The 56,398-nt window shown below is 71.4% G+C and carries 50 protein-coding genes and 1 tRNA gene (2 of these 51 cut by a window edge); 25 read left to right on the forward strand and 26 right to left on the reverse strand.

The window, feature by feature from the left end; translation table 11 throughout:
• The 3 genes from J8M51_RS15475 to J8M51_RS15485 form a co-directional block, all read left to right on the forward strand.
• Positions 1 to 469: the 3' portion of a hypothetical protein gene (locus tag J8M51_RS15475; protein ID WP_086762156.1), read on the forward strand. The gene continues 200 nt to the left of window position 1, outside the view; only the last 469 of its 669 coding nucleotides appear in the window; its start codon lies beyond the left edge, outside the window; it ends in the stop codon at positions 467 to 469.
• Between the two features lie 73 nt (positions 470 to 542).
• A complete protein-coding gene (locus J8M51_RS15480) occupies positions 543 to 1,577 on the forward strand; it encodes a GNAT family N-acetyltransferase (protein ID WP_086762158.1) in 1,035 nt (344 codons plus the stop codon).
• A complete protein-coding gene (locus J8M51_RS15485; RefSeq protein ID WP_086762160.1) occupies positions 1,574 to 1,981 on the forward strand; it encodes a RidA family protein in 408 nt (135 codons plus the stop codon). Before J8M51_RS15480 ends, J8M51_RS15485 begins: the two co-directional genes overlap by 4 nt.
• Before the next feature lie 72 nt (positions 1,982 to 2,053).
• Here J8M51_RS15485 and J8M51_RS15490 read toward each other — a convergent pair whose 3' ends face one another.
• Both J8M51_RS15490 and J8M51_RS15495 read right to left on the reverse strand, forming a co-directional pair.
• Complete coding sequence (locus J8M51_RS15490) at positions 2,054 to 2,770, reverse strand: aspartate/glutamate racemase family protein (RefSeq protein ID WP_216590895.1); 717 nt, start codon at positions 2,768 to 2,770, stop codon at positions 2,054 to 2,056.
• Between the two features lie 2 nt (positions 2,771 to 2,772).
• Positions 2,773 to 4,266: an NCS1 family nucleobase:cation symporter-1 gene (locus J8M51_RS15495; RefSeq protein ID WP_086764356.1), complete on the reverse strand. Its 1,494-nt coding sequence runs from the start codon at positions 4,264 to 4,266 to the stop codon at positions 2,773 to 2,775.
• A gap of 188 nt (positions 4,267 to 4,454) precedes the next feature.
• Here J8M51_RS15495 and J8M51_RS15500 point away from each other — a divergent pair, with 188 nt between their 5' ends.
• Entirely contained in the window at positions 4,455 to 5,159 is a 705-nt protein-coding gene (locus tag J8M51_RS15500; protein ID WP_086764359.1) for a GntR family transcriptional regulator, read from the forward strand.
• Positions 5,160 to 5,162: 3 nt separating this feature from the next.
• On the opposite strand, the gene J8M51_RS15505 is transcribed toward J8M51_RS15500, so the two are convergent.
• Positions 5,163 to 5,897, reverse strand: a complete 735-nt coding sequence (locus tag J8M51_RS15505) for a uracil-DNA glycosylase (protein ID WP_086764361.1) — start codon at positions 5,895 to 5,897, stop codon at positions 5,163 to 5,165.
• Between the two features lie 75 nt (positions 5,898 to 5,972).
• On the opposite strand from J8M51_RS15505, the gene J8M51_RS15510 reads away from it, so the two are divergent.
• Positions 5,973 to 6,518, forward strand: coding sequence for an RNA-binding S4 domain-containing protein (locus J8M51_RS15510; RefSeq protein WP_086764366.1), 546 nt, complete (start codon positions 5,973 to 5,975; stop codon positions 6,516 to 6,518).
• A 297-nt stretch (positions 6,519 to 6,815) separates the two neighbouring features.
• On the opposite strand, the gene J8M51_RS15515 is transcribed toward J8M51_RS15510, so the two are convergent.
• From J8M51_RS15515 to J8M51_RS15525, 3 genes are all read right to left on the reverse strand, one after another.
• Positions 6,816 to 7,253, reverse strand: coding sequence for a DoxX family protein (locus J8M51_RS15515; protein WP_267299220.1), 438 nt, complete (start codon positions 7,251 to 7,253; stop codon positions 6,816 to 6,818).
• A 96-nt stretch (positions 7,254 to 7,349) separates the two neighbouring features.
• Complete coding sequence (locus J8M51_RS15520) at positions 7,350 to 8,030, reverse strand: class I SAM-dependent methyltransferase (RefSeq protein ID WP_256964193.1); 681 nt, start codon at positions 8,028 to 8,030, stop codon at positions 7,350 to 7,352.
• A gap of 100 nt (positions 8,031 to 8,130) precedes the next feature.
• Entirely contained in the window at positions 8,131 to 9,180 is a 1,050-nt protein-coding gene (locus tag J8M51_RS15525) for an acyltransferase domain-containing protein (RefSeq protein ID WP_086754781.1), read from the reverse strand.
• Between the two features lie 91 nt (positions 9,181 to 9,271).
• On the opposite strand from J8M51_RS15525, the gene J8M51_RS15530 reads away from it, so the two are divergent.
• Positions 9,272 to 9,538 (forward strand): DUF6343 family protein, encoded by a 267-nt coding sequence (locus J8M51_RS15530; protein WP_086754782.1) that lies wholly within the window; start codon positions 9,272 to 9,274, stop codon positions 9,536 to 9,538.
• Between the two features lie 52 nt (positions 9,539 to 9,590).
• Here J8M51_RS15530 and J8M51_RS15535 read toward each other — a convergent pair whose 3' ends face one another.
• From J8M51_RS15535 to rpsA, 4 genes are all read right to left on the reverse strand, one after another.
• Complete coding sequence (locus tag J8M51_RS15535) at positions 9,591 to 9,971, reverse strand: tetratricopeptide repeat protein (RefSeq protein WP_086754783.1); 381 nt, start codon at positions 9,969 to 9,971, stop codon at positions 9,591 to 9,593.
• 49 nt (positions 9,972 to 10,020) lie between these two features.
• Entirely contained in the window at positions 10,021 to 10,650 is a 630-nt protein-coding gene (gene coaE, locus J8M51_RS15540; RefSeq protein ID WP_086754784.1) for a dephospho-CoA kinase, read from the reverse strand.
• A gap of 107 nt (positions 10,651 to 10,757) precedes the next feature.
• Positions 10,758 to 11,696, reverse strand: coding sequence for a PAC2 family protein (locus J8M51_RS15545; protein ID WP_086754785.1), 939 nt, complete (start codon positions 11,694 to 11,696; stop codon positions 10,758 to 10,760).
• A gap of 281 nt (positions 11,697 to 11,977) precedes the next feature.
• Positions 11,978 to 13,474 carry a 30S ribosomal protein S1 gene (gene rpsA, locus J8M51_RS15550; RefSeq protein ID WP_086754786.1) on the reverse strand — a complete coding sequence of 499 codons (1,497 nt, stop codon included), beginning with the start codon at positions 13,472 to 13,474 and terminating at the stop codon, positions 11,978 to 11,980.
• A 312-nt stretch (positions 13,475 to 13,786) separates the two neighbouring features.
• Between rpsA and J8M51_RS15555 the strand changes: the two genes are divergently transcribed.
• Entirely contained in the window at positions 13,787 to 14,713 is a 927-nt protein-coding gene (locus tag J8M51_RS15555) for a class I SAM-dependent methyltransferase (protein ID WP_179203001.1), read from the forward strand.
• Between the two features lie 83 nt (positions 14,714 to 14,796).
• Positions 14,797 to 17,298 carry an ATP-dependent helicase HrpB gene (hrpB, locus tag J8M51_RS15560; protein ID WP_267299221.1) on the forward strand — a complete coding sequence of 834 codons (2,502 nt, stop codon included), beginning with the start codon at positions 14,797 to 14,799 and terminating at the stop codon, positions 17,296 to 17,298.
• A 37-nt stretch (positions 17,299 to 17,335) separates the two neighbouring features.
• Here the strand turns inward: hrpB and J8M51_RS15565 are convergent, their stop codons facing one another.
• The 3 genes from J8M51_RS15565 to J8M51_RS15575 form a co-directional block, all read right to left on the reverse strand.
• A complete protein-coding gene (locus J8M51_RS15565) occupies positions 17,336 to 18,328 on the reverse strand; it encodes a DUF3068 domain-containing protein (protein WP_086758272.1) in 993 nt (330 codons plus the stop codon).
• A gap of 31 nt (positions 18,329 to 18,359) precedes the next feature.
• Positions 18,360 to 18,494: an SPW_0924 family protein gene (locus tag J8M51_RS15570; RefSeq protein WP_107473766.1), complete on the reverse strand. Its 135-nt coding sequence runs from the start codon at positions 18,492 to 18,494 to the stop codon at positions 18,360 to 18,362.
• A gap of 160 nt (positions 18,495 to 18,654) precedes the next feature.
• The gene (locus tag J8M51_RS15575; RefSeq protein WP_267299222.1) at positions 18,655 to 20,451 is read right to left on the reverse strand and encodes a lytic transglycosylase domain-containing protein; all 1,797 of its coding nucleotides are present in this window, start codon (positions 20,449 to 20,451) and stop codon (positions 18,655 to 18,657) included.
• Positions 20,452 to 20,879: 428 nt separating this feature from the next.
• Between J8M51_RS15575 and J8M51_RS15580 the strand changes: the two genes are divergently transcribed.
• Positions 20,880 to 21,731 (forward strand): DUF4184 family protein, encoded by an 852-nt coding sequence (locus J8M51_RS15580; RefSeq protein ID WP_086762923.1) that lies wholly within the window; start codon positions 20,880 to 20,882, stop codon positions 21,729 to 21,731.
• Between the two features lie 573 nt (positions 21,732 to 22,304).
• On the opposite strand, the gene polA is transcribed toward J8M51_RS15580, so the two are convergent.
• Complete coding sequence (gene polA / locus J8M51_RS15585) at positions 22,305 to 25,031, reverse strand: DNA polymerase I (RefSeq protein WP_086760576.1); 2,727 nt, start codon at positions 25,029 to 25,031, stop codon at positions 22,305 to 22,307.
• A 249-nt stretch (positions 25,032 to 25,280) separates the two neighbouring features.
• On the opposite strand from polA, the gene J8M51_RS15590 reads away from it, so the two are divergent.
• The 8 genes from J8M51_RS15590 to J8M51_RS15625 all read left to right on the forward strand — a co-directional run bounded on the left by J8M51_RS15590 (position 25,281) and on the right by J8M51_RS15625 (position 35,260).
• A complete protein-coding gene (locus J8M51_RS15590; protein ID WP_086760574.1) occupies positions 25,281 to 27,560 on the forward strand; it encodes an FdhF/YdeP family oxidoreductase in 2,280 nt (759 codons plus the stop codon).
• A 92-nt stretch (positions 27,561 to 27,652) separates the two neighbouring features.
• On the forward strand, positions 27,653 to 28,141 hold the full coding sequence (locus tag J8M51_RS15595; RefSeq protein WP_086760572.1) for a hotdog fold thioesterase: 489 nt from the start codon (positions 27,653 to 27,655) through the stop codon (positions 28,139 to 28,141).
• Positions 28,142 to 28,595: 454 nt separating this feature from the next.
• Positions 28,596 to 29,246, forward strand: coding sequence for a Tat pathway signal sequence domain protein (locus tag J8M51_RS15600; RefSeq protein ID WP_086761451.1), 651 nt, complete (start codon positions 28,596 to 28,598; stop codon positions 29,244 to 29,246).
• Between the two features lie 279 nt (positions 29,247 to 29,525).
• Complete coding sequence (locus tag J8M51_RS15605; protein WP_179203387.1) at positions 29,526 to 30,755, forward strand: branched-chain amino acid ABC transporter substrate-binding protein; 1,230 nt, start codon at positions 29,526 to 29,528, stop codon at positions 30,753 to 30,755.
• Positions 30,756 to 30,861: 106 nt separating this feature from the next.
• A complete protein-coding gene (locus tag J8M51_RS15610; RefSeq protein ID WP_086761447.1) occupies positions 30,862 to 31,794 on the forward strand; it encodes a branched-chain amino acid ABC transporter permease in 933 nt (310 codons plus the stop codon).
• A 5-nt stretch (positions 31,795 to 31,799) separates the two neighbouring features.
• Positions 31,800 to 33,626 carry a branched-chain amino acid ABC transporter permease gene (locus J8M51_RS15615; protein WP_086761445.1) on the forward strand — a complete coding sequence of 609 codons (1,827 nt, stop codon included), beginning with the start codon at positions 31,800 to 31,802 and terminating at the stop codon, positions 33,624 to 33,626.
• Between the two features lie 3 nt (positions 33,627 to 33,629).
• Positions 33,630 to 34,547, forward strand: a complete 918-nt coding sequence (locus J8M51_RS15620; RefSeq protein WP_086761443.1) for an ABC transporter ATP-binding protein — start codon at positions 33,630 to 33,632, stop codon at positions 34,545 to 34,547.
• Entirely contained in the window at positions 34,544 to 35,260 is a 717-nt protein-coding gene (locus J8M51_RS15625; protein WP_086761441.1) for an ABC transporter ATP-binding protein, read from the forward strand. Before J8M51_RS15620 ends, J8M51_RS15625 begins: the two co-directional genes overlap by 4 nt.
• An 85-nt stretch (positions 35,261 to 35,345) precedes the next feature.
• Here the strand turns inward: J8M51_RS15625 and J8M51_RS15630 are convergent, their stop codons facing one another.
• Positions 35,346 to 35,999, reverse strand: coding sequence for an ANTAR domain-containing response regulator (locus J8M51_RS15630; RefSeq protein WP_086761439.1), 654 nt, complete (start codon positions 35,997 to 35,999; stop codon positions 35,346 to 35,348).
• A 97-nt stretch (positions 36,000 to 36,096) separates the two neighbouring features.
• Here J8M51_RS15630 and J8M51_RS15635 point away from each other — a divergent pair.
• Positions 36,097 to 36,179, forward strand: a tRNA-Leu gene (locus tag J8M51_RS15635).
• An 81-nt stretch (positions 36,180 to 36,260) separates the two neighbouring features.
• A complete protein-coding gene (locus J8M51_RS15640) occupies positions 36,261 to 37,007 on the forward strand; it encodes a helix-turn-helix domain-containing protein (RefSeq protein ID WP_086761437.1) in 747 nt (248 codons plus the stop codon).
• 10 nt (positions 37,008 to 37,017) lie between these two features.
• Here the strand turns inward: J8M51_RS15640 and pyk are convergent, their stop codons facing one another.
• Both pyk and J8M51_RS15650 read right to left on the reverse strand, forming a co-directional pair.
• Positions 37,018 to 38,454, reverse strand: coding sequence for a pyruvate kinase (gene pyk / locus J8M51_RS15645; protein WP_267299223.1), 1,437 nt, complete (start codon positions 38,452 to 38,454; stop codon positions 37,018 to 37,020).
• A 133-nt stretch (positions 38,455 to 38,587) separates the two neighbouring features.
• Positions 38,588 to 39,298, reverse strand: a complete 711-nt coding sequence (locus tag J8M51_RS15650; protein WP_086761283.1) for an SIMPL domain-containing protein — start codon at positions 39,296 to 39,298, stop codon at positions 38,588 to 38,590.
• A gap of 187 nt (positions 39,299 to 39,485) precedes the next feature.
• On the opposite strand from J8M51_RS15650, the gene J8M51_RS15655 reads away from it, so the two are divergent.
• Entirely contained in the window at positions 39,486 to 41,297 is a 1,812-nt protein-coding gene (locus J8M51_RS15655) for a 5'-nucleotidase C-terminal domain-containing protein (RefSeq protein WP_086761285.1), read from the forward strand.
• Positions 41,298 to 41,310: 13 nt separating this feature from the next.
• Here the strand turns inward: J8M51_RS15655 and J8M51_RS15660 are convergent, their stop codons facing one another.
• The 6 genes from J8M51_RS15660 to J8M51_RS15685 all read right to left on the reverse strand — a co-directional run bounded on the left by J8M51_RS15660 (position 41,311) and on the right by J8M51_RS15685 (position 49,165).
• Positions 41,311 to 42,474 carry a GDSL-type esterase/lipase family protein gene (locus tag J8M51_RS15660; protein ID WP_086761287.1) on the reverse strand — a complete coding sequence of 388 codons (1,164 nt, stop codon included), beginning with the start codon at positions 42,472 to 42,474 and terminating at the stop codon, positions 41,311 to 41,313.
• A 64-nt stretch (positions 42,475 to 42,538) separates the two neighbouring features.
• On the reverse strand, positions 42,539 to 43,975 hold the full coding sequence (locus tag J8M51_RS15665; protein ID WP_086761289.1) for a lysine N(6)-hydroxylase/L-ornithine N(5)-oxygenase family protein: 1,437 nt from the start codon (positions 43,973 to 43,975) through the stop codon (positions 42,539 to 42,541).
• Entirely contained in the window at positions 43,972 to 45,354 is a 1,383-nt protein-coding gene (locus J8M51_RS15670) for a pyridoxal phosphate-dependent decarboxylase family protein (protein ID WP_267299224.1), read from the reverse strand. Before J8M51_RS15670 ends, J8M51_RS15665 begins: the two co-directional genes overlap by 4 nt.
• A 200-nt stretch (positions 45,355 to 45,554) precedes the next feature.
• Entirely contained in the window at positions 45,555 to 48,059 is a 2,505-nt protein-coding gene (pepN, locus tag J8M51_RS15675; RefSeq protein WP_086756250.1) for an aminopeptidase N, read from the reverse strand.
• A 90-nt stretch (positions 48,060 to 48,149) separates the two neighbouring features.
• Complete coding sequence (locus J8M51_RS15680) at positions 48,150 to 48,683, reverse strand: response regulator (RefSeq protein WP_086756251.1); 534 nt, start codon at positions 48,681 to 48,683, stop codon at positions 48,150 to 48,152.
• A gap of 71 nt (positions 48,684 to 48,754) precedes the next feature.
• Positions 48,755 to 49,165: a chorismate mutase gene (locus tag J8M51_RS15685; protein WP_267299225.1), complete on the reverse strand. Its 411-nt coding sequence runs from the start codon at positions 49,163 to 49,165 to the stop codon at positions 48,755 to 48,757.
• An 83-nt stretch (positions 49,166 to 49,248) separates the two neighbouring features.
• On the opposite strand from J8M51_RS15685, the gene J8M51_RS15690 reads away from it, so the two are divergent.
• Positions 49,249 to 50,148: a hypothetical protein gene (locus tag J8M51_RS15690; protein ID WP_216588839.1), complete on the forward strand. Its 900-nt coding sequence runs from the start codon at positions 49,249 to 49,251 to the stop codon at positions 50,146 to 50,148.
• Positions 50,149 to 50,263: 115 nt separating this feature from the next.
• Here J8M51_RS15690 and J8M51_RS15695 read toward each other — a convergent pair whose 3' ends face one another.
• Positions 50,264 to 51,196 (reverse strand): SDR family oxidoreductase, encoded by a 933-nt coding sequence (locus J8M51_RS15695; protein ID WP_086764217.1) that lies wholly within the window; start codon positions 51,194 to 51,196, stop codon positions 50,264 to 50,266.
• A complete protein-coding gene (locus J8M51_RS15700; protein ID WP_216588827.1) occupies positions 51,193 to 51,945 on the reverse strand; it encodes an SDR family oxidoreductase in 753 nt (250 codons plus the stop codon). Before J8M51_RS15700 ends, J8M51_RS15695 begins: the two co-directional genes overlap by 4 nt.
• A gap of 65 nt (positions 51,946 to 52,010) precedes the next feature.
• Here J8M51_RS15700 and J8M51_RS15705 point away from each other — a divergent pair, with 65 nt between their 5' ends.
• The 4 genes from J8M51_RS15705 to J8M51_RS15720 are packed head-to-tail and all read left to right on the forward strand — an operon-like array spanning position 52,011 to position 55,441.
• On the forward strand, positions 52,011 to 52,805 hold the full coding sequence (locus J8M51_RS15705; protein WP_216588826.1) for an enoyl-CoA hydratase family protein: 795 nt from the start codon (positions 52,011 to 52,013) through the stop codon (positions 52,803 to 52,805).
• Entirely contained in the window at positions 52,798 to 53,646 is an 849-nt protein-coding gene (locus tag J8M51_RS15710; RefSeq protein ID WP_216588825.1) for a CoA transferase subunit A, read from the forward strand. The genes J8M51_RS15705 and J8M51_RS15710 overlap by 8 nt, the downstream gene beginning before the upstream one ends.
• An 11-nt stretch (positions 53,647 to 53,657) precedes the next feature.
• Positions 53,658 to 54,392, forward strand: a complete 735-nt coding sequence (locus J8M51_RS15715) for a CoA-transferase subunit beta (protein ID WP_086762721.1) — start codon at positions 53,658 to 53,660, stop codon at positions 54,390 to 54,392.
• Positions 54,392 to 55,441, forward strand: a complete 1,050-nt coding sequence (locus J8M51_RS15720; protein ID WP_086762724.1) for an NAD(P)H-dependent flavin oxidoreductase — start codon at positions 54,392 to 54,394, stop codon at positions 55,439 to 55,441. Before J8M51_RS15715 ends, J8M51_RS15720 begins: the two co-directional genes overlap by 1 nt.
• Before the next feature lie 18 nt (positions 55,442 to 55,459).
• Here the strand turns inward: J8M51_RS15720 and J8M51_RS15725 are convergent, their stop codons facing one another.
• On the reverse strand, positions 55,460 to 56,398 hold the 3' portion of the coding sequence (locus tag J8M51_RS15725) for an acetyl-CoA C-acetyltransferase (protein WP_086762726.1). Its footprint extends 219 nt past the window's final position; the window shows 939 of its 1,158 coding nt (coding positions 220–1,158); its start codon lies off the right edge, out of view; it ends in the stop codon at positions 55,460 to 55,462.

Below are 56,398 nucleotides of genomic sequence, written 5' to 3' on the forward strand. Positions count from 1 at the left end.
GGCGGTGGCGGCGGACTCGCAGCGCAGGTCGGAGGCGGTGCGGGCCGCGATGCGCAGGCGGCGGGACGAGGTCCTGGAGCGGATCGGGGACGAGCCGATCGACGTACCCCGCCTCGATCCGGACAGGCTGACGCTCCGGGCGGTGGAGCACCGGGCGAGGCGGGAGGCCGAGTGGGGCCGACGGGAGGCGCCGCGGGAACGGCCGGGGGACGGCGAAGCCGTCGCGGACAGCCCTGCCACCCACCCCTCCCTCACCCCCTGGAAGGTCGACTACCTGCGCCACCGGCTCGGCCACTACGACCAGCTCCTGGAGGCGTGGCCCGGACACGGGCGGGATTCCGGGCGGGCGGAAGCCGTGACGCTGCTGCGGGAGCGGATCTGCGCGGCCATCGCGGAGGCGTACCCGGCCCTTGCACAGGAGTGCGAGAGGCAAGCGCGTGATCAAGGAGTCGGTCCACCTCTTCAGTGAAGTCGGGGCGCAAGTGGGCCCGGAATCACGGCAGTCGGGACGCCGATGCGCTCCTGTCCTTAACCTCCGGCATATGCGATCAGGAAACGATCAAGCCCGGCGGGTGCACGGACGCCTGTCGTGCGGTGCCCTTCTGCGCCCTGCCGCGGGCTCCGCCGAGGACCGCCGGTTCGCGCGCTGGGACCTCGCCTCGCTCTCCGAGGGCGCCCTCGGGGAGTGCGTCGACCCCGACTCGCTCACGCCCGCGCGCGAACGGGAGTTACGGATCCGGCTCGGCTCCCACGGGCGGGCGCAGCGGAACGACGACGAGTACCGGAGGCGGTATTGGATCAGGGAACCGGGAGGTGGCGAGGAGGACGGCGGGTACGGCCGGCGCACCCCGCCGGGCGTCGTCGGTACGGTCGCGGTGGACACCTGGCCCATCGGCGCGGGCGCGCTGCTCGTCACATCGCTCTACGTCCACCCGGTGGCCCGGCGGCGCGGGCTCGCCACCGCCGTGCTGGACACGGTGTACGAGGCGTGCCGCGCGGAAGGCCTGCACGGGTTCCGTCTCGACGCCCACTGGACGTGGCAGCGGTCCGTGCGCCACTACCTCAACCGCGGTCTGTGGGTCACCTCCTGGAAGCACGCCCTCGGCTTCGCCCGTCTCTCGTACCTGCCCCGGTACGAGGTCCGGGCGGCCGGGGACGAGGGGGAGCTGACCTTCTGGGCGGCGGTCGGGGGCGAGGCGCTCGTCCCGATGCTCGTCGCGGGCGACGCGGGCGGTCGGCTACGGCTGCGGGAGACGGAGGAGAGCGCGCGGCTGACGGAGGACCGGGACGCGGTACGGCTGAGGTTCTACGCCCGGTCGACGCTGGCACTGCATCTGGCGGTGCGGGGGCACCCGTTGGTGCGAGGGGAGCAGGAGTGGGCGGCGGCGGAGCGGTGGTGCGACCTCGGGGAGCCGGAGGGGCTGGCCTACCGGATCGGTGTGTTCGAGCGGGCGGCACGGGAGGACGGATGGCGGGTGGACAGTCCGTACGGCGCGGCCCGGAATTCGGGTGCGGTCGCGGCGGCGGGTCCGCATGATCGACACATCGTCCTCCACCGGTACCGGGAGCAGTCATGATCCAGCGCACCACCGTCCCCAGCCTCTTCTCGCCGCCCGTCTACGCGCACGCGTCCGTCGTCGAGGCCGGGGCGAAGCTCGCCTTTCTCGCCGGTTCCGTCCCGCTGGACGCGGACGGGAAGCTGGTCGGGGAGGGGGATCCGGTGCGTCAGGCCGAACAGGTGCTGGCCAACCTCGGGGAGCAACTGCGGGCGGTGGGCAGCGACTTCGCGCATGTCGCGTACACCGATGTGTACGTCGTGAGCGGTGAGCCCGCGGTCCTCTCCGCGGTCTGGGAGGTCGTCGAGGCGTCCGGTCTCAGCATCGGCCCCCACTCCTCGACCCTGCTCGGCGTGGCCTGCCTCGGCTACACGGGCCAGCTGGTCGAGATCACCGCGACGGCGGTGGTCCCGGAGGCCTCGTAGGGGGCGCGGGGAGCCGCGCGGCGGGCCGTGCCCGGGCCCGCCGCCCACACCCCCGATTCGAGGAGGCACCCCCTACGGCGCCCCGGCCCCCCAGCTCCTCCCCTTCGGCAACGGCTTCGCATAGCTCCCGGCCCGGCTGGTGGTGAGCCCCAGCCCCACCAGCGACTCGGCGAGCTTCACGGCCGCCCCGACCCCGTCGACGACCGGCACCCCCAGCTTCTCCCCCACCGTCCGCTGCAGTCCGGTCATCCCGGCGCACCCGAGGACCAGCACCTCCGCCCCGGCGTCGCGCGCCCGCTGCCCGGCCGCGAGGAAGGCCCGGGTGGTGCGGTCGGCGTCGGCGAGGTCGAGGACGCCGAGCCCGGTGCCGACGATCGCCGCGCAGTTGCGGCCCACACCGGCGGCGTCGAGGCTGTCCTCGATCTGCCCGCAGGTGCGTTCGAGCGTGGTGACGACGCCGTAGCGCCGTCCGAGCAGACAGGCGAGGTGGGCGGCGGCCTCGGTGATGTCGACGACGGGGACGTCCACCAGCTCGCGCGCGCCCTCGCGCCCGTGTTCGCCGAAGCCGGCCATGACGACGGCGTCGTACGGTTCCTCGTAGGTCCGCAGGGTGTCGAGGACGGCGGCGGCGGAGAGATAGCTGTCGAGCCAGCCCTCCGCGGACTCGGGACCCCAGGCGGGGGTCAGTCCGGTCACGGTGGTGCCCGGGCCTGCGGCGGCCCGGGCACCTCGCACGATCTCCTCGGTCATCGACTGCGTCGTGTTGCAGTTGGTGACGACGATGCGCACGTTCAGCCCTCCACGGCTGCCGAATCGGAGGAGACCGCCTCAAAGGAGGCCGTCCCGGCGGCCCGCTCGTCCCGGCACAGCACCGCGTACAGACCCGCGGCGAGCGCCGTGCCGATGAACCAGGAGTACGGAGCGACCGCGTGGAAGGTCCCCACCAGGGCGAGGACCGCCGAGACCGCGGCGGCCGGCAGGAACGCCCACAGGGCCTTGGGGTTGACTCCCTTGCGGTAGTAGTAGCGGGAGCCGGGCTCGGCGTTGAAGAGTTCGTCGACGTCGATCCGGCCGCGCTTGACCCAGAAGTAGTCGAGCATGATCACACCGAACAGCGGGCCGAGGAAGGCGCCCAGGCCGCCGAGGAAGTACTGCACGACGGTGGGGTTGGAGAAGAGGTTCCACGGGGTGACGACCAGCGCCGCGACCGTGCTGATCATGCCGCCGACCTTGAAGGTGATCTTCTGCGGCCAGACGTTGGCCAGGTCGTACGCCGGGGAGACGAAGTTGGCGACGATGTTGACGCCCATGGTGGCGATGGCGAAGGTCAGGGCGCCGAGGACGAGCACCCAGGTGTTGCCGACCTTGGCGACGAGTTCCGCCGGGTCGGTGATGGCCTCGCCGAACACCTCCAGGGAGCCGGCCGTGACGATCACCGACACGACCACGAAGGCGGTCGAGTTGATCGGCAGGCCCCAGAAGTTGCCGCGCTTGACCGTCCGGTAGTCGGGGGCGAAGCGGGAGAAGTCGCAGAAGTTGAGCATCAGGGTGCCGTAGGTGGCGAGGACCAGCCCGATCGCGCCGAACCACTGCCGCCACTGCTCACCGGTGGAGACCGGGTTCGGGGTCGTGGTGAGGGAGATGCTCCAGCCCGCCTTGGCGAAGATCCAGACGGCCAGCGCGATCATGACGATCCAGATCGCGGGACCGCAGAAGTCCTGGAACTTACGGACCGACTCCATGCCCTGGCTGATGATCATCGCCTGGATGAGCCAGAGGGCGACGAAGCTGCACCAGCCGAGCTGGTGCAGGCCGAGGAAGGAGTTGTGGGTCCAGGACTCCAGGCCCGGCCAGGCGGCCAGCAGCATGATGTTGACCGCGACGGAGGCGAGATAGGTCTGGATGCCGTACCACATGATGGCGATCACGGCCCGGATGATGGCCGGGATGTTGGCGCCCCAGACACCGAAGCTGATGCGGCTGACCACGGGGAAGGGCACGCCGTGGCGCTGCCCGATCTTCCCCATCCAGTTCATCCCGATGTAGATGATCACGAAGCCGACCAGCAGCGAGGTGAAGACCTGCCAGACGTTCATACCGAGGACGAGCAGGCCCGCGGCGAACGTGTAGTTGCCGAGGTTGTGGACGTCGGACATCCACAGCGCGAAGAGGTCGAAGACCTTCCAGTTCCGCTTCTTGGCGGGCGCGAGGTCTTCGTTGGTGAGCCGGGGATCGGGGACGAACGTCGGTGTGCCGGTGACTTCGGCACGGTCGGCGAGGGACACGGAGCCTCCATGAGCGAGAGGAGACGAGGGCGGGGACAGGCATGGGGGAATTGTCCGGCACTCGTGCAGGATCTCAGAGCCGTTTGGTATACCAAACTCCCGTCATGGTCCTCCCGTCAACAGTTCTGACCGATGTCGCTGTTGTTAACGACCCGTAAATCACGCCTCGCGTCGGCGAAGATTGCCCCATGAGCTCCATGGCTCCGGAAGGAGCGAAGATCGAACCCCTCGGCGCGGTGCGCGAACGCGTGCTGGGCACGTTGCGGCAGGACATCATCGCGGGGCGCCTGCGCCCGGGCGACCGCCTCGTCGAACGCGAGCTGGCCGACCGCTTCGGCGTCTCCCGGGTGCCGGTCCGCGAGGCGATCCGCGCCCTGGTGGCCGAGGGCTTCGTCCACTTCGAGACCCCGCGCCGCACGGTCGTCCGCCGTCTCACCCCGGCGGACGTCGCGGAACTCTTCGAACTGCGCGAGGCACTGGAGGTCTACGCCGCCGGGCTGGCCGCCTCCCGTGCCACCCCGGAGGCTCTCGCGGAGCTGTCGGCCCTGCTCGACCGGGCGGCGGAGGCGACCCGCGCCGGGGACGCCGAGACGATCACCGACATCAACACCCGCTTCCACGACCGTGTCCTCGCCATGGCGGGCAACAACCTGCTGATCTCCGTCATGGAGCCGGTCGACGGCCGGCTGCGCTGGCTGACCCGCCAGAACACCGAGTGGCCCCAGCTCCTCACCGAACACCGCGAGCTGTACGCCGCCATCGCCTCCGGCGACCCCGACCTCGCCCGCACCCACGCCCTCACCCACGTCCGCACCAACTACCGGTCGACGGTGCGGCACCTGTTCGGCGAGGACGGCGAGCGGAGTACGGAGGACGGGCGCGGCGGGCCGTGAGCCCTACGGGGCGACGTCCAGCCCCGCCGCCCTCCCCGCCGTGCACAGGACCTCGCGCAGCATGGCGGGGGTCAGCCGGCCGGTGAAGGTGTTGCGCTGGCTCACGTGGAAGCAGCCGAAGAGGTCGAGCCCGTCGAGCGGTACATGGGTGCCGTGGCCGAAGGCGGGCCGTGGCCGGGGTACGTCCCAGCCGGCCTCGGCGAGCGCGGGCAGAGCGGCGTGCCAGCCGAACCCACCGAGCACCAGCACCGCCCGCAAGGTGGGCCGCAGCAGCTCCAACTCCCGGACCAGCCACGGCCGGCAGGTGTCGCGCTCGGCCGGCGTCGGCTTGTTCTCAGGCGGCGCGCAGTGCACCGGGGAGGTGATCCGTACGCCGTACAGCTCCAGCCCGTCGTCCAGGGAGACCGCCGTGCCGCGCGAGGCCAGGCCCACCTCGTGCAGAGCCGCGTACAGCACGTCGCCCGAGCGGTCGCCGGTGAACATCCGTCCCGTCCGGTTCGCCCCGTGCGCGGCGGGTGCGAGCCCGACGATCAGCAGCGCGGCGTCGGGCGGCCCGAAGCCCGGCACCGGCCGCCCCCAGTACTCCTGGTCGGCGAACGCGGCCCGCCGGGTCCGGGCCACCTCTTCCCGCCAGTCGACCAGCCGGGGGCAGGCCCGGCACCCGGTGATCCGGGCGTCGAGCGCGACGAGCCCCTCGCCCTCACCACCGCCACCCCCGCTGAAGCCGTCGCCGCCCATGTCTCCACGGTACGTCCGGTGATCGCCTCTCCCGGAGGGCCCGTGGTGGCGAGACCGGGGAGTTAAGGTCGAGGCATGGCTTCTGAAGGTACGGAGGAGCGGATGACCGGTACGGACCGTACGGACGGTGCGGTCCGTACCGACGGTCCGGCCGGCACGGACCGGGACTCCGACGGGTCCGCGGCGGCGGCCGCGAGGGCGGCCCGCCCGGCGGGCGGCGAAAGCGTGCGCGTCGACAGCTGGATCTGGTCCGTCCGCCTGGTCAAGACCCGCTCGACGGGCGCCACCGCCTGCCGGGGTGGCCACGTCCGCGTCAACGGCGAACGCGTCAAGCCCGCGTACGCGCTGCGCGTCGGCGACGAGGTACGGCTGCGGCAGGCCGGTGGCCACGAGCGGATCGTCGTCGTCAAGCGGCTGATCAGCAAGCGGGTCGGCGCACCCGTCGCCGCCGAGTGCTATGTCGACAACTCCCCGCCGCCTCCGCCCCGCGAGGCCGTCGCCCCCGCGGGCATCCGCGACCGCGGCACCGGCCGCCCCACCAAACGCGACCGCCGCGATCTCGAACGCCTCCGCGGCCTGGCCGAATCCGCGAACGCGGACCGCCACCGCCGCCCCACCTAGGGCCCTTCTGATGGATCTCCGCGGCGTCGCGACGCCCGGCACGCACGCTCGCCGCACGCCGCGAAGGGCCAGGTGGCTCCGCCACAAGACCCTCCACGCCGCACGCCGAGCGCACGCACCGAACGCCGCTCCTTCTCCCACGGAGATCCACCAGAAGGGCCCTAGACCGCATCCGCAGTCCCGTCCGCCCCGCGTTCGTACCACCGGCCGCGGGCATCGTCGAGGGGCCTTCCGGCAACCACCGGGAGGCCCCTCGACGATGCCCGCGGCACCGGCCCGACGCCGGGCAGTGCGCGCTCACGCCTCCCGTCGTACGAACTTCGCCAACCCGGCCGCGTCGTGGCGGCGCACCCAGGCGATGAGGGCGAGCGGAACGATCAGGATCAGCGGTGTCGCCGCGTACTCCCCGTCGAACGCGGTGATCTGGGTGATGAACGCCCCCACCATCAGCGCGCTCAGCGACACCGCCGCGACCGGGGCCAGCACGGGGATCAACAGCCCGACGGCACCCGCCAGTTCGAGCGCGCCGATGGTGTACATCCCCGCGCTTCCCCAGCCGAGCGTGTCGAAGGACTCGACGGCCGACGGGTGCGCGATCAGCTTGGGCAGCGCGCTCGCGAACCCGTAGAACAGCGCGAGCACGATCTGCAGCGCGCGCAGCGAGATCCGGGCGCCCTTGCCGCGCGCGATGCCCTTCGGGGCGGCGGGGGTGACGGGAGCGGTGGTCTCGGTCATGGCATCTCCTGTGTGAAGGCGGTTCCGTAGTGCTGTCACAGAGGTAGACCGGGCCACTCCCCCGAACTCATCGCCGTCCGACGGTATTTCACATGTTCATGCCGCCGGCACCGCCTTCACCCAGATCCGGTCCTCCGTCAGATACCGGTCCACCCTCAGCCCCGCCTCCCCCAGCGCCTCCTCGAACTGTTCTCTGGTCAGGGGCCGCGCCCGGAAGGTCTGGGTCCACTCCCCGTCGGGGAAGAAGTACTCCGCGAGCACCGAGTGGACCCCGTCCCCGACCGGTTCGCTCGACACTATGCGGATGGTGAAGCCCCGGGGGTCGACCCGCTCCCGGGGGATGTTCGCGTGGTAGTCCTCCCCCTCGCGCTGGATCAGCACGAAGCCGTCGTCCGCCACATGCCGCAGACAGGTCGCGAGCATGGCGCGCCGCACCTCGGGATCCCCCGTGTGGACGAGGAACGACGCGAGCAGCACCACGTCGAACGTCTCGCCCAGGTCGAGTCCCTCGATCGGCGCGCAGACCGTGCGGGCCCCGCGGACCCGCTCCAGCATCTGCGCCGACTCGTCGACGGCCGTGACGGTGAACCCCCGCTCGATCAGGGGGTGGGTCATCCGGCCCACCCCGCTGCCCAGTTCGAGGATGCGCGCACCCGCGGGCGCGGCGCCCGCGATCAGCTCCGGCTCGTCGCCCACCGGCAGTCGTGAGTACAGCTCGACCGCGCAGCCGTCCGGGGTGATCGCGCCGGGTCCGGTCCCCTCGTATCCCTTACGCATCTGGATGCTCATATCCGTCCAACGGCCGGACGGACAGAGGCCGTTCCTGTCATGCCTCACTCGATGGGGTGAACCTGTGCGGCCCCGGGGCGGACGCGCCTCACCATGTGAACCACCCGTGCCCGCTGTACCAGTGCCCACCCGCCCGCAGATGATCGCCCACCGCCCGTTCGAGACGCGTCCTGCGCGGCAGTGTCTCCACGGGCAGGTCCGGGTCCCCGAACACGAAGCGGACCGGCAGATCGTCCTCGGGTTCACCGGTGCCGGAGGTGACCCGGAACCGCTCCTGGAACCGGACGATGTTGGCGTCCGCCGGCAGATACCGCTTCAGCTGAGGGTCGAGGAGCCAGGAGTGGCAGCAGCCCGCCGTATAGCGCTCCTGCGGGAAGTGCCGTGCGAAGAAGTCGTGGGCCGACGCCAGCGACCGGTCGCACGCGGCGGGTGTCAGGGGCCCCGCGTAGTCGGGAATGTGCAGGTCGAGGCAGGGCTCCCCGGGGCCCAGCGGCAGACCGGCCGCCGCGAGCGCGACGCCCTCCCGGCCGCCCACGCGGGAGCGCTGGTACTGCAGCCGGCCGAGCTGGAACAGCTCCCCGTGGAAGTGCAGCGAGAACCAGGTCGGCGCGATCAGCCCGCCCACGCCGTACCGTCGGCGGTGCAGCACCAGACCCCGGCCGAGGTCCGCCAGGGTGCGCCGGGAGATGTCGTCGGGGACGCCGCGCTCACGGTGGTACGCGCGTACGTACGGCAGGGCCGCGACGCAGACGTACACATGGAAGTAGCGGCCGAGCGGGCCCGACTCCAGGGGCAGCGGCAGCAGCCTCAGCCCCTTGCCGATCCTCCCCATGTCCCGCACGAGACCCTCGACGCAGCGCCCGAGCAGCCAGGCCGCGCCCTCATCCGCCATGAGCGTGCCACGCAGCGCGATCAGCTCGTTGATGTCCTCGTACGGCACGGCGAGGTCCACCAACGCGTCGAGCAGCTCGTCGGCGTCCGGCAGTCCCGGCAGGTCCGCCGGCCGTGCCTCCGCTCCCGGAGTGCCGGCCCGGTCGGTCGGGCCGGTCCTACCGGTTCCCGGGGCGCTCTCCTTCTCCTCCAGGCCCTTGAGCCAGTCGGCGAGCCTCTCGTCCGCCCGCACCGCTTCCAGCAGCATCGTCGCCTCCCCCGTCCCACCGCGTCGTCCTCTGGAGAACGTACGGGGCGGGGAGTACGTTTCCGAGTAGGACGAGGAGGACGGCGATCCGATGCGTACCGGCAGTGAACCGACGACAGCACGCAGTCCGCTGCGGATGCGGCTCTGGCTGAGCGTATGGGGGCTGATCTGGGCGATCGCGGGCACGGCGGCCTTCGCTCTCGTCGGCCGCCCGGGCTGGGCCGTGGCGTGCGGAGTGCTGTGGCTGATCGTCACCGTCGACCTGGTCATGGTCCTGCGCCACATCCGCCAGGGCCCCCACTACCAGCCGGGCCGGGACATCCCGCCGTACCAGCCGCCGAGGCACCGCCTGCCGTAGGAGGGCGACCTTCGCGAGGCGGTCTTTGGCAGGTGACGCGCGCGGCCGCCCGTCAGGAATCGAACCGCGCCGCTTCCAGGTACTCCGGGTTCGGGTCCAGGGCCGCCGCGAGCCGGAAGTGGCGTTTGGCCTGGTCGTCGCGGGCCTGGCGCTGGTAGGTGCGGGCGAGGGCGAAGTGCGCGAACGCGTTGTCCGGCTCGCGCTCCAGGACGATCGTGAACTCCAGCTCGGCCGGGCGCAGTTGGGCCGCGGCGAAGAAGGCGCGGGCACGCAGCAGGCGGGCCGCCGTGTTCTCGGGGTGCTCGGCTATGACTCGGTCGAGCAGCTTGACCGCACCCCGCGGGTCGCGCGCGGCGAGCAGTTGCTCGGCGGCGCGGAAGTCGATGACATGCGTCTCCGGGGTACGTCCGGTGGAACCGCTGGTCTCGGGCACGGCTGAGTCCTTCCCTTGCTGGGACGGTTCAACGCCCCCCGCGACCCCGCTATTCCTGTGTGTGTTCGGATCGCTCCCGGGTCGTGCGCGCCCGGCGTGTGAGGTCCGCCCAGATCTCCCGCACCCGTCGCCGCAGGTCGTCGAGGGGAACGTCGTTGTCGATGACGAGGTCCGCGATCTCCAGCCGCTTCTCGCGGGTGGCCTGGGCCGCCATGCGGGCGCGCGCGTCCTCCTCGGTCATGCCGCGCAGGCGTACGAGGCGGTCGAGCTGGGTCTCGGGGGCCACGTCCACGACGACCACCAGGTCGTACAGCGGGGCGAGGCCGTTCTCGGCGAGGAGGGGGACGTCGTGGACGACGACGGAGTCCTCGGCGGCGGTGTCCTCCAGCTCTCTGGAGCGGGCGCCGACGAGGGGGTGCACGATCGCGTTCAGCGCGGCGAGCCTCTCCGGGTCGGCGAACACGATGGAGCCCAGCCTGGGCCGGTCCAGGCTGCCGTCCGGGGCGAGCACGCCGTCGCCGAAGGCGTCGACGACGGCCGCGAGCCCGGCCGTACCCGGTGCGACGACCTCGCGCGCGATACGGTCGGCGTCGATCAGCACGGCGCCGCACTCCACGAGCAGCCGCGACACCTCGCTCTTGCCGGCGCCGATACCGCCGGTGAGACCCACTTTCAGCATGCCCCGCAGCTTAGGCCCTGCCACTGACACGGCCACAGGGCCACCCGGCCACCGGCGGATCACAGTCCGCCGCTTCTTCGCTTCGCCGGATCACCGAACTCCGGATCTCAGCCGTCTCCCTCCCGCTCCGCCAGGAACTTCTCGAACTCGCGCCCGATCTCGTCGGCGGACGGGATGTCGACGGGCTCGGCGAGCATGTTGCCCCGTGTCTCGGCGCCCGCGGCGGCGTCGTACTGGTGCTCCAGCCCCTGCACCAGGGCGACCAGTTCCTCGTCGCCCTCGCGGATCTGGCGGTCGATCTCCGTCTGCGTACGGTGCGCCTCCGTACGCAGCGCGTGTGCGACGGCGGGCAGCACCAGACCGGTGGCGGCCGTGACGGCCTCCAGGACGGTCAGGGCGGCGTCGGGGTAGGGCGAGCGGGCGATGTAGTGCGGGACGTGCGCGGCGACGCCCAGTACGTCGTGGCCGGCCTCCATGAGGCGGTACTCGACGAGGGCCTCGGCGCTGCCGGGCACCTGGGCCTCCTCGAAGGGGCTGCGGTGACCGGGGACCAGCTCGGCGCGGTTGCCGTGCGGGGTGAGGCCGACCGGGCGGGTGTGCGGGACGCCCATGGGGATGCCGTGGAAGTTCACCGACAGGCGCACGCCGAGCCGCTCCACGATCTGCTGGACGGCGGCCGCGAAACGCTCCCACTCGACGTCCGGCTCGGGGCCCGACAGCAGCAGGAAGGGCGCTCCGGTGGCGTCCTGGACGAGCCGTACGTCGAGCGTCGGTTCCTCGTAGGCGGCCCAGCGGTCGCGCTTGAACGTCAGCAGCGGGCGGCGCGCCCGGTAGTCCACGAGCCGGTCGTGGTCGAAGCGGGCGACCACCTGGTGGGGCAGCGAGCCGAGCAGGCGTTCGACGATCTGGTCGCCCGTCTCACCCGCGTCGATGTATCCGTCGAAGTGGTAGAGCATGACCAGTCCCGCCGACTCCTGGGCGAGCGCCATGTCGACGACGGCCAGTCCCTTCGGCTCCCATGCGTACAAACCCTGCGGATCAAGCACTGTGACCGCTCCTCCTCGTGTTCCCCCTTCACAACACGGTTCGGCGACCGGGCATTCCCGGAAACCGCTGCACGCGTGCCGCTTTCACGCGTGCCGCCCGCCCGGGACGTTCCCGGTCCTCGGTCGTCAACTCCGTGTCCAGGGCGCCCTGGTCGGTGGCCTTGGCGAGCAACTCCGGGGCCGGGAGGGGGAGCCGGACACACGTCGGGCCCGCGTCCCAGAAGGACGCGGGCCCGAAGTGTTATCGGCTAACTGCTCGGCTGATGGTCAGCCGTGAGCGTTCAGCTCTGGCCGCCGGCCAGCTTCTCGCGGAGAGCCGCCAGGGCCTCGTCCGAAGCCAGGGCGCCGGAGGTGTCCGCACCCTCGGAGGAGTAGGAGCCACCACCCGCGGCCGGAGCCGCACCCGCGGCGTCGCCGCCCTCGGCCGCGGCAGCGGCGTCGGCCTCGCGGGACTTGATGACCTGGGCCTGGTGCTGCTCGAAGCGCTGCTGCGCCTCGGCGTACTGGCCCTCCCAAGCCTCGCGCTGGGTCTCGTAGCCCTCGAGCCAGTCGTTGGTCTCGGGGTCGAAGCCCTCGGGGTAGATGTAGTTGCCCTGGTCGTCGTAGGACGCGGCCATGCCGTACAGGGTCGGGTCGAACTCGACCGAGGCCGGGTCGGCGCCGAAGGACTCGTTGGCCTGCTTGAGGCTGAGCGAGATCCGGCGACGCTCCAGGTCGATGTCGATGACCTTGACGAAGATCTCGTCGTTGACCTGGACGACCTGCTCCGGGATCTCCACGTGGCGCTCGGCCAGCTCGGAGATGTGGACCAGACCCTCGATGCCCTCGTCGACGCGCACGAACGCACCGAACGGAACGAGCTTCGTGACCTTACCGGGAACGACCTGCCCGATCTGGTGCGTGCGGGCGAACTGCTGCCACGGGTCTTCCTGGGTCGCCTTCAGCGACAGGGAGACGCGCTCGCGGTCCATGTCGACGTCGAGGACCTCGACCGTGACCTCCTGGCCGACCTCGACGACCTCGGAGGGGTGGTCGATGTGCTTCCAGGACAGCTCGGAGACGTGGACCAGACCGTCGACGCCACCCAGGTCCACGAAGGCACCGAAGTTGACGATCGAGGAGACCACGCCGGAGCGGACCTGACCCTTCTGGAGGGTCGTGAGGAACGTCTGACGGACCTCGGACTGGGTCTGCTCCAGCCAGGCACGGCGGGACAGGACCACGTTGTTGCGGTTCTTGTCCAGCTCGATGATCTTCGCCTCGAGCTCCTTGCCCACGTAGGGCTGGAGGTCGCGGACACGGCGCATCTCGACGAGGGAGGCCGGCAGGAAGCCACGGAGGCCGATGTCGAGGATGAGACCACCCTTGACGACCTCGATGACGGTACCGGTGACGATGCCGTCCTCTTCCTTGATCTTCTCGATGGTGCCCCAGGCACGCTCGTACTGGGCGCGCTTCTTCGAGAGGATCAGGCGGCCTTCCTTGTCCTCCTTCTGGAGAACAAGGGCTTCGATCTCGTCGCCGACCTTGACGACCTCGTTGGGGTCGACGTCGTGCTTGATCGAGAGCTCGCGGCTCGGGATGACACCTTCGGTCTTGTAACCGATGTCGAGCAGGACCTCGTCCCGGTCGACCTTCACGATGACGCCGTCGACGATGTCGCCGTCGTTGAAGTACTTGATCGTCTCGTCGATCGCGGCGAGGAAGGCTTCCTCGTTACCGATGTCGTTGACCGCTACCTGCGGGGTGGTAGAGGTGGTCTCGGTGCTGCTCGTCATGTGGGAAAGGGCTCCGGTACGGACAGTGAGTCGTAGGTACTGCTACGCCGGGAGCCCGTATCGCTCTGAAGAAGCCGGACAGCCTAGGAAGCGCCACGGAAATCCGATGGCGCCTCGACAACCGAGGGGACATACGACAGATGCGAGCGCAGCCTGCTACGTCTGAGGTGCGCAGGCCCGCAGCGCAACTTGTAGCATACGGGGGCAGCCAGGCAGGGTCAATGCGCGAAGGCGCACACCCGGGGCGGAACGCCGCATACCCGGCACAAAACCTGTCCCGTGAGGCCACGGCAGGCCTGGGAGACCCCTTCCGTGACACCACCGGAGCGGGTCGCGCCACGCAGGTTACGGAAGAGTACGACGAGGGAGCCGATCATCCAAGAGCCTGAAGTCCACGAGCCCTTCGAGGCGCACGAGGCCCACGGGGCGCCCGGCACGTCCGAGGCGGACGAACCGGAGGCCACGCGGCGCGACGCCGGGGTGACGGAGAGTTCCCGGGCCAACCGGGGCTGGTGGGACCGGAACGCCGACGAGTACCAGGTCGAGCACGGCACGTTCCTCGGCGACGACCGCTTCGTGTGGGGCCCGGAAGGGCTCGACGAGGTGGAGGCCGAGCTGCTGGGGCCGGCCGAGGAGCTGAAGGGCAAGGACGTCCTGGAGATCGGCGCCGGTGCCGCGCAGTGCGCGCGCTGGCTGGCCGCGCAGGGTGCCCGTCCCGTCGCCCTGGACCTCTCGCACCGCCAGCTGCAGCACGCCCTGCGCATCGGCGGATCGTTCCCGCTGGTCTGCGCCGACGCCGGCGATCTGCCGTTCGCGGACGCCTCCTTCGACCTGGCGTGCTCGGCGTACGGGGCGCTGCCGTTCGTCGCGGACCCCGTGCGGGTGCTGCGGGAGGTCCGTCGCGTCCTGCGTCCCGGCGGCCGTTTCGTCTTCTCGGTGACCCACCCGATCCGCTGGGCCTTCCCCGACGAGCCGGGCCCTGAGGGCCTGTCCGTCTCCGGCTCCTACTTCGACCGCACGCCGTACGTCGAACAGGACGAGAAGGGGAACGCCGTGTACGTCGAGCACCACCGGACGATCGGCGACCGCGTCCGGGACGTCGTGGCCGCGGACTTCCGGCTGGTCGACCTGGTCGAGCCGGAGTGGCCCGCCTGGAACACCTCGGAGTGGGGCGGCTGGTCCCCGCTGCGCGGGAACCTGATCCCGGGGTCGGCGATCTTCGTGTGCGAGCGGGACTGAACCCGGGACTGAACCGAGGCGGGCACGGGCCGGACGGCCGAGGGCGGGCACGGGCCGGGTCCTTCGCGGGACACACTGGGGGCGTGATCCGTGACGACGCCCTGGACGCGCTGCCCGTGCGCGCCGCCCTGCCCGCGCTGGAGGCCGCCCTGGAGGGGCACGGCACCGCCGTCCTCGTCGCACCGCCCGGGACGGGCAAGACGACGCTGGTGCCGCTCGCCCTGGCGGGACTGCTCGGCGGCGGTCCGGCCCGGCGGGTGGTCGTCGCCGAGCCGCGGCGGATCGCGGCGCGGGCGGCGGCGCGGCGGATGGCCTGGCTGCTGGGCGAGAAGGTCGGCGACAGCGTCGGCTACACCGTGCGCGGCGAGCGGGTCGTCGGCCCACACGCGCGCGTGGAGGTCGTCACGACGGGTGTCCTGCTGCAACGGTCGCAGCGGGACCAGGAGTTGCCGGGCGTCGACGTGGTCGTGCTCGACGAGTGCCATGAGCGGCATCTGGACGCGGACACGCTGGCGGCGTTCCTGATCGACGTGCGCGCGGCGTTGCGGCCGGAACTGCGGCTGGTGGCGGCGTCGGCGACGACGGACGCGGAGGGCTGGGCGCGGCTGCTGGGCGGGGCGCCGGTGGTCGCGGCCGAGGGCGTGTCGTACCCGGTCGAGGTGGTGTGGGCGCCGCCCGCCCGTCCGGTGCGTCCGCCGCACGGGATGCGGGTGGACCCGGCGGCGCTGACGCATGTGGCGTCGGTGGTGCGGCGGGCGCTGGCCGAACGGGACGGGGATGTCCTGTGTTTCCTGCCCGGGGTGGGCGAGATCGCGCGCGTGGCCGGGCAGTTGGGCGGGCTCGGCGACGTGGAGGTGCTCCAGGTGCACGGGCGGGCCCCGGCCGCCGTGCAGGAGGCGGTGCTGACGGGCGGGGAGCGGCGCCGGGTGGTCCTCGCGACCTCGGTGGCCGAGTCCTCGCTGACGGTGCCCGGGGTGCGGGTGGTCGTCGACTCGGGGCTGGCGCGGGAACCGCGCGTCGACCACGCGCGCGGGCTGAGCGCGCTGACGACGGTACGGGCGTCGCAGGCGGCCGGGCGGCAGCGGGCGGGACGGGCCGGCCGCGAGGCCCCCGGCGCCGTCTACCGCTGCTGGGCGGAGGCCGAGGACGCCCGTCTGCCGCGCTTCCCCGCCCCGGAGATCAAGGTGGCCGACCTGACCGCGTTCGCGTTGCAGGCGGCCTGCTGGGGCGATCCACGGGCCACGGGGCTGGCTCTTCTGGACCCGCCGCCGGGCGGGGCGATGGCGGCGGCGCGGAACGTCCTGACGGCGATCGGCGCGGTCTCCCCCGAGGGGCGGGCCACGGAGCGGGGCGTGCGGATGTCCCGGCTGGGCCTCCCTCCGCGGCTGGCCCGGGCCCTCCTGGACGCGGTGCCGCTGGTGGGCGCCGAACTCGCGGCGGAGGTCGTGGCGCTGCTGAGCGAGGAGCCGCCGCGGGAGTACGGCGACGACCTGGCCGCCGCGTTGCGCGGCGCCCGGCGCGGGGGTGACGCCTACGCGGCCCGCTGGCGCGCCGAGGTCCGGCGGCTGCGGGCCGTGTCCGGCCGGGAGGCGGGCGGTCCGGCGGGCGCGGGGGGCGATCGGGGGGTCGGGGTCGTGGCGGCGCTCGCGTTTCCTGAGCGCGTGGCCCGCGGTGACGGCGGGGCGTTCCTCATGGTGTCCGGGACCCGGGCGGAGGTGGGTGAGGCGTCCGGGCTGCGGGGGGAGCCCTGGATCGCCGTGGCCGTCGCCGATCGGGCGGCCGGGAGCGGGCACGCGCGCGTGCGGCTCGGGGCCGCCGTCGACGAGGGGGTGGCGAGGGAGGCCGCCGCGAGTCTGTACGGCCGGGCCGAAGAGGTCGTGTGGCGGGACGGGGACGTCGTGGCCCGGCGGGTGGAGCGGCTGGGGGCCGTGGAGTTGGCGGTGCGCCCGTGGCGGGAGGCGGCGCCGGGTCTGCTGCGGGGGGCCCTGCTGGACGGGCTGCGGGCCGAGGGGCTCGGCCTGTTGCGGTGGTCCCCGGACGCGGTCCGGCTGCGGGAACGGCTCGCGTTCCTGCGGCAGCGGCTGGGTGAGCCGTGGCCCGAGGTCTCCGACGACGCCCTGCACGCGCGCGTGGACGACTGGCTGGAGCCGGAGCTGAGCCGGGCCCGGCGGCGGGCGGACCTCGGGCGGATCGACGCCGGGGAGGGGCTGCGAAGGCTGTTGCCGTGGGCCACGGGGGACGCCGTACGGCTGGACGAGCTGGCACCCGAGCGGATCGAGGTGCCGAGCGGGTCCCGGGTCCGGGTCGACTACGCGCGGCCCGAACAGCCCGTGCTGGCGGTGAAGCTGCAGGAGATGTTCGGGCTGCGGGAGTCGCCCGTCCTGGCCGGTGTGCCGGTGCTGGTGCATCTGCTGTCCCCGGCCGGGCGGCCCGCCGCCGTCACCGCCGATCTCGCCTCGTTCTGGAAGGACGGATACCGGGCCGTGCGGGCGGAGTTGCGCGGCCGGTACCCGAAGCATCCGTGGCCCGAGGACCCGGCGACGGCCGAGCCGACCCGGTACACGAACGCGCGGCTCAGGCGCTGACCGGTTCAGCTGCCGACCCGGTCAGGCGCCGACCGGCTCAGGCGCTGACCGGCTCGGACTCCGTGGGCCTGCTGGACTCCGGTGCGCCGGGCCTGCGGCCCCGGGCCTCGACGTACAGGGCGAGGGCGAGGAGCAGGACGCCGAGGCCGAGGAAGCCCCAGGGCAGATAGGAGGTCATGAGGAGGACCAGGAGGCGCTGGGACTTCACCAGGTCGACGGTGTGTTCGATGTAGTCCTCGCGCATCTTCACGTGCCCGGCGAAGGCGGTCACCTTCTCGCGGTCGCCCAGGAGCGCGCCGCCGCGGAGTTCCTCCTTGTGGATCTCCTCGCCGTAGACGGGCGCCCCGGTGACGGGTTCCACCCAGAACTTGCGGACCGTGGTGTACCAGCGGGTCGTGCCCGTCTGCGCGACCGTCTCCCGGGTGATGCCCTCGACGGGCATGACGCGGGGGAAGGGGACCTTCGTCCAGGGGATGGTCTGCTCGAAGTAGTAGACCTCGACGCCGCGGAAGTCCTGGGTGCCCTTGTACTGGATGGGGGCGGTGATCCGGGCCTGGGCGTCGAAGTACTCGTAGTCCCTCTTCTCCGTGAGGAACGGCCACTTGAACTCCAGGCCCTCCCTCTTCACGGGGTCGCCGTCGACCATCTCACCCTTGGCGTGCACGGGTTCCTGGGTGTGGGCGTCGAAGATGTACCGCTCGGGGATACGGGAGACCATCTCGCCGTCCGGGCCCTGGACGTACGACAGGCCGTCCCAGACGACGACGTCCCGGTCGGTGGTCTTCTCGATCTCCTCGGAGGCCTCCACATCGCCCTTGAGGGTCTGCACGATGGTGACCTTCGGGACCGTGCGGGCGGTCATGGTGGCGTAGTCGAGGAGGGTGGCGTCCTTCGCCTCCAGGACCATGTCCTGGTACTGGTTCGCCGGGATCTTCGCCAGGTTCGGGAACACGTACCAGCGCACCAGCGGGGACAGCGCGGTGAAGAACACGGCGAGCGCGAGCAGGATCAGACCGCCCCTACGGCGCATCTCGGCCTCCCTTGGTGGCGGCTACCGGCGGCTACGGATGTGCGGGGACCGTCGTCAGCAACGGCTTCGGGGACGTCTCCCCCGTCGGCGAGCCCACGGCCGTGAGCGTGAACGCCAGGGCGAACGCGAGGGCGAGACCGGTCGCGACGGCGATCAGGGCGCGCATACGGACCTCCCGACTACGGGCCTCACGACGGAAACTGATGCTTCGTCAGATCCGGCACGGTAGCAACGGCCGGGCGAGATGAGAACACGTCGCGCACACAACGAACGGCGCCCCTCCCGCAGGAGGGGCGCCGCCGTGGCCGTACGGCCGTGTGTGCCGGCTAGGACTGACCGGCGCCCGGCGTCTGCGATTCGGCGGGCGGGGTCGAGTCCGTCGTCTCCGTGGGCTCCGTGGTCTCGGCGGGTGCCTCCACCGTCAGTTCGAGGGTGAGGGTCGCGCCGCCCTCGGTCTCGACGCGGAGCAGGTACGTGCCGACGGTGTCGTCCGCGAACAGCTTCGGGAGGGTGAGAAGGCCGCCCGCGTCGGTCTCCAGCTCCACGGTGCGTACGGGCTTGCCGTCCGCGTCCTTGCCGAAGTAGGGGCCCTTGTCGTTCTCGGTGACGTCCACGAGCGACTTGATGAGGGTCGCCTTGACCGCGACGTTGTCGGCGACGGCGCCCCGGTAGGTGGCCTTGAGGCCGATCCGCTCCGCGAACTCCCCGTTCGCGACACAGGTCAGCGCGGTCGTGGTGGTGCGGGCGAGGGCGTCGGCCTGGCGGGCGGTGACGGTGACCTTGTGGTCGAGGGCGGGCACGGCCCGGCCGACGAGAGTGGCGCGGACCGTGACCGCGCCGGTCTTCTCACCGGCCACGAGCGCGGGAGCGGTGGCCTTGCCCGCGCTGTCGGTGAGGACGGTCGCGACCTTCTCGCCATTGGTGAAGGCGGTGCCCGAGTCGCCGAGGACGGTGAAGCGGACCCGGACCTTCGCCACGGCCTTGCCCGCCTTGGTCTCCGTGCGGGTGACGAGCCTGCCGGTGAAGGTGTCGCCGGCCATGGCCGTGAGGTTCGCCGCGCCCGCGTTCTCCAGGTGGTCCACCGTGTCGGTGGGGGTGCTCGGAGCGGACGGCGGGTTGGTGGTCGGCGGGGGCGGGGTGGTGGTGCCGCCGCCCGGCTTCTCCGGGTCCGGCTTCTCCGGCTTCGGCGGGGTGGGGCTGGGGCTGGGCGTGGAGCCGCCGTTGCCGTTGCCGTTCCCGGTGTTGCCGGTGTTGCCGGTGTTCCCGCTGTTGCCGGTGTTGTTGCCGTTGCCGGTGCTCGGGGTCTCGGGCAGGGAGCCGGTGCCGTCCGGGATCTCGTGGGAGCCCTTGCGGTAGTACTCCAGCCACGTCATGACGGTGTTGTAGTACTCCGTCGAGTTGTTGTAGCTGAGGATCGCGCTGCGCAGGTTGCCGTCGTTCGACAGATCCCAGTCGAAGCGGCACAGGTAGTGGCCCGCGGCGAGGGCGGCGTCGTAGACGTTGTTGGGGTCCTTGGCGCCGTCGTCGTTGCCGTCGCGGCCCGCCCACTCCCAGGTGGAGGGGATGAACTGCATGGGGCCCACGGCCCGGTCGTGCGTACTGTCGCCGTCGTAGGCGCCGTTGTCGGTGTCGCTGATGTTCGCGAAGCCGTTGCCGTTGAGCTGGGGGCCGAGGATCTTGCCGATCGTCGTGCCCTCGGCGTCGACCCGGCCGCCGCGGGCCTGGCCGGACTCGACCTTGCCGATGGCGGCGAGGAGTTGCCAGGGCAGGTTGCAGCCGGGCTTGGAGTCGCGCAGGGACGCCTCCGCCTTCTTGTAGGCGTCGAGGACGGTCGCGGGTATGCCGCGCTCGGAGCCGCCGGTGGTGCCCGAGGTGTCGCCCGTGCCCGTCGTCGGGTTGGGACTGTCGAGGGGCGGAAGGTCCGTGAAGTACTGCGAGTTGCCCGAGGCGGTGTCGTCGGCCTGGGTGCTCATCTCCGGGAAGGGCGAGCCCGCGGACTGTCTGCCCGCACTGTCGGTGGTCACTCCCGGGGCCTGGGAAGCGGCCAGTGCCGCCACCGTGGCCGCGGCCAGGGCGGTCGTGGCCGCCCCCTTGCGGAGCCTCAAACCGAACTGCGCCGCCATTGAGTGAACCCCTCCCGGTGGCCGAACGCCGCTGCGTTCTTCCCGCTTCCGCTTATTGATGTCTCAGGCATTCTTCCGGTTCTCACCGGACCGGCTTCCCTGCCCAGGTACACCGACTCCGGAGTTCCGGTCTTGGTTGCGCTGTTCCGGCATTCCCTTTCGAGAAATCCGTCGGCCACCGCGCCGACCGGCGCGACGACCCAGGCGACCCTACGACAACTTCCGTCGCCCGGACACCCGTTCGTGCCCGATATTCACCTATTGGCCATATCGGTTTGCTGTCATGCGGGCACGCCTCGGCTGCCGTGCGGGCGCGGTTCGACTGCCGTGCGGGCGCGTCTCGGAGCGGCGGGCCCGGGTCGCGCATACTGGCGGACGGTCATCGCCGGGCCGACCTGTCCGGCCAAAGTCCGTCACAGGGGGACGACTTGCCCTTCACGCTCAGCCACGCGGCCGCCGTACTGCCCGCCCTGCGGGGGAACGGGACCGCGCGCGGCCCCTTGGTGGCGTCGGTCCTCGTCGCCGGTTCGTTCGCGCCCGACATGACCTACTACGTGGCGAGCGTCCTGCCGGAGGCCATGGAGTTCGGCGATGTCACCCACTCGTTCGCCGGGGTCTTCACCGTGGACGTCCTCGTCGCCTGGGCGCTGGTGGGGCTGTGGCTGCTGCTCCGCGAGCCGCTGGTCGCGCTGCTGCCGAGGGGGCGCCGGGGCAGGGTGGCCGCGCTGGTGCGCTGCGGGACGGGGGCGCGGCGGTTCAGTCCCTCGCTGGCCCTGTGGTGGTACGTGTCCGCCGCCCTCGGCTCGCTCACCCATGTCGTGTGGGACGCGTTCACGCATCTCGACCGGTGGGGGATGCGGCTCTTCCCCGTCCTCGGCGAGGAGATCGCGGGCTCGCCGCTCTACTGGTACCTCCAGTACGGCGGCTCCGCGGTCGCGGCGGTCGTGATCGCCGTCTACCTCGTGCGGGCCCTGCGCCTGCAGCCTCCGGCCGAACCCGTCGGGGTGCCGGCGCTCTCGTCGGCGGACCGGTGGGTGGCGGGGGCCGTCATCGGGGGCTGCGCGCTGGTCGCGGCCGTGCAGCGGGTGGCCCGCTGGTGGGCGCACTGGGGGGCGGTCGCCAAGCCGTACGAGGTGATCCCGACCGTGTGCTTCGGGGCCGGCGCCGGGCTGGTGGTCGGCGTGGTCCTGTACGGCGTCGGCGTCAGGGTGCGGCGCCCGGCTCCCGCCGCTCCGCTGCCCGCCGCCGACGCGGAGGCGGACAGCTCGGTCCGCCGCTGAGGGCCGGGCGCCGCAGGGGGACCCCGCTGGGGATGCGGGGGCGGGCGGCGCGGGCGGCGTACGGGGGGACGTGGCCGAGGAGGGCCGCGAGGGGGTGGGTCAGCGGCCACGGGTAGAGGCTGTGCGGCCGCCGGACGCGTGGGCCGGCCCAGGGGGCCCGGATGAGACGGGTCCGCACCCCTGACAGGCGGGTGGCAGCTGTCGCTGTACGGCGGCGGAGCGTGCGTATGCCCATGCGGGCATCCTTACGGCTGGGCTCGGGCGGGGGCGCCCTGGTGTGGGCCGGTCGGGTGAGTGCGCGGGGGTCGGTGGGGCGGGGTTCGTGGGTGGGTGCGGGTCCGGTGGGGCTTCTCGCGCAGTTCCCCGCGCCCCTGAAAAGCAGGGGCTGCGCCCCTTGCTTTTCCCCCACCCGACCGCCACCTTTCACGCGCGCCCGAACGTCGTCCGTCAGGCCCGCGAGCCCGCGGGCATTCAGGCTCGCGAGAGCCTGGTCTTTCAGGGGCGCGGGGAACTGCGCGAGAAGCCCCACCGGGCCGCACCCGCCGCACGGACCCCGCACCCACCACCCATCCGCTAGTGCGCCGCCGACTCCCAGTCGGAGCCGTACCCCACGGAGACATCCAGCGGCGCCCTCAACCGCACCGCTCCGGCCATCTCGCGGCGGAGGATCCGCTCCGTCGCGTCGCGCTCCCCGGGGGCGATCTCCAGGACGATTTCGTCGTGGACCTGGAGGAGCATGCGGGAGGCGAGCCCCGCCTCGTCCATGGCACGGCCGACGTTCAGCATGGCGATCTTGACGATGTCCGCGGCGGTGCCCTGGATGGGCGCGTTGAGGGCCATCCGCTCCGCGGCCTCGCGACGCTGGCGGTTGTCGCTGTTGAGGTCGGGGAGGTAGCGCCGGCGGCCGAGGAGCGTCGCCGTGTACCCCGTCGCCCGTGCCTCGTCCACGACCCGGCGCAGATAGTCCCGTACGCCGCCGAACCGCTCGAAGTACGCGTCCATCAGGGCCCGCGCCTCGCCCGCGTCGATGTTCAGCTGCTGGGAGAGGCCGAACGCGGACAGCCCGTAGGCCAGGCCGTACGACATCGCCTTGATCTTGCGGCGCATCTCGGCGTCGACGGCGGACTGCTCGACGCCGAAGACCTGCGCGGCGGCGGTCGTGTGCAGGTCCTCGCCGGAGGTGAACGCCTCGATCAGGCCCGCGTCCTCGGAGAGGTGGGCCATCACCCGCAGTTCGATCTGGCTGTAGTCGGCCGTCATCAGGGACTCGAAGCCCTCGCCGACGACGAAGCCCCGGCGGATGGCACGGCCCTCGTCCGTGCGGACCGGGATGTTCTGCAGGTTCGGGTCGACCGAGGACAGGCGGCCCGTGGCGGCGACCGTCTGGTTGAACGTGGTGTGGATGCGGCCGTCCGCCGCGATCGTCTTGATCAGGCCCTCGACGGTGACCCGGAGCTTCGCCTGCTCACGGTGGCGGAGCATGATGACCGGCAGTTCGTTGCCCGTCTGGCCCGCCAGCCAGGCGAGGGCGTCCGCGTCCGTGGTGTAACCGGTCTTCGTGCGCTTGGTCTTGGGCAGGCCCAGCTCGCCGAAGAGCACTTCCTGGAGCTGCTTGGGCGAGCCCAGGTTGAACTCGTGGCCCGCCGCCGCGTGCGCCTCCTTCACCGCCTGCTGCACGGCGCCCGCGAACATCTGCTCCATGGCCTCCAGATGAGCCCGGTCCGCCGCGATGCCGTGGCGCTCCATGCGGGCCAGCAGCGCGGAGGTCGGCAGCTCCACGTCCCGCAGCAGCTCCGCGGCGCCGACCTCGTCCAGGCGCTCCCCGAAGGCCTCGCCGAGGTCGAGGATCGCGCGGGCCTGCACCATCAGCGCGTCGGCCTCGGCGCCCTCGTCCGCGCCGAAGGCCAGCTGACCGTCGGCCGTGGCGGCGGGGGCCAGCTCGCGGCCCAGGTACTCCAGGGAGAGCGCGTCCAGGTCGAAGGAGCGGCGGCCCGGCTTGACCAGGTACGCGGCGAGCGCGGTGTCCATGCCGACGCCTTCGACGGTCCAGCCGTGCTCGGCGAAGACCCGCATCGCGGCCTTGGCGTTGTGGAAGACCTTCGGCCGGGCGCTGTCGGCGAGCCAGGCCGCCCACGCGGTCTCGTCGGTCTCGTCCAGCTGCGTCGGGTCGAACCAGGCGGCGGCGCCCTGGGCCGCGGCGAGCGCGATCTCGGCGACCGAGCCGGTGCCGAGGGCCCAGGTGTCGACGGTGGCGACGCCGAGGATCTCCGTGCCGTGCTCGGTGAGCCAGGGGGCCAGCTCGCCGGAGCCGAGGACCGTGCCGTCCACCTCGACGCCCGGGGCGGCCGGCTCGGCGGTGCCGGCCTCCTCGGCGCCCGGGTCGACGGCCAGCAGGCGCTCTCGCAGCGAGGGGTTGCGGATCTCCAGGGTGTCCAGGACCATCGCGACGGCCTTGCGGTCGTACGCCTCCCGCTCCAGCTCGGCGACGCCCTTGGGCAGCTCGACCGTGCGGACCATCTCGGTGAGGCGGCGGTTGAGCTTGACGGCCTCCAGGTGGTCGCGGAGGTTCTGCCCGGCCTTGCCCTTGACCTCCTCGACGCGCTCGACGAGGTCCGCGAACGAACCGAACTGGTTGATCCACTTCGCGGCGGTCTTCTCGCCGACGCCGGGGATGCCCGGGAGGTTGTCGGACGGGTCTCCGCGCAGGGCCGCGAAGTCCGGGTACTGGGCCGGGGTGAGGCCGTACTTCTCGAACACCTTCTCCGGGGTGAACCGGGTCAGCTCCGAGACGCCCTTCGTCGGGTAGAGCACGGTGGTGTGCTCGCTGACGAGCTGGAAGGAGTCGCGGTCGCCGGTGACGACGAGGACCTCGAAGCCGGCGGCCTCGGCCTGGGTGGCGAGGGTGGCGATGATGTCGTCGGCCTCGAAGCCGTCGACGGCGAAGCGGACGGCGTGCATCGCGTCGAGCAGCTCGCCGATCAGCTCGACCTGACCCTTGAACTCGTCCGGGGTCTTCGAGCGGTTCGCCTTGTACTCGGTGAACTCCTCCGAGCGCCAGGTCTTGCGGGAGACGTCGAAGGCGACCGCGAAGTGGGTGGGGGCCTCGTCGCGCAGCGTGTTCGCCAGCATCGACGCGAAGCCGTAGATCGCGTTGGTCGGCTGGCCCGTCGCCGTCGTGAAGTTCTCCGCGGGCAGCGCGAAGAACGCGCGGTAGGCCAGCGAGTGCCCGTCCATGAGCATCAGCCGGGGACGGCTGCCGCCGGGGGTGCTGTCGGTCTTCTTCGTTCCAGTCTCTGCCACGCCCCCGATCCTGCCACGTACCACTGACAGCCGGACCCACGGACGTACGCGGGGCCACCACGGACGTACGCGGGGCCACCGGAGCCGGAGTGACACCCGGTGCGGCGCCGCCGGGCAGCACCCGGCGCCGCGCGGCACCGCCGCCGTCCCGCGCGTCGAGCGCGCTCGTTTCCTGTCGGGCGTGCGTGCGAGGATCGAAGGCATAGCCTCACGCCCGACATCAGCACGCGTAAGCGAAGGGGAGCAGCCATGGCCGGCAAGGCGCCGAAGAATGATCCTGTTCAGGACGCGCCGCGGGTCGCGGAGCCCAAGCACGCGGCGGCGGGACTGCCGGCGATCGGGCACACCCTGCGGATCGCCCAGCAGCAGATGGGCGTGAAGCGGACCGCGCTGACGCTGCTGCGGGTCAACCAGAAGGACGGCTTCGACTGCCCCGGCTGCGCCTGGCCGGAGCCGGACCACCGGCACGCCGCGGAGTTCTGCGAGAACGGGGCGAAGGCGGTCGCCGAGGAGGCCACGCTGCGGCGGGTCACCCCCGAGTTCTTCGCCGCCCACCCCGTCGCCGACCTCGCCACGCGCAGCGGCTACTGGCTGGGACAGCAGGGGCGGCTCACACACCCCATGTACCTGCCCGAGGGGGGCGACCGGTACGAGCCGGTGTCCTGGGAGCGCGCCTTCGACATCGTCGCCGAGGAGCTGAAGGCCCTCGCCTCCCCCGACGAGGCCCTCTTCTACACCTCCGGCCGCACCAGCAACGAGGCCGCGTTCCTCTACCAGCTGTTCGCCCGTGAGTTCGGCACGAACAACCTGCCGGACTGCTCCAACATGTGTCACGAGTCATCGGGCTCGGCGCTCTCCGAGACGATCGGCATAGGCAAGGGCAGCGTCCTGCTGGAGGACCTCTACCGAGCCGATCTGATCGTCGTCGCCGGCCAGAACCCGGGGACCAACCACCCCCGGATGCTCTCCGCGCTGGAGAAGGCGAAGGCGAACGGCGCGAGGATCATCACCGTCAACCCGCTGCCCGAGGCCGGCCTGGAGCGGTTCAAGAACCCGCAGACCCCGCAGGGCATGCTCAAGGGCGCCGCCCTCACCGACCTGTTCCTGCAGATCCGCATCGGCGGCGACCAGGCCCTGTTCCGCCTCCTCAACAAGCTGGTCCTGGAGACCGAGGGCGCGGTCGACGAGACCTTCGTCGCCGAACACACCCACGGCTTCGAGGAGTTCGCCGAGGCCGCCCGCGCCGCCGACTGGGACGAGACCCTCACCGCGACCGGCCTCACCCGCGAGGAGATCGACGAGGCGCTGCGCATGGTCCTCGCCTCGAAGCGGACCATCGTCTGCTGGGCCATGGGCCTCACCCAGCACAAGCACTCGGTGCCCACCATCCGCGAGGTGGTCAACTTCCTGCTGCTGCGTGGCAACATCGGCCGCCCCGGCGCCGGCGTCTGCCCGGTGCGCGGGCACTCGAACGTGCAGGGCGACCGCACCATGGGCATCTTCGAGCGGCCCGCCCCGGCCTTCCTGGACGCCCTGGAGAGGGAGTTCGGCTTCGCCCCGCCCCGGGAGCACGGCTATGACGTCGTACGCGCCATCAAGGCCATGCGCGACGACAAGGCGAAGGTCTTCTTCGCCATGGGCGGCAACTTCGTCTCCGCCTCCCCCGACACGGAGGTCACCGAGGCGGCGATGCGCCGGGCCCGGCTCACCGTGCACGTGTCGACCAAGCTGAACCGCTCGCACGCCGTCACGGGCGCGCGGGCGCTGATCCTGCCGACCCTGGGCCGCACCGAGCGCGATCTGCAGGGCGGCGGCGAGCAGTTCGTGACCGTCGAGGACTCGATGGGCATGGTGCACGCCTCACGCGGCCGGCTGGAGCCCGCGAGCGGGCAGCTGCTGTCCGAGCCGGCCATCGTGTGCCGGCTCGCCCGCCGGGTCCTCGGCGAGGACAGCCGCACCCCGTGGGAGGAGTTCGAGAAGGACTACGCGACGATCCGCGACCGCATCGCGCGCGTGGTCCCCGGTTTCCAGGACTTCAACGCGCGCGTGGCCGACCCGGGCGGCTTCGCCCTGCCGCACGCCCCGCGCGACGAGCGCCGCTTCCCCACGGCCACCGGCAAGGCCAACTTCACCGCCGCCCCGATCGAGTACCCGGAGCTTCCTGAGGGCCGCCTGCTGCTGCAGACGCTGCGCTCGCACGACCAGTACAACACCACGATCTACGGCCTCGACGACCGCTACCGGGGCATCAGGAACGGCCGCCGGGTCGTGCTGGTCAACCCCGAGGACGCGCGGGCGCTGAAGCTCGCCAACGGGTCGTACGTGGACCTGGTGGGCGAGTGGAAGGACGGCGTCGAGCGACGCGCGCCCGGCTTCCGGGTGGTGCACTACCCGACCGCCCGCGGCTGCGCCGCCGCCTACTACCCGGAGACCAACGTGCTGGTGCCGCTGGACTCCACCGCCGACACCAGCAACACCCCGGCCAGCAAGTCCGTCGTGGTCCGTCTGGAACAATCGTCGACCGACTGAGCGTTTGCTCAGGAGGGCCGGCGCACCCGGCCGGCGACACCCCCGGCGGGCCCGCCCGTCCGGGGCGCGCGATCGACGACGAACGGAGCCCCATGGGCGAGCAGCACCACGCGAAGTTCCCGCAAGAGGTCATCGACGAGTACGCGGCCCTCGGCATCGACCTGGTCGCGATGTTCTCCGCCGGACATCTGGGCACCCGGATGGGCGTGCGGATCGTGGAGGCGTCGGCGGACCGTGTCGTCGGGACGATGCCGGTGGAGGGCAACACCCAGCCGTACGGCCTGCTGCACGGCGGCGCCTCCGCCGTGCTCGCGGAGACGCTGGGGTCGGTCGGCTCCATGCTGCACGCCGGCAGCTCCAAGATCGCCGTCGGTGTGGACCTGAACTGCACCCACCACCGGGGCGTACGGTCCGGGCTGGTGACCGGTGTCGCCACACCGCTGCACCGGGGGCGCTCGACGGCGACGTACGAGATCGTCGTCAGCGACGAGGCGGGCAAGCGGGTGTGCACGGCCCGGCTGACGTGTCTGCTGCGGGACGCCCCTGCGCCCTCGGGTGCGCCGGCGCGGGCGGCGGACTGACGGCCGCGGCGGCCGGGCGGCCCGCGGCGAAGATCGCCTCACCTCTGGCCGCCCGGTCGAGCAGGCCCTAGCGTCGGGGCATGGCAACGGGAGGAGCCCCCTGGCCGGGGGCGGGCGGGTTCCGGGGGCCCGGGCCGGTACCGGCGGTACCGCGGGCCCACGTCCTGGTCGTCGGACGCGCCACGGGGAGACCGGCTGACGCGCGCGACGGCACCTCACCGCCCCCCTCGGCCGCCCCGCCCGGCGTGCCGTGCGCGCGGACCGTGGCCCACCGGCCACGGAAGATCGCGGACACGGCAGAGGTGGACACGGCAGAGGTGGACACGGCGGCCGTGGCACGGGCGGGGCAGCGGTGTACGGCTGCGGCGGCCGTGGCACAGCCGATCGCCCGGCGGACCCGCGCGGACCGCCGGGAACCGTACCGCTCGGGCGGTCCGGGCGAGGGGCACCGGGGATGAGCGGGGTCGGCCCCGTCGAGCCCGGCGAGGGCACGCGCGCGTGGGACGCGCCGGAGGCGGATTCCGCACCCGCGCCGAAGCCCCCTCGCGGGCCGTTCGCGCCGGTGTACGCCCGGCACCGCCGTGCCGTGCTCGCCATGGCCGCGGCCGTGGTCGTGCTCGCGGGCGGCGGCGCCCTGTACGCCACCCGCCCGCACCCGGCACCGACGACGCCGGAGCCGACACCGCGCGAGGCGCCCTACCCCTCCCAGGCGGTCGGCGTGAGCTATCTCGGCCCGGTGCCCCGGTCCGCCGGGGCGTCGCTCGGGAGTTTCGGTTTCGAGCTGGAGCTGCGCGTGCGGTACGGCTCCGCGATCACGGTGGAACGGATGACCCAGCCCTATAGGGGTCTCACTCTGCGGACGGACCCGCGCACTCCGTTCCGGATCGGGACGAAAGGGCCCCAGAAGATCGTCATCACCATGCGCGTCACCGAATGCGGAAAAGTGCCGAAGAACGCCGGGCTTCCTTTCCTGGATGTAACTCTACGTAATACACGCGCAATAGAAGCGCACAGTTTCATCTTGGGCGAACGCTATGCGCAGGACCTCTCCGACGCCCTTCAGGTCGCCTGTAGCAACGATTCCATGTCATCACCAAAAGCCTGAACACTGCTGAACCTACCCGCGTCGACCCTGCACGTTCTCAGCATGCGGACAGGGCGAATCGGCCTGAATTCCGCGCATCCACCCACTGAGTACCGCTCTGCATTACCTCGTGTCATAACAAGAGAGTCACAGCCTTGGTCAGACTCTCCTCCACGTTCCCCACACACGCTTAGAGTCACGCCCAGTCACCGCGCCGACGGAATCGAAGTCACGTCTTCGGCCCAGCGCTCGACTCGGCCACTTCCAACAGGGAGGGCCGTGCCAGGGAAAGGACTGATCGTGCGTCAACGTTCGCTCATAGCCATCACCGCCGCGCTGGCGGCGGGAGCACTCACTCTCACCGCCTGCGGTTCGCGCGACGAGGGCGACGGCGGCTCGGACACCGGCGGTGGCACCAAGATCGTCATCGGCGTCGACGCCCCGCTGACCGGTGACCTCTCCGCCATGGGCCTCGGCATCAAGAACTCCGCCGACCTCGCGGCCAAGACGGCCAACAAGGAGAAGTACGTCGAGGGCGTCACCTTCGAGATCGAAGCCCTCGACGACCAGGCGCAGCCCTCCTCCGGCCAGCAGAACGCCGCCACCTTCGTCGCCAACAAGGACGTCCTCGGTGTCGTCGGCCCGCTGAACTCCGGCGTCGCCGAGTCCATGCAGAAGGTCTTCGACGACGCCAAGCTCGTCGAGGTCTCCCCCGCCAACACCGGCCCGACCCTCACCCAGGGCCCCAAGTGGGAGACCGAGAAGGTCCGCCCGTACAAGTCGTACTTCCGCACCGCGACCACGGACGCCGTCCAGGGCCCGTTCGCCGCGCAGTACCTGTACAACAAGGCCAAGAAGACCAAGGTCTTCGTCATCGACGACAAGAAGACCTACGGCGCCGGCCTCGCGGGCACCTTCACCAAGGAGTTCGAGAAGCTCGGCGGCAAGGTCGTCGGCACCGAGCACATCGACCCCGAGACCAAGGACTTCTCCGCGGTCGCCACCGAGGTCAAGTCCTCCGGCGCCGACGTCGTCTACTACGGCGGCGAGTACCCGCAGGCCGGCCCCCTCACCAAGCAGATCAAGGCCGCGGGCGCCAAGATCCCCGTCGCCGGCGGCGACGGCATCAACAACCCCGCGTACATGGACCTCGGCGGCGACGCCGCCACCGGCGACTTCTCCACCTCCGTCGGCGCCCCGGTCGAGACGCTCGACTCCGCCAAGGAGTTCGTCGCCAACTACACCGAAGCGGGCTACAAGGAGCCCTACGCGGCCTACGGCGGCTACTCCTACGACAGCGCCTGGGCGATCATCGAAGCCGTGAAGAAGGTCGTCGAGGACAACGACGGCAAGCTCCCCGACGACGCCCGCGCGAAGATCACCGAAGCCATGCAGAACATCTCCTTCGAGGGTGTCACCGGCAAGGTCTCCTTCGACGAGTACGGCGACACGACCAACAAGCAGCTGACCGTCTACAAGGTCGAAGGCGGGGAGTGGAAGGCGGTCGACTCCGGTACCTACACCGGCTGACCCCACCCGCACACACATGAGCCGCGCGGGGCGCTGCACCACAGCGCCCCGCGCGGACTCGCATCCGGTCACATTCGTCGAACATCCGAATCTCGGAGGACATGCGGTGAACGAACTGCCGCAGCAGCTGGTCAACGGCCTGCTACTGGGATCCATGTACGGGCTGGTCGCCATCGGCTACACGATGGTCTATGGCATTGTCCAGCTCATCAACTTCGCCCACGGTGAGATATTCATGCTGGGCGGCTTCGGTGCCATCACGGTCTACCTGTACGTGCTGCCCGACGGCACCAACCTGTGGGTGGCGCTCCCCCTCATGCTCGTCGGCGGCATCATCGTCGCCGTACTCGCGGCCGTAGGAGCGGAACGCCTCGCCTACCGCCCCCTGCGCACCGCCCCACGCCTGGCGCCCCTCATCACCGCCATCGGCCTCTCCCTCGCGCTCCAGCAGGCCGTCTGGGCCTGGTACCCGGACGCCAAGGAATCCGTCAACTTCCCGCAGATCAAGGGCGGCCCCTTCGAGATCGCCGGTGTCACCATCCAGACCGGTGACATCTTCCTGCTCATCGCCGCCCCGATCAGCATGGCGGTCCTCGCCTACTTCGTCATGAAGACCCGCACCGGCCGCGGCATGCAGGCCACCGCGCAGGACCCCGACACCGCCAAGCTCATGGGCATCAACACCGACCGCATCATCGTGGTCGCCTTCGCCCTCGGCGCCGCGTTCGCCGCCGTCGGAGCCGTCGCCTACGGCCTCAAGTACGGCCAGGTCCAGTTCCGCATGGGCTTCATCCTCGGCCTCAAGGCGTTCACCGCCGCCGTCCTCGGCGGCATCGGCAACATCTACGGCGCCATGCTCGGCGGCGTCGCCCTCGGCCTCGCCGAAGCCCTTTCCACCGCATACATCTCGGACATCCCCGGCATGGACCAGTTCGGCAGCCAGTCCTGGGCCAACGTCTGGGCGTTCGCACTCCTCATCCTCGTCCTCCTCTTCAGGCCCCAGGGCCTGCTCGGGGAGCGCGTGGCGGACAGGGCGTGACACCGATGACCACACAGACCACCGCATCCCCGGCGCCCGCCGCCAAGCACGACGACACTTCGAGGGGTCTCGTGGGCCTCCCGGAGAACACCGGCCGCGCACTCGCCACCGGCGGCGGCGCCCTCGCCGTCGTCTCCGCCTTCCTCTCCTGGACCTGGACCTCCGCCTTCCCCGGCAACCTCACCGTCTACGGCTACCCCGGCGGCCTCCAGGTCCTCGTCCTCATCGGCGGCGCCCTCACCGCGCTCTTCGGCCTCGCCTCCTACGGCGTCAAGGGCCTGCGCTGGCTCACCCCCTCGGGCGCCGACAGCGCCATCAAGCTCGCCGCCCTCGGCACCTTCGCCACCGCCTGGTACACGGTCCTCGCCATCAGCATCCAGCTCGGCGGCATCGTCAACCTGGAACCCGGCGGCTACGTCGCCGCCGTCGCCAGCCTCGTCGCCCTCCTCGGCGCCCTCGCCCTGCCCTTCACACGGCCGCAGCCCGAGACAGCCGACCCCGAGGACAGCTCCTGGGAGCACTTCCAGCTCGGCCTGCGCAACGCCTGGTCCGTCGTCAAGGCCTGCTTCACCGGCGGCACCGCCACCCCGGCCCGCCAACTCCCCGCCTACGCCGAGATCCTGGTCATCGTCGCGGCACTCGCCCTCGGCCTGACCGTCTTCACCTACGGCATCGGCACCGAGTACGACGAGCTCTTCATCGGCTTCCTCATCACCGCCGGCTTCGGCTTCGCCGCCCTCTCCAAGGCCGGCCTCGTCGCCCGCGTCTCCGCACTCACCGCCAAACACCGCACCGTCACCATGATCGGCGCGTTCGCGGCAGCGGCGGCCTTCCCCTTCACCCAGTCCGACGACCGCTACGCGACCATCGGCGTCTACATCCTGATCTTCGCCACCGTCGCCCTCGGCCTCAACATCGTCGTCGGCCTCGCCGGCCTCCTCGACCTCGGATACGTCGCCTTCCTCGGCGTCGGCGCCTACACCGCGGCCATGGTCTCCGGCTCCCCCTCCTCCCCCTTCGACATCCACCTGCCCTTCTGGGCCAGCGCCATCCTCGGCGCCGCCGTCGCCATGATCTTCGGCGTCATCATCGGCGCCCCCACCCTGCGACTGCGCGGCGACTACCTCGCCATCGTCACCCTCGGCTTCGGTGAGATCTTCCGCATCGCCGTCCTCAACATGGACGGCACCTCCGGACCCGACATCACCAACGGCTCCAACGGCATCGCCTCCATCCCCAACCTCAACATCCTGGGCTTCGACTTCGGCGCCGAACACACCATCGCCGGATTCACCATCGCCCGCTTCGCCAACTACTTCTTCCTCATGCTGCTCATCACCCTCGTCGTGGTGATCGTCTTCCGACGCAGCAGCGACTCCCGCATCGGCCGCGCCTGGATCGCCATCCGCGAGGACGAGACCGCCGCACTGGCCATGGGCATCAACGGCTTCCGGGTCAAGCTCATCGCCTTCGCCCTCGGCGCCGCGCTCGCCGGCCTCGCCGGCACCGTCCAGGCCCACGTCACCTACACCGTGACACCCGAGCAGTACCAGTTCGCCCACGTGGTCCCGCCCAACTCGGCGTTCCTCCTCGCCGCCGTCGTCCTCGGCGGCATGGGCACCATCAGCGGACCCCTCGTCGGCGCCGCACTGCTCTACCTCATCCCCGCCAAGCTCCAGTTCCTCGGCGACCTCCAGCTCTTCGCCTTCGGCATGGCCCTCGTGCTCCTCATGCGCTTCCGCCCGGAAGGACTCATCCCCAACCGGCGCCGCCAGCTCGAATTCCACGAAGAAGCCGAAGCACCCACAGTCCTCAGCAAGGCAGGGGCCTGACCCATGACCACCGACACCACCACCAAGGACGCCACACCCGGCGCCACCCCCGCCGAGACCGTCCTCGACGCCCGCGGCGTGACCATGCGCTTCGGCGGCCTCACCGCCGTACGCAACGTCAACCTCACCGTCAACAGCGGCGAGATCGTCGGACTCATCGGCCCCAACGGCGCCGGCAAGACGACCTTCTTCAACTGCCTCACCGGCCTCTACATCCCCACCGAGGGAGAAGTCCGCTACAAGGGCCAGGTCCTGCCGCCCAAGTCCTTCAAGGTCACCGCCGCAGGCATCGCCCGCACCTTCCAGAACATCCGTCTCTTCGCCAACATGACGGTCCTGGAAAACGTGCTCGTCGGACGCCACACCCGCACCAAGGAAGGCCTCTGGTCCGCCCTCCTGCGCGGCCCCGGCTTCCACAAGGCCGAGAAGGCCTCCCGCGAACGCGCCATGGAACTCCTGGAGTTCGTCGGCCTCGACGCCAAGGCCGAACACCTCGCCCGCAACCTCCCCTACGGCGAACAGCGCAAGCTGGAGATCGCCCGGGCACTCGCGAGCGAACCCGGCCTGCTCCTCCTCGACGAGCCCACCGCAGGCATGAACCCCCAGGAGACGCGGACGACCGAAGAACTGGTCTTCGCCATCCGCGACAAGGGCATCGCCGTCCTCGTCATCGAGCACGACATGCGGTTCATCTTCAACCTCTGCGACCGCGTCGCCGTCCTCGTCCAGGGCGAAAAACTCGTCGAGGGCGACAGCGCCACCGTCCAGGGCGACGAACGCGTCGTCGCCGCCTACCTCGGCGAACCCTTCGAGGACGCACCCGGCCAGGACGAGGTCGCCGAAGTCGAAGCCGCCGAAGCCAACGCCGAGCCCCCGAAGGACACCGCGCCCGGCGCGCCCGGCAAGGAGAACGACCGATGACCGCACTCCTCGAAGTCGAAGACCTCCGGGTCGCCTACGGCAAGATCGAAGCCGTCAAGGGCATCTCCTTCAAGGTCAACGCCGGCGAGGTCGTCACCCTCATCGGCACCAACGGCGCCGGCAAGACCACGACCCTGCGCACCCTCTCCGGGCTGCTCAAGCCCGTCGGCGGCCAGATCAAGTTCAACGGCAAGTCGCTCAAGAAGATCCCCGCGCACGACATCGTCGCGCTCGGACTCGCCCACTCCCCCGAGGGGCGGCACATCTTCCCGCGCATGACCATCGTGGACAACCTGCGCCTCGGCGCGTTCCTCCGCGACGACAAGGCCGGCATCGAGAAGGACATCCAGCGCGCCTACGACCTCTTCCCCATCCTGGGAGAACGCCGTAACCAGGCCGCCGGCACCCTCTCCGGCGGCGAGCAGCAGATGCTCGCCATGGGCCGCGCGCTCATGTCCCAGCCCAAGCTGCTCATGCTGGACGAGCCCTCCATGGGCCTGTCCCCCATCATGATGCAGAAGATCATGGCCACCATCGCCGAACTGAAGTCCCAGGGCACCACGATCCTGCTCGTCGAACAGAACGCGCAGGCCGCGCTCTCCCTCGCCGACCAGGGTCACGTCATGGAGATCGGCAAGATCGTCCTCTCGGGCACGGGCGGCGATCTGCTGCACGACGAGTCCGTCCGCAAGGCGTACCTCGGCGAGGACTAGCCCCCGGCCCCCTCACGACGACGAGGCCCGCACCCCCCTTCAAGTGGGGGTGCGGGCCTCGCTGTATACCGGGGGGGGCGCGGACTCAGCCCTTCGCGGCCTTCTTCTCGTCGGCGTCCTGGATGACCGCCTCCGCCACCTGCTGCATCGACATCCGACGATCCATCGACGTCTTCTGGATCCACCGGAACGCGGCCGGCTCCGACAGCCCGTACTCCGTCTGCAGAATCGACTTCGCCCGGTCCACGAGCTTGCGGGTCTCCAGGCGGAGCGTGAGGTCGGCGACCTCCTTCTCCAGCTCCTTCAGCTCCGTGAACCGCGACACGGCCATCTCGATCGCCGGCACGACATCACTCTTGCTGAACGGCTTCACCAGATACGCCATCGCCCCGGCGTCCCGGGCCCGCTCCACCAGGTCGCGCTGCGAGAACGCGGTCAGCATCAGCACGGGGGCGATACGCTCCTCGGCGATCTTCTCCGCCGCCGAGATACCGTCCATCTTCGGCATCTTCACATCGAGGATCACGAGGTCCGGCCGGTGCTCCCGGGCCAGCTCGACAGCCTGCTCCCCGTCCCCGGCCTCACCCACGACCGAGTAGCCCTCCTCCTCCAGCATCTCCTTCAGATCGAGACGGATCAGCGCCTCGTCCTCGGCGATGACGACACGGGTCGTCAGCGGAGGCACGTGCGACTTGTCATCGTCGTCGGCGACGGGCTGGGGCGACTCGGGGGAGGTCACGGGGGCTCCTTGCTGCAGGCAGGTTACTGCTGACATGAGGGTACCTAGCTGCGGGTGGCTCCGGTGAACCGGTACACTTCCGGCAGCTACACAGGTTGCCCGGTTGGAGGAACTGGTCAGACTCGCGGTGCTCAAACCACCGTGCCTTAGGGCATGTGGGTTCGAATCCCACACCGGGCACTTCAGAAGCGGATGTTCACCTTCTCGTGAACATCCGCTTTTTACTGCGCCTGGCCGCCATAAGTAACACAGAGTGGCCGCATGTACGACATCAGCACACGCAAGCGGGCACTGGCGCTGGTCGCCCAGGGACGCAGCCTGAACTCCGTGAGCCGGGAGACCGGCATCTCCCGCGCCGCGATCCGCTCTTGGCAGGAACGCCTTGAGCCTCTGCCCCGTATGACGGTCCCCGACCCGGGGCCACCTGCCGATGAGCACGCGTACGCCTACCTGCTCGGCCTCTATCTCGGCGACGGCTGCATCAGTGCCCATCCACGCGGCACCGGCTACTACCTCCGTATCGCGTGCGCCGACGCGTGGCCCGGACTCATCCAGCAATGCCGTGAGGCCATGACGAAGGTGCGTCCCGGCGTCGGTGTCTACGCGCTTCAGCAACAGGGCTACTCGATGGTGACGAGCTACTTTCGCCTCTGGCCCAGCCTCTTTCCACAACACGGCCCCGGCAAGAAGCACGAGCGGCGGATCGTTCTCGAACCCTGGCAGCAGGACATCGTCGACGCCCACCCGTGGCAGTTCATCCGCGGCCTCATCCACTCCGACGGGTGCCGCATCACCAACTGGACGACCCGCCTCGTCGGCGGTGAGCGCAAGCGCTACGAGTACCCCCGCTACTTCTTCACCAACCTGTCGGCCGACATCATCCGGCTCTTCACGGACACGCTGGACCGGGTGGGCGTCGAATGGAAGCCGGCCAACGCGCGCAACATCTCTGTCGCCCGCAAAGCCTCCGTAGCCCTCATGGACGCCCACGTAGGCCCCAAGTACTGACCCCCACCCCCTACTTGGGCCTCGCGCCCTCCCCGATCCGATGCACTCGGACCATGTTCGTCGTCCCCGCCACCCCCGGGGGTGACCCGGCGGTGATGACGACCACGTCACCCTTCCCGCAACGGCCGTACTTCAGCAGCAGCTCGTCCACCTGGTCGACCATCGCGTCCGTGGAGTCGACCTCGGGGCCGAGGAAGGTCTCCACGCCCCAGGTCAGGCTCAGTTGGGAGCGGGTGGCCGGGGTGGGGGTGAAGGCGAGCAGGGGGATCGGGGAGCGGTAGCGGGAGAGGCGGCGGGCCGTGTCGCCGGACTGGCTGAGGGCGACGAGGAACTTGGCGTCGAGGAAGTCGCCGATCTCGGCCGCCGCGCGGGCCATGGCGCCGCCCTGGGTGCGGGGTTTGTTGTGTTCGGTGAGGGGTGGGAGGCCCTTGGCCAGCAACTCGGATTCCGCCGCCGCGACGATGCGGCTCATCGTGCGGACCGTCTCCGCGGCGTACTTGCCGACGCTGGTCTCGCCGGAGAGCATGACCGCGTCCGTGCCGTCGAGGACGGCGTTGGCGACGTCGCTGACCTCGGCGCGGGTGGGCCGGGAGTTGTGGATCATCGAGTCGAGCATCTGGGTGGCGACGATGACCGGTTTGGCGTTGCGCTTGGCGAGTTTGACCGTGCGCTTCTGGACCAGGGGGACCTGTTCCAGGGGCATTTCGACGCCCAGGTCACCGCGCGCGACCATGATGCCGTCGAAGGCGGCGACGATCTCGTCGATGTTCGCCACCGCCTGCGGCTTCTCGATCTTGGCGATGACGGGGAGGCGGCGGCCCTCCTCGTCCATGATCCGGTGGACGTGTTCGATGTCGCGGGCGGAGCGGACGAAGGAGAGGGCGATGATGTCGAAGCCGGTGCGCAGGGCCCAGCGGAGGTCTTCCTCGTCCTTCTCCGACATGGCGGGGACGGACACCGCGACGCCCGGGAGGTTGAGTCCCTTGTGGTCGGAGACCATCCCCCCTTCGACGACCCTTGTGCGGACGCGGGGCCCGTCGACCGCCGTGACCTCCAGCGTCACCTTGCCGTCGTCGACGAGGATCTGTTCGCCGGGGCTGACGTCGGCCGCCAGGCCGTCGTACGTCGTGCCGCAGCCGTCGCTGTCGCCTTCTGCCCCCTGCTCCACGCTGATGGTGAAGGTGTCGCCGCGTTCGAGGAGTACGGGGCCTTCGGTGAAGCGGCCGAGGCGGATCTTCGGGCCCTGAAGGTCGGCGAGGGTGCCGACGCTGCGGCCGGTCTCGTCGGCGGCCTTGCGGACGTGGTGGTAGCGCTCGTCGTGTTCGGCGTGGCCGCCGTGGCTGAGGTTGAAGCGGGCGATGTCCATGCCGGCCTCGACCAGGGCCTTGATCTGGTCGTACGAGTCGGTGGCGGGCCCGAGGGTGCAGACGATCTTTGCTCGGCGCATGGTTCGAGCCTAGGGCTTACCCGTCGGTAGTGATTTGGTGGAGCGTGACTACTCAACGGCCGTCAGGTGAAGGGTAATTGACAAGTGGTCACCACAATGGGCCCGATGGCCGCCAAGCAGTGAAGGGATCGGGTCACAGGCGTGGGGGCAGCATCGTGAAGCGTGCGTCGACCTGTGCGTGGACGTGTTGACGCTGGGGTTCGAGGTCGAGGGGCGCGGCGGTGCTGTCGGCTTGGGCGGCCATGGAGCGCATGCGGGCGCCGTGGGGTGCGGGGCCGGTGGGCTGGGGGGTCTCGGCTCCGATGTCGGCGAGTTCGACGAGGGCGGCGAGGGTGGTGCCGAGGGCTTCGGCGTATTCGCGGGCGCGTTGTACGGCTTCTTTGACGGCCTGCTGCCTGGCGCGTTTGTGGGCGGGTGAGTCGGGGCGCAGGGCCCACCAGGGGCCGTCGACGTGGGTGAGGTCGAGGTCGGCGAGGCGGGTGGTGAGTTCGCCGAGGGCGGTGAAGTCGGTGAGTTCGGCGGTGATGTGGACGCGGCCGTGGTAGGCGTGGATGCGTTCGCCTCTGCCCTTTTCCTTGAGTTCGGGGGTGAGGGAGAAGGTGCCGGTCTCCAGTCGTTCGACGGCTTCGCCGTAGCTTTTGACGAGGTCGAGGACGGTGGTGTTGCGGTGGGTGAGGTCGTCGAGGGCGGCGCGGCGGTCCTTGCCGCGGGCGAGGACGGTGACTCCGATGCGGGCTGTCTCGGGGTCGACTTCGAGGTGGGCTTCGCCGCGGACGGCGATGCGGGGGGCGTCCGGGGTGCCGTAGGGGACGGCGGGCGGGGCTTCCTCTGCGCTGGTGGTCATACGCCCCACTCTGTCACCGATGGCCTGGTGGCAGGGGTGTGCGGGTCACCAGATCGCAACCTGTGGGGTCTGTTGCGTCGGGGGTGGTTCGGGTCAGAATCTACGCGCGTCGTCACCTTTGGTCGGGTGTTTTGTCGTCCATGGTCTACGCGCGTTGAGATCGTCCGTTCTCCGAGGAGTACCCGAGATGCCCTTGAACCGCCGGAAGTTTCTGAAGAAGTCGGCCGTGACCGGTGCGGGCGTGGCCATCGCCGGTTCGGCCATGGCTCCGAGCGCGCAGGCGGCGGAGGCGAAGGCCACCGGCCGGAAGAAGGACACGGACCGGTACAGCTTCACCGTGATGGGGACGACCGACCTGCACGGCAACGTCTTCAACTGGGACTACTTCACGGACAAGGAGTTCGACGACAAGGCGCACAACGACGTCGGTCTGGCGAAGATCTCGACGCTGGTGAACCGGATCCGTAAGGAGAAGGGGCGTCGGAACACGCTGCTGATCGACGCGGGTGACACCATCCAGGGCACGCAGTTGTCGTACTACTACGCGAAGGTGGACCCGATCACCGCCAAGGGCGGTCCGGTGCACCCGATGGCGCAGGCGATGAACGCGATGGACTACGACGCGGCGGCGCTGGGGAACCACGAGTTCAACTACGGCATCCCGGTGCTGCGGAAGTTCCAGAAGCAGTGTCGTTTCCCGCTGCTGGGGGCGAACGCGCTGGACGCCAAGACGCTGCTGCCGGCGTTCCCGCCGTACAGCATGCACCGGATGCGTACGCCGCACGGGCCGGATGTGCGGGTGGCGGTGCTGGGGCTGACGAACCCGGGTATCGCGATCTGGGACAAGGCCAATGTGCAGGGGAAGATGACGTTCCCGGGGCTGGAGGAGCAGGCGGCGAAGTGGGTGCCGAAGCTGCGGTCGATGGGTGCGGACGTGGTCATCGTGTCGGCGCACAGTGGGTCGTCGGGGACGTCGTCGTACGGTGACCAGTTGCCGTACATCGAGAACGCGGCGGGGCTGGTGGCCGAGCAGGTGCCGGGGATCGACGCGATCCTGGTGGGGCACGCGCACACGGAGATCCCGGAGTACTTCGTCACCAACAAGGAGACCGGCAAGCGGGTCGTGCTGTCGGAGCCGCTGAAGTGGGGGCAGCGGCTGACGTTGTTCGACTTCGAGATGGTGTGGAGCAAGGGCTCCTGGAAGCTGGAGAAGGTCGGCGCGCAGGTCCTGAACTCCAACACGGTGGAGGAGGACCCGAAGATCGTGTCGATGCTCGTGGACGAGCACGAGAAGGTCGTGGCGTACGTCAACCAGATCATCGGTACGAACGCGGCCGAGATGACGTCGGTGGAGGCGCCGTACAAGGACGTCCCGATCATCGATCTGATCAACCACATCCAGGCCGACACGGTGAAGCAGGCGCTCTCCGCGACCGAGTACGCGTCGCTGCCGGTGCTGTCGCAGGCGGCGGCGTTCTCGCGGAGCGCGGTGATCCCGGCGGGGAACGTCACCATCCGTGATGTGGCCGGTCTGTATGTCTTCGAGAACACGCTGGAGGCGCGTCTGATGACGGGTGCGCAGATGAAGGCGTATCTGGAGTTCTCGGCGAACTACTTCGTGCAGACGGCGGCGGACGCGGTGGTCGATCCGGCGCTGCTGACGAACGCGAACGGTACGCCGGACTACAACTACGACGCGGTGAGCGGTCTGTCGTACGAGATCGACATCGCGAAGCCGGCCGGGTCGCGGGTCACGAACGTGCGGTTCGAGGGTGCGCCTCTCGCGGACGACCGGAAGTTCGTGTTCGCGGTGAACAACTACCGGGCCAACGGCGGTGGCAACTTCCCGCATGTCGCCGCGGCCCAGATGGTGTGGTCGAACTCGGACGAGATCCGTAACACGATGATCGCGTGGGTGAAGGCGAAGGGGTCGATCGACCCGGCGGCGTTCGCGTCGGTGGACTGGAAGCTGACGCGGAACGGTACGCCGGTCTTCTAGAGCCCCTGTTGTTCTAGAGGTCCAGGAGGGACAGGTCGACGGCGTCGGCGAGGGCTTTCGCGCCGGCGTCGTTGACATGGAGGCCGTCGCCGCTGTTGTAGGGGGCGTGGATGCGGGTGGGGTGGTCCGGGTCCGCGACGGCGGCGGCGGTGTCGACGACGGCGTCGAAGGGGTGGGTGTCGCCGAGGAGCCAGGTGTTGACCTGGGCGCGTACGGTCTGGCCCTCGTCGGTGTCGTAGCCGGGGTAGACGGTGCCGGCGTAGGGGCCGACGGTGGCGGCGATGACGGTGAGTCCGGCGTCGTGGAGGCGGTCGGCGAGGGTGGTCAGGCCGGTGATCAGGTCGGCGGCGGTGGGGAGTTTGGCGGGTTCGGGGAAGGCGATGGCGCCGGGCAGGCCGAGGTCGTTGAGGCCGGTGTGGATGATGACGTGGCTGACGCCGGGGATGTCGAGGACGTCCCGTTCGACTCGGGACAGCAGGTGGGCGCCGATCTCGTCGGTGAGGAGGCGGTTGCCGGAGATGCCGGTGGCGACGATCCAGCCGGTGGTGAGGCGGCGGTCGAGTTGGGCGGGGAAGCTGTTCGAGGTGCCGGGGGTGGTGGCCATGCCCTCGATCCAGGAGTCCCCGAAGGCGACGGCGATACGGGTGGTGTCGGGGGCGAGGACGTCGAGGCCGGTGAGGAAGTGCCCGGTGATGAGTTCGTCGGACTCGTCGAGGGATGCGGCGGTGAGCTGGTCGCCGGGGACGGCGTGGCCGACGTCGTAGGGGATGGCGGTGTGGGTGGTGAGGCCGGTGTCGCCGGGGAGGTAGAGGCTGAGGGCGAGTTCCCGGCCGGCGGTGACGGGGCCTTCGACGGGGTCGCTGACGATCTCTTCGCCGGGCGGGACGGTGGCGGTCTCGGCGCCGGCGAAGCGGAGGGTGACATCGGTGGCGGGGTCGATGGCGCTGCATTCGACGCGGTGGGCGAGGTGGGCGCCGCCGATCTCCAGTGGGGTGCGGCCGTAGCGGTTGCTGAGGCGGACGCGCAGGGCGTCGCCGCCGCCCGCCGGGCGCAGGGTCTGGCGGACGGTCTGGTCGGTGAAGCCTCGGACCTCGAAGAGCTTGAAGGCTTCGTGGGGGTCGATGACGGCGGAGCGGTGGGCGGCGATCCAGGTCTTGCCTGCGCGGGTGCGGGTCATGGCCGAAAGGTAGGCAGTTTCCCTGCAGCCGTCACCACTTCTGCCCTACTTCTTTACTCTTCGATTACCTGACGTCGGCGAGGGGCGTCAGCCGGGGTGCGGACTTCTCGCCGCGCGCGGGCGGGATCCGCGGCCCGGGTTCGAGGCCGAAGGTGGTGAACGCGGTGCGGCCCGGCAGGGGGTAGGGCTCCTTGTCGGTGAGGGTGTTGAGGATGCGGGCGCTGCGCCAGGCGGCGAGGCCGAGGTCGGGGGCGCCAACGCCGTGGGTGTGCAGTTCGGCGTTCTGGACGTAGACATGGCAGCCGGCGGCGGTGACGGACGGGTCGAGGATCATCCGGAACCGGTCGTCGACGCGGGGCCGTTCCCGGCTGTCGCGCCGCATGTACGGGTCGAGGCCGGCGAGGACCCGGTCGAGGGGCCGCTCGCGGTAGCCGGTGGCGAGGACGACGGCGTCGGTGGTGAGGCGGGAGCGGGTGCCCTGTTCGCTGTGTTCGAGGTGGAGTTCGACCTTGGTGGTGGCGAGCCGGCCGGCCGTGCGGACGTGGACGCCGGGGGTGAGGACGGCGTCGGGCCAGCCGCCGTCGAGGGTGCGGCGGTACAGCTCGTCGTGGATGGCGGCGATGGTGTCGGCGCCGATGCCCTTGTGGAGCTGCCACTGGGCGGCGACGAGCCGGTCCCGGGTGGCTTCGGTGAGGGCGTGGAAGTAGCGGGTGTAGTCCGGGGTGAAGTGTTCGAGGCCGAGCTTGGAGTACTCCATGGGCGCGAACGCCTCGGTGCGGCCGAGCCAGTGCAGCCGCTCGCGGCCCGCGGGCCGGTGGCGCAGCAGGTCGAGGAAGATCTCGGCCCCCGACTGTCCGGCGCCGATGACGGTGACGTGTCCGGCGGACAGCAGGCGGTCGCGCGCGCCGAGGTAGTCCGCGGCGTGGATCACGGGCACGCCGGCGGCCTCGACGAGCGGCTTCAGGGGTTCGGGGACATGGGGTTCGGTGCCGACGCCGAGCACGATGTTCCGGGCGTACGTACGGCCGAGGATCTCGGTCTCGCCGTCGTCGTCGAGGTGGGTGTGGTCGACCTCGAAGAGGTCCCGTTCGGGGTTCCAGCGGACCGAGTCGACCTGGTGTCCGAAGCGCAGTCCGGGGAGGTTCTCGGCGACCCAGCGGCAGTAGGCGTCGTACTCGGCGCGCTGGATGTGGAACCGCTCGGCGAAGTAGAACGGGAAGAGCCGGTCGCGGGTCCTGAGGTAGTTCAGGAACGACCAGGGGCTCTTCGGGTCGGCGAGGGTCACCAGGTCGGCCAGGAAGGGCACTTGGACGGTGGCGCCCTCGATGAGCAGGCCCGGGTGCCAGTCGAAGCCGGGGCGCTGTTCGTAGAAGACGGCGTCGAGTTCGGTGAGGGGGTGGGCGAGGGCGGCGAGGGAGAGGTTGGCGGGTCCGATGCCGACGCCGACGAGGTCGCGGGGGGCTTCGGGTTCGCGCCGGTCGTGCGCGGGGGGCGTGCTCATCTGGGGGTGTGTCCTTCGGGAGGTTCGGTGAGTGCGGCGGCTTCCACGAGCTTCAGCAGGGCGGTGAGGTCGGCCGGCCGGGTGTGCGGGTTGAGCAGGGTGGCCTTGAGCCACAGGCGGCCGTCCAGCGCGGCGCGGCCTATGACGGCCCGGCCGTCGTGGAGGAGCCGGCGGCGTACGGCGGCCACGGTGTCGTCGGTGGCTCCGGCGGGCCGGAAGAGGACCGTGCTGAGGGTGGGCCGGTCGTGCAGGTCGAAGCCGGGGTGTGCCTCGACGGCGGTGGCGAACTCCTGGGCGAGTGCGCAGACCTGGTCGACGAGACGGCCGAGTCCGGTGCGCCCGACGGTCTTGAGGGTGACGGCGATCTTGAGGATGTCGGGCCGCCGGGTGGTGCGCAGGGACCGGCCGAGCAGATCGGGCAGTCCGGCCTCGGTGTCGTCGTCCGCGTTGAGGTAGTCGGCCCGGTGCCCGAGGACGGCGAGGTCGTGCGCGTCCCGTACGGCGAGGAGGCCGGCGGCGACCGGCTGCCAGCCGAGTTTGTGCAGGTCCAGGGTGATGGTGTGGGCGCGGGCGAGGCCGTCCAGGCGGGCCCGGTGCCGGTCGCTGAAGAGGAGGCCTCCGCCGTAGGCCGCGTCGACGTGGAGGCGGGCGCCGTGGGCCGCGCACAGGTCGGCGATCTCGGGCAGCGGGTCGATGAGCCCGGCGTCGGTGGTGCCGGCGGTGGCGGCGACCAGCAGGGGCCCCTGGAGGTGGGTGAGGGCGTCGTCGAGGGCGGCGGGGTCCAGGGTGCCGGCCGGGGTGGGGACGGCGACGGGTTCGGGGAGGCCGAGGAGCCAGGCGGCGCGGGGCAGGGAGTGATGGGCGGCGGCGCCGTGGACGAGCCGTACGCCGGGGTGTGCCTCGCGGGCCAGCAGGACGGCGAGGTGGTTGGCCTCGGTGCCTCCGGTGGTGACCAGCGCGTCGGCGGCGCCGGCCGCCTCGGCGAGGGCCCGGGTGACCAGCGCTTCGAGCGCGGAGGCGGCCGGGGCCTGGTCCCAGGAGTCGAGGGAGGGGTTCAGTACGGAGACGGCGAGGTCGGCGGCGGCTGCCACGGCCAGGGGCGGGGTGTGGAGGTGGGCCGCGCACAGGGGGTCGGCGGGGTCGGCGGTGCCCGCCGCGAGGACCCGGACCAGCCGGTGGAGGGCGTCCGGCTCACCCTCGGCGGGGAGCGGCTCCCCGAGCGCGTCCCGCACCGCCGCGGCGACCGCCTCCGGGCCGCCGGCCGGGAGGGGCCCGCCGCGCGCCTCGGTCCCCTCCCGAAGCGCGTCGAGCACGGTGTCGAGCAACGGCCGGAGCGCGTCGGGACCTTGGGGTCCCGAGGCGAGGGGCGGGGTGGTCATGGGTTCCTCCGAGCACGGGGAATCCCATCTTGTACGCCGATCGGGTGCAGGTCCCGGAAAGGCCGTTGATTACAGCCGAAAGAGGGTACGGGAGATCACCCTCGACAGCAGCGGGCCCCAAAGGGGCGCGGGGAACTGCGCGACCGGCCCCATACGGCCGCAAGCCCGCAGTACACCCGAACCCCTACGTCGAGCCCCGGTTATCCCTCCCGCACCCGCAACGCCCTCGCGAGATCATCCAGTTGATCCACGAGCTTCCGCCGCAGCGCCGGAATCGCCTCCCCGCCCTCCAGGCACCGCTCCCCCAGCGCGAGCGTCCCCGCGTCCACCGCGTACACCGGGAACGCCCAGCGGCCCGCCGCCTCGGCGATCGCCGGCCCGCGCCGAGCGGCCAGCGCCACCGCGTCGCCCCAGTACCGCTCGACGTACTCCGTGAGGAGTTCCGCCTGCTCCGGCTGCCAGAACCCCTGGGCCGTCGCGGTGAACACGTAGTTGGAGAGGTCGTCGGTGGTGAACATCGCCTCCCAGGCGGCCCGCTTGGCCTCGGCGTCGGGCAGTGCGGCCCGGCAGCGGGCGGCGCCCTCCCGGCCGCTGGCGCTGGGGTCGCGTTCCAGTTCCGCGTCGATCGTGGCGGCGTCCACCGCACCGAGCACGGCGAGCCGGCCGAGGACGCGCCAGCGCAGTTCGGGGTCCAGCTCCGGGCCGCCCGGGACCGTGCCGTCGGCGAGCCAGGCGGCGATCGTCTCGGGGTGGGCGGCGACGTCGATGAAGTGGCGTACGGCGGTCAGCCGCAGGCCGGGGTTGTCGCCGTCCTCGGTGCGGCGGATGAGGTCGCGGCACAGGGAGCCGAGCGTGGCGAGGCCGGCGGCGCGCTGCTCGGGGGCGAGGAAACGGTCGGCGACCTGGGTGGTGGCGAAGGCGAGGACGCCCTGCACGACGGCGAGGTCGGTCTCGCGCGGGAGGTGGGTGCGGGCCGCCTCCAGGTAGGCGGTGGGCGGGAGTTCGGCGTCGCGCACGGCGTCGCGCAGGGCGTTCCAGACGACCGCGCGGGTGAGCGGGTCGGGGAGGCCGCTGAGGTGGGCGGTGACGGCGGCGAAGGACTCGGGGTCGAAGCGGACCTTGGCGTAGGTGAGGTCGCCGTCGTTGAGGAGGAGCAGCGCGGGCCGTTTGCCGATGGGCTGGTCGGCGCTCTGCGGGAGGTCGAGTTCGACGCGGCCGCGGAGGGTGAGGTGGCCCTGGTCGTCGCCGGGGTCACGGTCGTAGACGCCGACGGCGATGCGGTGGGGGCGGCTGCCGGTGTGGTCGACGGTGAGGGTGTGGGTGCCGTCGGCGGCGCGGGCGATCCTGGGGGTGAGGGTGTCGACGCCGGTGGTGCGCAGCCAGGCGTCGGCCCAGGCGTGGACGTCGCGTTCGGTGGCGCCGGCGAGGTTGTCGATGAAGTCGGCGAGCGTGGCGTTGCCGAAGCGGTGCCGGGTGAAGTGGGCGTTGATGCCGGCGAGGAAGTCCTTCTCGCCGAGCCAGGCGACGAGTTGGCGCAGCGCGGAGGCGCCCTTGGCGTAGGAGATGCCGTCGAAGTTGAGGAGGGCGGCGGCGGTGTCGTCGACGTTCTCGGGGGCGACGGGGTGGGTGGAGGGGCGCTGGTCGGCGTCGTAGCCCCAGGCCTTGCGGGCGATGCCGAAGTCGACCCAGGTGTCGGTGAAGCGGGTGGCCTCGGTGAGGGTCTGGTAGCCCATGTACTCGGCGAAGGACTCGTTCAGCCAGATGTCGTCCCACCACCTGAGGGTGACGAGGTCGCCGAACCACATGTGCGCCATCTCGTGGGCGATGACCATGGCGCGGGTCTGGCGTTCGGTGTCGGTGACGGCGGAGCGGTAGACGAACTCGTCGCGGAAGGTGACGAGGCCGGGGTTCTCCATGGCGCCGGCGTTGAACTCGGGGACGAAGGCCTGGTCGTAGGAGTCGAAGGGGTAGGGCTCCTCGAACTTGTCGTGGTAGCGGTCGTAGAGGGCGCGGGTGATGTCGAGGATCTCGTCGGCGTCGGTGTCGAGGTGGGGGGCGAGCGAGCGGCGGCAGTGGATGCCGAAGGGCAGGCCGCGGTGCTCGGTGCGCACCGAGTGCCAGGGGCCGGCGGCGACGGCGACGAGGTAGGTGGAGATCAGCGGGGTGGTGGCGGCCCGCCAGGTGCCGTCGCCCTGGTGTTCCGTGACGCCGTTGGCGAGGACGGTCCAGCCCTCGGGGGCGGTGACCGTGAGGTCGAAGACGGCCTTGAGGTCGGGCTGGTCGAAGGCGGCGAAGACGCGCTGGACGTCGTCCATGAAGAGCTGGGTGTAGACGTACGTCTCGCCGTCGGTGGGGTCGGTGAAGCGGTGCATGCCCTCGCCGGTGCGGGAGTAGCGCATGGCGGCGTCGACGCGCAGTTCGTGGTCGCCCGGGGTGAGGCCCTTGAGGGTGAGGCGGTTGCCGTCCAGGGTGCCGGGGTCGAGGGGCTCTCCGTCGAGGGTGACGGAGCGCAGTTCCGCGGGCTTCAGCTCGACGAAGGTGTCCGCGGCCTTCTTCTTCCCCCGTACGGTGAAGTGGATGGCGGTACGGGAGTCGAAGGTCTCGTCGCCGCGCGTGAGGTCGAGGGTGATCTCGTAGCGGTGGACGTCGAGGAGCCGAGCACGGGCATGCGCTTCGTCGCGCGTCAGTACGGACATGAGGGACATGCTGCCTGATGCCTCTGGCGCAGGACAGGGGCGGGCCTGGTACGCGACCTTTGTCCGGTCGCGCGCGCCGCGCGTCCGGCCGTATGCGGCCTATGCCCGGTCCGCCGTCCTGCCCTTCGCGCCGTCGCGCCGCGCCGGGACGCGCCCTTGGTGGTGGCCGTCGTCGGGGTCGCCGGTGAGGTGTTCGTGGTCCTTGAGGCGGGCGCGCAGGTCGCGGACCTCGCGTTCCAGGGCGTGGGCGCGTTCGTGGGCGTCGTAGAGGTAGCGGACCTTGGTGCGCAGGGCCCAGGGGTCGACCGGTTTCATGACGAGGTCGGCGACGCCGAGGCGGAAGGCGGTGGCGGTGAGTTCGGCGTCGGGGCCGAAGCCGGTGAGGAGGATGACGGGGATGTGCTGGGTCTGTTCGAGGCCGCGCAGGCAGCGGACGACGTCGAGGCCGCTGACGCCGGGCATGCGGACGTCGAGGAGGAGCAGGCCGACCTGGCCGCGGAGGACTTCCTTGAGTGCCGCGTCGCCGCTGGTGGCGCGGGTCAGGCGGTAGCCCAGCGGGGCCAGGGCGCTCTCCAGGGCGTACAGCGTGTCCTCATGGTCGTCGACGATGAGGATCTTGGCTTCCGACGGCATGGCCTCTCACCGTGAGTGGTCGGTTCCCGACGAGGAGTGCTCACGCAGGATGCCCGCTGCGGGCCGCGATGTCACTCCCCCGCGTGCGGTGCCGTGGCGGCCGTGCCCGCCGCGCTGTTCAGGGCGTCGTCCGCGATGCGTTCATGGTGGCGGATGACCTCGGCGATGATGAAGTTGAGCAGTTTCTCGGCGAACGCCGGGTCGAGCTTGGCGCTTTCGGCGAGTCCGCGCAGCCGGTCGATCTGCTGGGCCTCGCGGCCCGGGTCGGCGGCGGGCAGTTGGTGCGCGGCTTTCAGGTGGCCGACCCGCTGGGTGCATTTGAAGCGTTCGGCGAGCATGTGGACGACGGCGGCGTCGATGTTGTCGATGCTGTCGCGCAGCCGGGTCAGTTCCGCGCGGACGTCCGCGTCGACCTCGCCGGCCGGCGTGGTGCCGGTGTTCGTCCGGCCGGTGTTCGCCTCGTCGGTGTTGCTGGTGGTCATGGTCGTCACCCTACGACGCCGCGGTTCGCGGCCCGCACCGGCTTAGAGTGGAACGTATCGAGGCGTCTTCTGGGGGTGCGGACGTGGCGAACGGCGGTCCTGTCGAGCACGGCTACCCGCATCTGGAGACCGTGCGGGCGTCGATCACCGCGCTGTACAAGCGGCTCTCCTACGACACGGTGCAGACCTTCGCCACCAGTGTGGCCCCGGTCGACGTGGCGTTCTGCGACACCGACGACCTGCATCTCGGCGCGCAGCGGGTGGCGCGGGAGCTGGTGCGGCACTACCGGCTGCCGGACGCCCGGATGATCGTCGGGTTCCGGGAGATGACGCAGGCGGCGAGTGTGGAGCTGACGGCGGGGCCGGAGTACTTCGTCGAACTGAACGACCGGTTCCGCAACCATCGCCGGGACATCGGGGCGGCTCTCGCGCACGAGGTCATGCACGTCTATCTGCACCGGCTCGGGCTGTCGTTCCCCGGCACCCGTGACAACGAGATCCTCACGGACACGGCGGCGACCTATCTGGGGGCGGGGTGGCTGCTGCTGGACGCGTTCCGGGAGGACGGCGCGTCGTCGCAGAAGCTGGGGTATCTGACGCCGGAGGAGTTCGGGTACGTGCTGGCCAAGCGGGCGCAGGTGTTCGGGGAGGATCCGTCGGTGTGGTTCACCAGCGCGCAGGCGTACTCCGCGTTCGCGGAGGGCCGGGTGCGGGCGCTGCGGGACGAGCGGCAGCCGCCGCTGACGGCGGCGGGGTGGGCGGGGCGGCGTCGGTACGCGCGGGATCGCCGCCATGCGCGGGACGACCTGCGGTCGGCCTCGCCGGGGGTGGGGGTGCCGTATGTGTTCTCGCCGGAGGGGCGGGGGGCGTTGCGGGTGTCATTTCCCTGTCCTACGTGTCATCAGCGGATTCGGGTGCCGGTGCGGGGGCGGGTGCGGGCTCGGTGTGGGTTGTGCCGGACGGTGTTGGAGTGCGACACGTAGGTTTTTTTGGGGGGCGCGGGGCGCGGGAGGGGTGGGTTGGTGCGGTGCGTCGGCGGTGCGGGTGAGTGGGGGCTTGTCGTGCGGTTCCCCGCGCCCCTTCGATGCCCCGGTCCGGTCATGAGGCGCCGTAGACCGGGTGGGGTGTCTTCGCCTCGGCCAGGAGATTTCGTACGGTCTCTCCCGCCTCCTCCGGGGTGCGGCGGGCGCCCTTGTCCTCGGTCGGGCCCGGGCGCCAGCCCTCCATGACGGTGATGCGGCCGCCCTCCGTCTCGAAGACCCGGCCGGTGACGCCCTCGCTCGCGGGGGAGCCCAGCCAGACGACCAGGGGGGAGACGTTCTCGGGGGCCATCGCGTCGAAGCCGGTGCCCGGGGCCGCCATGGTCGCGGCGAAGGCCGTCTCGGTCATACGGGTGCGGGCGGCGGGGGCGATGGCGTTGACCTGGACGCCGTAGCGGGTGAGTTCGGCGGCGGCGACGAGGGTGAGGCCGACGATGCCCGCCTTGGCGGCGCTGTAGTTGCCCTGGCCGAGTGAGCCGAGCAGGCCCGCGCCGCTGCTGGTGTTGACGACGCGCGCGGCCGGGACGCGGCCCGCCTTGGTCTCGGCGCGCCAGTGGGCGGCGGCGTGTCTCAGGGGGAGGAAGTGGCCCTTGAGGTGGACGCGGAGGACGGCGTCCCAGTCGTCCTCGTCGAGGTTGACGAGCATGCGGTCGCGCAGGAACCCGGCGTTGTTGACGAGGGTGTCGAGGCGTCCGTAGGTGTCCAGGGCGGTGTGGACGAGGGAGGCGGCGCCGGTGGTCGTGGCGACGTCCCCGCCGTGCGCGACCGCCTCGCCTCCCCGGGCGCGGATCTCCTCGACGACGCGGGCGGCCGGGCTGTCGGGGGCCGGGGTGCCGTCGAGTCCCACGCCGAGGTCGTTGACGACGACACGGGCGCCCTCGGCGGCGTACGCGAGCGCGTGCGCCCGTCCGAGGCCGCGGCCCGCGCCGGTCACGATGACCACGCGCCCCTCGCAGAGCCGCTCGGTGCGGTACGGGTGGGTGCCGCTCATCGTCGTTCTCCTTCGTCGGTGGGGGCGTTCGCCGCGTCCAGGAAGGCCGGGCGTTCGCCGCCGCCGTGGACGAGGAGGGAGGCTCCGGTGATGTAGGACGCCGCGTCGGAGGCGAGGAAGACGGCCGCCCCGCCGACGTCGGCGGGGGTGGCGAGGCGGCCCAGCGGGACGGTCCGGGCGACGGCGGCCACGCCCTCCTCGTCGCCGTAGTGGAGGTGGGCGAGTTCGGTGTGGACCAGGCCGAGGACGAGGGTGTTGACCCGGATCTCCGGGGCCCATTCCACGGCCATGGAGCGCGCGAGGTGGTCGAGGCCTGCCTTGGCCGCGCCGTACGCCGCCGAGCCGGGTGAGGGGCGGCTGCCGCTGACACTGCCGATCATCACGATCGTGCCCCGGGCCCGCCGGAGCTGGGCGTGGGCGGCGAGGGAGACGGTCAGCGGGGCGGTGAGGTTGAGTTCGATCACGCGCGCGTGGCGGCGGGCGTCGGCATCGGTGAGGGGGCGGTAGGGGGTGCCGCCGGCGTTGTTCACGAGGACGTCCACGCGGGGCAGTTCGGCGAAGAAGCGGTGCGCGGCGTCGGGGTCCCGGACGTCCAGTGGTCTGAACTCGGTTCCTTCGAGCGGTACTTCGGGCGGGCGGCGGGCGCAGGTCACGACCTCGGCGCCGGCTTCGGCGAGGGCGCGGGCGATGCCGGCGCCGATGCCGCGTGTGCCGCCGGTGACGACGGCGAGCTTCCCGTTGAGCGGCATCCGCTGCTACCTTCCGCACAAGGACGCACCAAACAAACGTTAGGTGGAAGGTAGCTGATGCTCCGATGAGTGTCTCCACCTCGTCCCCGGAAAAGGGGATTTCCGTCGTCACCGTCGACTTCCCACCGGTGAACGCGCTGCCGGTGCGCGGGTGGTTCGAGCTGGCCGACGCCGTGCGCGCGGCGGGCCGCGATCCCGGGACGCGGTGTGTGGTGCTGGGTGCGGAGGGGCGCGGGTTCAACGCCGGGGTGGACATCAAGGAGATCCGGGCGGCGGGGCAGGGTGCGCTGCTCGGCGCCAACCACGGCTGCGCGGAGGCCTTCGCCGCCGTGTACGAGTGCGAGGTTCCGGTGGTCGCCGCCGTGCAGGGGTTCTGTCTGGGCGGCGGGATCGGGCTGGTGGGCAACGCGGACGTGATCGTGGCCAGCGAGGACGCGACGTTCGGGCTGCCGGAGCTGGACCGGGGCGCGCTGGGCGCGGCGACGCATCTGTCACGGCTGGTGCCCCAGCATCTGATGCGCGCGCTGTTCTACACCTCGCGTACGGCGACCGCCGCCGAGCTGTTTGCGCACGGTTCGGTGTGGCGGGTCGTACCGCGTGCCGAACTGCCTTCCGCAGCACTGGAGTTGGCGCGGGAGATCGCCGCGAAGGACGGCCGGCTGCTGCGGCTGGCCAAGGCCGCGCTCAACGGTATCGACCCCGTGGACGTCCGCCGCAGCTACCGCTTCGAGCAGGGCTTCACCTTCGAGGCGAACCTCAGCGGGGTGGCCGACGAGGTCCGCGACACGTTCGGGACGGCCGGGAAGGCGATGGGGTCCGGGAAGGCGATGGAGTCCGGGAAGGAGCGCTCGGGTGAGTGACAAGACCATGACCGCCGAGGAGGCCGTCGCGCGGCTGGAGAGCGGGATGACGCTCGGCATCGGCGGCTGGGGCTCGCGCCGCAAGCCGATGGCGCTGGTGAGGGCGCTGCTCCGGTCCGGGGTCACCGATCTCACGGTGGTCTCGTACGGCGGTCCGGACGTCGGCATGCTGGCCGCCGCCGGTCGCGTCCGGAAGCTGGTCGCCGCCTTCGCCACCCTCGACTCCATCCCCCTGGAACCGCACTACCGCGCGGCGCGCGAGCGGGGCGCGTTCGAGCTGATGGAGATCGACGAGGCGATGTTCATGTGGGGTCTGCGGGCCGCCGCGCACCGGCTGCCCTTCCTGCCGGTGCGGGCGGGCATCGGCTCGGACGTGATGCGGGTCAACCCCGGTCTGCGGACGGTCACGTCGCCCTACGACGACGGGGAGACCTTCGTCGCCGCGCCCGCCCTGCGCCTGGACGCCGCGTTCGTGCACGTCAACCGGGCCGACCGGCAGGGCAACGGCCAGTATCTGGGCCCGGACCCGTACTTCGACGACCTCTTCTGCGAGGCGGCCGACACGGCGTACGTGTCGTGCGAACGGCTCGTGGAGACGGCCGAGCTGGCGAAGGAGGGCCCGCCCCAGTCGCTGCTGGTCGGCCGCCATGTGGTGACGGGAGTGATCGAGGCCCCGAACGGCGCGCACTTCACCTCCTGCGCCCCCGACTACGGCCGGGACGAGGCCTTCCAGAAGCTGTACGCGGGCACGCCGTGGGAGGAGTTCGCCGGGCGGTTCCTGGCGGGTGACGAGGCCGCCTACCGGTCGGCCGTGCGGGAGTGGCAGGGGGAGGGCGCGTGAACGAGGGGCCGATGACGAACGGTGCGACCCGCGCCGAGTACTGCGTGATCGCGTGCGCCGAGGCCTGGCGCGGCGCCGGGGAGATCCTCGCCAGTCCGATGGGGCTGGTCCCGGCACTGGGCGCCCGCCTCGCCCGGCGGACCTTCGCACCGGACCTGTTGCTGACCGACGGCGAGGCCCTGCTCGTCGACGTCGACGGCGCCGTGGAGGGGTGGCTGCCCTACCGCCGGCACCTGGAGCTGGTCACCGGCGGCCGGCGGCACGTGATGATGGGCGCGAGCCAGCTCGACCGGTACGGCAACCAGAACATCTCGTGCGTCGGCGACTGGGCGAGGCCGAGGCGGCAGCTGCTGGGGGTACGGGGCGCGCCGGTCAACACCCTGAACAATCCGACCAGTTACTGGGTTCCGAAGCACTCCCGGCGGGTCTTCGTCGAGAAGGTCGACATGGTGTGCGGGGTCGGCCACGACCGGGTGGCCGAGCATCCCGCCGCCGCCAGCTTCCACCACCTCCCGCGTGTCGTGTCCGACCTCGGGGTGTTCGACTTCGCCACGCCGGACCGGACGATGCGGCTGGCCTCGCTGCATCCCGGGGTCACGGTCGAGCGGGTCCGGGAGGCGACCGGCTTCGCGCTCGCCGTCCCCGACGAGGTGCCGTACACCCGGGAGCCCTCGGCGGAGGAGCTGCGGTTGATCCGTGTGGTGCTCGACCCGGCGGGCACCCGCGCCCGTGAGGTCCAGGGCTGATGGAGACGGCACTCACCCGGCTCGTCGGCGTCCGCCATCCGCTCGTGCAGACCGGGATGGGCTGGGTCGCCGGCCCCCGGCTGGTCTCCGCCACGGCGAACGCGGGAGCGCTCGGCATCCTGGCCTCCGCGACCATGACGCCCGCGCGACTCCGGGACGCCGTGAGGGAGGTGCGGTCCCGTACGGACGGCGCGCCCTTCGGGGTGAACCTGCGGGCCGACGCGGGTGACGCGCGGGAACGGGTGCGGATCATCGTCGAGGAGGACGTGCGGGTCGCGTCGTTCGCGCTCGCGCCGTCCAGGGAGCTGATCGCCGAGCTGAAGGACGCGGGTGTGGTCGTGATCCCGTCGGTCGGTGCCCGGCGGCACGCCGAGAAGGTCGCGGCGTGGGGTGCGGACGCGGTGCTGGTGCAGGGCGGCGAGGGCGGCGGCCACACCGGGGAGGTGGCGACGACCGTGCTGCTGTCGCAGGTCGTGGACGCCGTCGACATCCCCGTCGTCGCGGCCGGCGGCTTCCACGACGGGCGCGGGCTGGTGGCGGCGCTGGCGTTCGGGGCGGCCGGGGTCGCGATGGGCACCCGGTTCCTGCTCACCTCGGACTCGACGGTGCCCGACGCGGTGAAGGCCCGCTATCTGGCCGCGACGGTCAAGGACGTCACCGTCACCAGGGCCGTGGACGGGCTGCCGCACCGGATGCTGCGCACGGAGTTGGTGAGCGCGCTGGAGGCGTCCGGTAGGGCGCGCGCCCTGCTGCGCGCCGTGCGCCACGCGGCCGGCTTCCGGCGGCTCTCCGGGCTCACCTGGCGCCGTATGGTCCGCGACGGCCTCGCGCTGCGGCACGGCAAGGACCTCACCTGGAGTCAGGTCCTGCTCGCCGCCAACACGCCGATGCTGCTCCGGTCCGCGATGGTGGACGGCCGTACGGACCTGGGGGTGATGGCGGCCGGGCAGGTCGCCGGGGTGATCGACGACCTGCCGTCGTGCGCGGAGCTGGTGGAGCGGATCATGAAGGAGGCGGACGAGGTACGGACGCGGCTCGGACGCGGCTGACCCCGGCACGCCCTCGGTTCACAGCCGCTCGACGATCGTCACGTTGGCCTGCCCGCCGCCCTCGCACATCGTCTGGAGCCCGTACCGGCCGCCCGTGCGCTCCAGTTCGTGCAGGAGGGTCGTCATGAGCTTGGCGCCGGTCGCTCCCAGGGGGTGGCCGAGCGCGATCGCGCCTCCGTTGACGTTGACCTTCTCCGGGTCGGCGCCCGTCTCCTTCAGCCACGCCAGGACGACCGGTGCGAAGGCCTCGTTGATCTCGACGAGGTCGATCGCGTCGAGGGTGAGGCCGGTCTTCTTCAGGGCGTACGCGGTCGCGGGGATCGGCGCGGTGAGCATCCGGATGGGGTCCTCGCCGCGTACGGAGAGGTGGTGCACGCGGGCGCGCGGGGTCAGCCCGTGCTCCCGTACGGCCCGTTCGGAGGCGAGGAGCAGCGCGGCGGCGCCGTCGGAGACCTGGGAGGAGCAGGCGGCGGTGACGGTGCCGCCGTCGATGACCGGCTTCAGGGCGGCCATCTTCTCCAGGGAGGTGTCCCGGCGCGGCCCCTCGTCGACGGTCACGTCCCCGTACGGCACGGTCTCGCGCGCGAAGCGGCCCTCGTCGACCGCCCGTACCGCCCGCCGGTGGGAGCGCAGCGCGTACTCCTCCTGGTCGCCGCGGCCGATGCCCCACTTGGCGGCGATCATCTCGGCGCCGGCGAACTGGTTCACCGGCCGGTCCCCGTACCTGGCCCGCCACCCCTCGCTGCCCGCGAAGGGCCCCTCGGTGAGGCCGAGCGGTACGGCGGCCTGGCGGGAGGCGAAGGCGATGGGGATCATCGTCATGTTCTGGACGCCGCCCGCGACCACCAGGTCCTGGGTGCCGGAGAGCACGGCCTGGGCGGCGAAGTGCACCGCCTGCTGCGAGGAGCCGCACTGCCGGTCGACGGTCGTGCCCGGCACCTCCTCGGGCAGCCCGGC

The organism is Streptomyces griseiscabiei (assembly GCF_020010925.1).
Classification (GTDB): domain Bacteria; phylum Actinomycetota; class Actinomycetes; order Streptomycetales; family Streptomycetaceae; genus Streptomyces; species Streptomyces griseiscabiei.

Bases quoted from the DNA above. Each gene is read 5' to 3' on its own strand.
- J8M51_RS15505 (WP_086764361.1), bottom strand. From the start codon at position 5,897: ATGGGCGGCGACGGCTTCAGCGGGGGTGGCGGTGGTGAGGGCGAGGGG.
- J8M51_RS15525 (WP_086754781.1), bottom strand. From the start codon at position 9,180: ATGCTGCTGGAAGCGGTGCGGGCGGACGAGAGGCTCGCCGACTGGCTC.
- J8M51_RS15720 (WP_086762724.1), top strand. From the start codon at position 54,392: ATGGAGACGGCACTCACCCGGCTCGTCGGCGTCCGCCATCCGCTCGTG.
- coaE (WP_086754784.1), bottom strand. From the start codon at position 10,650: ATGCTGAAAGTGGGTCTCACCGGCGGTATCGGCGCCGGCAAGAGCGAG.
- J8M51_RS15660 (WP_086761287.1), bottom strand. From the start codon at position 42,474: ATGACCCGCACCCGCGCAGGCAAGACCTGGATCGCCGCCCACCGCTCC.
- J8M51_RS15600 (WP_086761451.1), top strand. From the start codon at position 28,596: ATGAGCGGGGTCGGCCCCGTCGAGCCCGGCGAGGGCACGCGCGCGTGG.
- J8M51_RS15670 (WP_267299224.1), bottom strand. From the start codon at position 45,354: ATGACCACCCCGCCCCTCGCCTCGGGACCCCAAGGTCCCGACGCGCTC.
- J8M51_RS15480 (WP_086762158.1), top strand. From the start codon at position 543: ATGCGATCAGGAAACGATCAAGCCCGGCGGGTGCACGGACGCCTGTCG.
- J8M51_RS15510 (WP_086764366.1), top strand. From the start codon at position 5,973: ATGGCTTCTGAAGGTACGGAGGAGCGGATGACCGGTACGGACCGTACG.
- J8M51_RS15620 (WP_086761443.1), top strand. From the start codon at position 33,630: ATGACCACCGACACCACCACCAAGGACGCCACACCCGGCGCCACCCCC.
- J8M51_RS15680 (WP_086756251.1), bottom strand. From the start codon at position 48,683: ATGCCGTCGGAAGCCAAGATCCTCATCGTCGACGACCATGAGGACACG.
- J8M51_RS15705 (WP_216588826.1), top strand. From the start codon at position 52,011: ATGAGTGTCTCCACCTCGTCCCCGGAAAAGGGGATTTCCGTCGTCACC.
- J8M51_RS15665 (WP_086761289.1), bottom strand. From the start codon at position 43,975: ATGAGCACGCCCCCCGCGCACGACCGGCGCGAACCCGAAGCCCCCCGC.
- J8M51_RS15595 (WP_086760572.1), top strand. From the start codon at position 27,653: ATGGGCGAGCAGCACCACGCGAAGTTCCCGCAAGAGGTCATCGACGAG.
- J8M51_RS15650 (WP_086761283.1), bottom strand. From the start codon at position 39,298: ATGACCACCAGCGCAGAGGAAGCCCCGCCCGCCGTCCCCTACGGCACC.
- J8M51_RS15640 (WP_086761437.1), top strand. From the start codon at position 36,261: ATGTACGACATCAGCACACGCAAGCGGGCACTGGCGCTGGTCGCCCAG.
- J8M51_RS15575 (WP_267299222.1), bottom strand. From the start codon at position 20,451: ATGGCGGCGCAGTTCGGTTTGAGGCTCCGCAAGGGGGCGGCCACGACC.
- J8M51_RS15515 (WP_267299220.1), bottom strand. From the start codon at position 7,253: ATGACCGAGACCACCGCTCCCGTCACCCCCGCCGCCCCGAAGGGCATC.
- rpsA (WP_086754786.1), bottom strand. From the start codon at position 13,474: ATGACGAGCAGCACCGAGACCACCTCTACCACCCCGCAGGTAGCGGTC.
- J8M51_RS15565 (WP_086758272.1), bottom strand. From the start codon at position 18,328: ATGCGCCGTAGGGGCGGTCTGATCCTGCTCGCGCTCGCCGTGTTCTTC.
- J8M51_RS15520 (WP_256964193.1), bottom strand. From the start codon at position 8,030: ATGCGTAAGGGATACGAGGGGACCGGACCCGGCGCGATCACCCCGGAC.
- pyk (WP_267299223.1), bottom strand. From the start codon at position 38,454: ATGCGCCGAGCAAAGATCGTCTGCACCCTCGGGCCCGCCACCGACTCG.
- J8M51_RS15700 (WP_216588827.1), bottom strand. From the start codon at position 51,945: ATGCCGCTCAACGGGAAGCTCGCCGTCGTCACCGGCGGCACACGCGGC.
- J8M51_RS15590 (WP_086760574.1), top strand. From the start codon at position 25,281: ATGGCCGGCAAGGCGCCGAAGAATGATCCTGTTCAGGACGCGCCGCGG.
- J8M51_RS15485 (WP_086762160.1), top strand. From the start codon at position 1,574: ATGATCCAGCGCACCACCGTCCCCAGCCTCTTCTCGCCGCCCGTCTAC.
- pepN (WP_086756250.1), bottom strand. From the start codon at position 48,059: ATGTCCCTCATGTCCGTACTGACGCGCGACGAAGCGCATGCCCGTGCT.
- J8M51_RS15625 (WP_086761441.1), top strand. From the start codon at position 34,544: ATGACCGCACTCCTCGAAGTCGAAGACCTCCGGGTCGCCTACGGCAAG.
- J8M51_RS15500 (WP_086764359.1), top strand. From the start codon at position 4,455: ATGAGCTCCATGGCTCCGGAAGGAGCGAAGATCGAACCCCTCGGCGCG.
- J8M51_RS15715 (WP_086762721.1), top strand. From the start codon at position 53,658: ATGACGAACGGTGCGACCCGCGCCGAGTACTGCGTGATCGCGTGCGCC.
- J8M51_RS15615 (WP_086761445.1), top strand. From the start codon at position 31,800: ATGACCACACAGACCACCGCATCCCCGGCGCCCGCCGCCAAGCACGAC.
- J8M51_RS15530 (WP_086754782.1), top strand. From the start codon at position 9,272: ATGCGTACCGGCAGTGAACCGACGACAGCACGCAGTCCGCTGCGGATG.
- J8M51_RS15695 (WP_086764217.1), bottom strand. From the start codon at position 51,196: ATGAGCGGCACCCACCCGTACCGCACCGAGCGGCTCTGCGAGGGGCGC.
- J8M51_RS15685 (WP_267299225.1), bottom strand. From the start codon at position 49,165: ATGACCACCAGCAACACCGACGAGGCGAACACCGGCCGGACGAACACC.
- J8M51_RS15655 (WP_086761285.1), top strand. From the start codon at position 39,486: ATGCCCTTGAACCGCCGGAAGTTTCTGAAGAAGTCGGCCGTGACCGGT.
- J8M51_RS15570 (WP_107473766.1), bottom strand. From the start codon at position 18,494: ATGCGCGCCCTGATCGCCGTCGCGACCGGTCTCGCCCTCGCGTTCGCC.